This window comes from Streptomyces sp. SID12501, assembly GCF_010550245.1.
Classification (GTDB): domain Bacteria; phylum Actinomycetota; class Actinomycetes; order Streptomycetales; family Streptomycetaceae; genus Streptomyces.
Genome location: NZ_JAAGLU010000036.1, coordinates 1 through 57,671, shown reverse-complemented (window position 1 = coordinate 57,671; position 57,671 = coordinate 1). Strand labels below are relative to the sequence as shown.

Here is a 57,671-nt window from a genome sequence, read left to right as displayed (position 1 = left end):
AGCGGCGCAAGGAGGGCAAGGCGCATGACGTACGACCGACTGGTGTGCGCGAACTGCGCGGCGCCCGTGAACGAGGGACGCTGTCGCGTCTGCCGGGCCAGCCGTCAGCGGTTGCAGGATGACGGTCAGTTCGGCGGACTCAACCCGATGGCCCTGATCGCACTGCTGGCGCTGCTGATCGCGGCACTGGCGCTGGTGGCGCACCAGACCGCATAGCCCGACCACAGCACCACAACACAGCCTGGCAACACGCGTAAGGGCCCGGAGCACGAAGCTCCGGGCCCTTACTCGTGCGCACTGCTACTGGGTACTGCCAGGCACTACGGGTACTACAGGTACTACTAGGCTGCTGCGCCGCCACGGCCGCCCACGAGGCGCGGGAGAACGCGGAAGGCGATACCGCCGGCGATCATGGTGGCGGCACCGATGATCAGGAAGCCCGTCTCGGCGGCACCGGTCTCGGCGAGCTCGTCGCCCGAGCCCTGGGCCGAGGTGTCGGAGCCCGTGTCGGTGAGGGCCGAGGAGCCCTCTTCCTGGACGGAGGTGTTGGAGCCGCCGTCGGTGTCGGTGTTGCTGCCACCGTCGGTGTCATCGCCACCGGTGTCCGTCCCGCTGCCGTCGTCGGTCGAGTCGTCGGACGGCGTCGCGGTCGGGTCCTCCTCGGTGGGCTCGCTCGGCTCGGTGGAGGGCTCCTCGGGCTCCGAGGTCTCCGGGTCGGCCGTGGTGGGCGCCGGCTCCTCGGGCTGCGAGGTCTCGGGGTCGGCCGTGGTGGGCGCCGGGTCGGTCGGGATCTCGGTCACGGGATCGGTCGGCTCGTCCGTAACGCAGAGCTCGACCACGCAATCGTCGCCGTCCGTGGCGGAGGCTATGCCCGCGGCGGTGAAGGACGCACCGGCGGCGATCACCGCTCCGGCCGCGATCCGCGCGATCCGGACCCGCGTCTTGTTCGTCATATGGCTGCTACCCCCATGTAGCTAATTCATCAGTGGAGCCGCGCTCGGGGCCGTGATCGACAGGGGCGGCAGTGCGCACCCCCGGTTCACATGCGCCCCAGAGATTCGCATGCCGAGCCTCACCATTCCGATTTTCCAAGAGCACGTCAAGGTCGTTGCGCGCGCAATGTCCCCTTACTCCTCGCTTGCCGCACATCAGACCCTGTGAGTGTGATGTAAAACCCAGCCGCCCCCCGACGCAAAGCAACCGCCGCCCGATGGGCGACGGTTGCTTTGTCGACAAGGCGTCCTACGGACACGCTCGTGCGCGCCCTGCGGAGTTCTACTTCTCCTGCTGCTTGCGCCAGCGAATTCCGGCTTCGAGGAATCCGTCGATCTCACCGTTGAACACGGCCTCGGGGTTGCCGACTTCGAACTCCGTCCGGAGGTCCTTGACCATCTGGTAGGGGTGCAGGACGTACGAACGCATCTGGTTTCCCCAGGAGTTGCCGCCGTCGCCCTTGAGGGCGTTCATCTTGGCCTGCTCCTCCTGACGGCGCCGGTCGAGGAGCTTGGCCTGGAGGACGTTCATCGCGCTCGCCTTGTTCTGGATCTGCGAACGCTCGTTCTGGCAGGAGACGACGATGCCGGTGGGAAGGTGGGTCAGGCGCACCGCGGAGTCGGTGGTGTTGACGCCCTGGCCGCCGGGACCGGACGACCGGTAGACGTCCACCCGCAGTTCGGACTCGTCGATCTCGATGTGATCGGTCGTCTCCACGACGGGCAGGATCTCCACCCCGGCGAACGAGGTCTGCCGGCGTCCCTGGTTGTCGAAGGGCGAGATGCGTACGAGGCGATGCGTGCCCTGCTCGACGGACAGCGTCCCGTAGGCGTACGGGATCTGGACGGCGAAGGTGGTCGACTTGATGCCGGCCTCTTCGGCGTACGACGTCTCGTAGATCTCGGTCTTGTAGCCCTTCTGCTCGGCCCACCGCAGGTACATGCGCTGCAGCTTCTCGGCGAAGTCGGCGGCGTCGACGCCACCGGCCTCCGCGCGGATGTTGACGAGGGCCTCACGGGCGTCGTACTCGCCGGAGAGGAGGGTACGGACCTCCATCTCGTCGAGGGCCTTCTTGACGGAGGTCATCTCCGTCTCGGCCTCGGCGCGGGTGTCCGGGTCGTCCTCCTCCTCGGCCATCTCGAAGAGCACGCTCAGATCGTCGATCCGCCCGCGCAGCGTCTCGGCCTTCCTCACCTCCGCCTGGAGGTGGGAGAGCTTGCTGGTGATCTTCTGCGCTTCCTCCGGGTCGTCCCACAGGGACGGCGCTGCCGCCTGCTCCTCGAGCACGGCGACATCTGCCCTCAGCTTGTCGAGGTCCAGGACGGCCTCGATCGACTCCATGGTCGAGGAGAGGGACTTGAGCTCTTCGGATACATCGACGACTGCCACGACACCAGCGTAACGGCTCCGCCGAGCGGCCGGATTTCGGTCTTGCCCGGAGGGTGAGAGGCGAGGTCGAGGCAGTGCAGGCCGTGTTTCCCACCTACCCGCCCGTTTGCTGCATCTGTCCAGCGCGGGCGACACCCCTCTGGCCTCGGCCCGCGTTCCCAGCCCGTCCGGCGTTTGAGGACGAGCGCGTTCAGCGCGAAGGCAGGTCCGGAGGCCCAGCCCTCAGGGGGCTCACGGTGACGCCGGTGACGAGTTACCCGTCTCCTGGGGGGTCGCCCCGGCGTCGTCGCCCGACAGTGCGACCCACGTACCGATCCCCACCGCCGCCACCAGCACCACCGAAGCCGCCCCCAGCGTCACCCTGCGCCGCCGCGCCGAAGCCCGGTGCCGCGCCGAGCCGGGCCGCGGGGCGCCCACGGGACGCGGCACGCGGGCCGTGCCCAGCGCCCCGCCCGCCAGCTCGTCCGGCCCGGGCACCCGCATCGACGTGTGCGTGTCCCGGTTCGAGTCCGGCTTCGCACCCCGCACCAGCGGCACCGCACCCCGCCGTACCCGCTCCCCTGTCGGCACGGCCACCTCGTCGTACGACTCGTCCCGCGAACCCTGCCCCTGGCCGTGCCCGGACTGCTCCTCGTCCTCCGAGTCCGGCTCGTCGACGTCCAGCGGCGGCATCCCCACCAGCAAGGGCAACTGCTCACGCAGCCGCGCCCCCAGCTCCGACGCCCGCAGCCGCGACGCCGGTGCCTTCGCCAGGCACTGCACGAGCAGCTGCCACAGCTCCTCGGGGATACCGGGGAGGGGGACCACCGTCTCCGTCACGTGCCGGCGCAGCACCGCGCCCGGGTGGCCGCCGCCGAAGGGCGTGAAGCCGGCCAGCAGCTCGTACAGGACCGTCGCCAGTGCGTAGATGTCGACCGCCGCGCGCGGGGGCAGGCCCTCGACGATCTCCGGCGCCAGATAGTCAGGCGTGCCGATGATCTTCGTGGCCCGGGTCCGCCGCGGTGAGTCGATGAGTTTCGCGACGCCGAAGTCGGTCAGGAGGGCGGGGTGCGCGCCGCCGGGGCCCAGGGGGCCCTGCATGTCCAGCAGGACGTTCTCCGGCTTCACGTCGCGGTGCACGACCCCGGCGGCGTGCGCGGCGGACAGCCCGTCCGCGACGTCGGCCACTATCGCGACCGCGGCCTCGGGAGCGAGCCTGCGCTCGCGGTCGAGCCGGGTACGCAGGTCCGTACCGCGCACCAGGTCCATGACGAGCGCGAGGTCGTTCCCGTCGACCACCAGGTCCCGTACGGACACGATGTTCGGATGCTCGAGCCCGAGCAGGGCGGTCCGCTCCTGCACGAAGCGTCCGACGAGCTCCTGGTCCGACGCCAGGTCCTCGCGCAACAGCTTGACGGCGACGGGACCCTCGGGTCCCTCGCCCAGCCACACCGTGCCGGCGCTGCCCCGCCCCAGGATCTGGTTGGCGGTGTACCGGCTGCCGATCTTCCGTGCCAAGACTGCTCCTACAGACGCGTGTTGCCGACGCTGCGCCGATCCGGGGGACTCCCTCGGGACCCTCACCCGACAAGACCTCGACCTCAGCCGACAAAGCTACGCGTCCGGAGCCGCAACCTTCACCGCCGGGACGGAAATCACCCGCCAGGTGTCGACAAATCCCCAGAGTCGCACCGGAATCGCGGCCGGAGCACCGCCCACCTGATCCTCAAATGCCCCGGCTACGACCTGATTGGGCGGACCGTCTCCCCGTAACCGGAAAACCGCCGCGCCCAACCGGAAATCCTCCGCGCTACTGGTTCTGCTGGCGCGACACCCACTCGCTGACCTCGTCGTACCAGTCGCCGATCTGCTCGAAGAACCCCTTCGTCGTCCCGATCCACTCCTGCAGCGGGGTCAGTTCCCAGATCAGCCAGGCGGCGACGAACAGGACGACGATCGTGAACAGGCACCCCTTGAGGCAGCCGAGCCCCGGGATCTTCATCCGGTTGGCGCTGCGCTGCCGGGGTTCCCTCGGCTCCCTCGGCGGCCGGCTCTCGGGCTGCTGAGGGCGCTGGGGCGCGGGGGCGGGCGGCGCGTACCGCTGGGGCTGCTGCTGGGGCTGGCGGTGCTGGGGCGGCGGCGCGTACTGCTGGTGCTGGGGCTGCCCGCCCTGCCCCGGACCCTGACCCGATCCCTGTGGATAGCCGTAGCCGGGCTGGGGCTGCTGCTGGTACGGCTGTTGCTGCGGCGGCCGACCCGGCTGCCGCTGGGGCCGACGGCGCAGAGGGTCCTCGCCGGGGTCCAGGTACTGGACCTGCGTCTGCTCGTTGCGGTCGCGGGCGGCGCGCAGCTGGTTCTGCCAGGGATGCGGTTCCTCGGGCCCTCCGGAACCGCCGGGGCCGCCGGGGCCGCCGGGGCCGCCGGGCTGGTTCTGCGGCACGGACGGCAGGACGGCCGTGGGGTCCGCGGCACCGGCAGCGCCCATCGCCCCCACGGCTCCGGGCCCGCCGGTGTGCGGGAGCACGCTGGTGGCGGCGTTCGGGTCGTACGCTCCCGCCGCGCCCGCGCCGTACGGCAGCACCTGCGTCGGGTCGCCCGAACCGGGCACCGCGGTCGGCGTCGGATCCGGAGCGAGCAGGTGGACGACTCCGTCGGCCGCCGCGATCTGCATCGAGTTGGAGTGGACGCCGATGCCCTCGGCGACGACGCGCAGCCCGCGCGCGAGGTTCTCGGCGCTGGGGCGTTCGTCCGGGTTCTTGCGCAGGCAGCGCTCGATGACCGTCCACAGGGGTTCGGGCACGGTGGAGGGGCGGCGCGGCTCGGCGGTGAGGTGCTGGTGCAGCACTTCGAGGGCGGACCCCCCACCGAACGGCGGACGGCCGGTGACCAGCTCGTACATCAGGATGCCGGCGCCGTAGATGTCGACGGCGGAGGTCTGCGGACGGCCTTCGGCGGACTCCGGGGCGACGTACGCGGGCGTGCCGACGAACTCGTGGGTGCGGGTGAGACCCGGGGAGTCGGCGAGGCGGGCGATGCCGAAGTCGGTGAGCATCGGGTGCATCCGGCCGTTGTCCTGCATGAGCAGGACGTTGGCCGGCTTCAGGTCCCGGTGTACGACACCGTCGGCGTGACTGACGGCCAGCGCGTCGGCGATCTGGGCGGTGAGGAGGGCGGCGGCGACCGGTGTGAAGGGGCCGTTCTCCCGGAGGTACCGGTGCAGGTCGGGCCCGTCGATGAGGTCCATGACCAGCGCCAGCAGATCGCCCTCGACGACCAGGTCCCGTACCCGGACGATGTTCGGGTGGCTCAGCCGCAGCAGCACGGACCGCTCGCGCAGGAAGCGCATCACGATGTCCGGGTCGTTGGCGAGCTCCTCCTTGAGAACCTTGATCGCCACGGTTTCGCCGGGCTGGCCTGCCACGGCCGCCTCGGCTCCCGCGGTCTCCCGCTGGCGGGCACGCCAGACAGTGCCTGTGGCGCCGCGTCCCAGCGGCTCCTCAAGGAGGTACTTGCTCCCTACCGGCCGCACGTCATGGCTCCCTTACGTACGTACATCCCGTACACGGTGTTTCCGACCCACTCTAGTGCCGCGCCCCCAGGACACCCTGGGCGACGACCGTCCTCCACAGACGGCTACGTACGGCTCCCTTCGCGCGTTCGACGGAAAGCCGTCGGAAAGTGTCCACGGCAGGTCGACGGCAAGTCGTCGGAAATCGGAAAGTCGGCGGGAAAGACGTCTCGATCGGTCCCCTCGGTTGCCGAATCCCGAACGTGACCGATCTCAAATCGATTACCAAACCGATCCCAAACGGACAGTCGTCGGTCACTGGTCAGGCATTTTTGCGGGCAGAGGCGACCATTCAAGATCACTTATGGGTGGGGGGCGGGCGCGTTGTCAGTGGCAGGTGCGAGGATGCCTCCAGTACTGGCCTACGTGCTCGTGTGTGGTGGGGGAAGTCCGCGGTGGTGGGACCCGTGGCGTGGCTTCGTCCTCCTTTCCGGGTGTCCGTGCAGAAGGGACCGCTGACGGCGATGCAGATCCGGCTGACCGTCGTAGACCCGCTGGGCCCGCCCTCGGAGCCGTGGGCGCGCGCCGCGAGCTGCGACGTACTGGTCACCGCTCCCGCCGGCACGGCGCTCGCCGCGGTCGCCTCGGCCCTGGCGTCGGTGGTCGCGGGCGACAGGACTCCGTCCCCGCCCGAGCGCGGCCCGGGCCGCGAGAGCGGCGGCCCGGTGGTGCTGTACGCGGGCGACCAGCGCCTCGACACCCAGCGCTGCACCCTCGGCGAGCCCCCGCTGGTCGACGGCGCGGTGCTCGCCCTGGGCACCCCCGCCGAGCCGGAGCCGCACCCCGAGGCGGACGAGGTGGCCGCCCAGCTGCACGTGGTCGCGGGACCGGACGCGGGCGGGGTCCATCTCCTGCACGGCGGCCAGATCACCATCGGCCGCTCCGCCGACGCCGACGTCCCGCTGGACGACCCGGACGTGTCCCGGCTGCACTGCGCGGTCACGGTCGCGGAGGACGGCCGCATAGGGGTGGCGGACCTCGGCTCCACGAACGGTACGACGCTGTCCGGCACCCGCCTCGGCACCCGCCCGGTCCGCCTCGCGCCCGGCGCGCTGCTGCGCATCGGCGAGTCGGCCCTACGGCTGACGCCGCCCGGGGACGCGGGCGCACGCGTGACCACGACCCCGGACGGCGAGGGGCACGTGCGCGTGAGCGTCGCCGAAGGGCACACGAAGGCCTCGGAGCGGACGGCGGACGGGTCGGAGAACACCGAGACCACGCAGGACACCCACAACAGGCGCCCCTCCCCGGCCGCATCCCCGTCCGGTCCGTCCCGGGTGCCTCCCGCGCGCGTGCAGCCCGGCGGCATGGCGAAGCCGCCCTCCGGGGAGACCCATCACGCCTACGGTTCGGCGAGTTGGGGAGCGGCCGGGGGCGTCCCCGAGTCGCGTGGTGCGCCGAGTCCGGCGGAGGCGGAGCAGCCGCTCGTCCCGGGGCAGGGCCGGGCACCGAGGATCGAGAACCGCGGGCCCGCGGGCCCGGTGGGTACGGCCAGGCCGTCGAGCGGCGGCGGGGACACCCACGGCGCCGGGTTCTCCCTGACGGGACCGATGTCCGGGGCTGCGGCGGTACCCCGGGAACGCGCTCAGGACGAGGCGGACGCGGAGGCCTCCGCAGGCAGCGGGCGCAAGGGGACACCTCTCCGGGGGACGGACGCCCCGCAGGGTGTGCGCAGGCGCGGTGGGCTCTCCAAGTGGGCCCGCCGGCTGACCGGCGGGCGCGCGGACGAGGAGACGAACGAGGGCGAGGCGTACGACGACGAGGGGCCGGTGTCCGACCCGACGGCCCCTGAGTTCGCGGACGCCGCGCCGCAGGCCCCGGAGAGCTGGCCCGACCCGGCGGCGCTGCTGCTCACGGCCCTGGGCCCCGGCCCCCGGCTCTGGGAGCGCGGCCCCAGGCACCCGGAAGCACTCACGGTCCGGCTCGGTACGGCGGACCGCGCGGCCCCCGACGGCTCGGGGCTGCTGCCCGCCGTACCGGTGACCGCCGGGCTGCGTGAGGTCGGGGCACTCGGACTGGCGGGCCCCCGCGCGCGGCTCGCGGGGCTGGCCCGCGCGGTGGTGGCCCAGCTGACGGCGCTGCACTCCCCCGAGGCTCTGGAAATCGTCCTGATCAGCACGGACCGCTCGCGCACCCCCGAGGAGCGCGCCGCCGAGTGGTCCTGGCTCGGCTGGCTCCCGCATCTGCGCCCCGGGCACGGCCAGGACTGCCGTCTCCTCGTCGCCTACGACCGCGAACAGGCCACGGCCCGCACCGACGAACTCCTGCGGCGTCTGGAGGACCACGACACGGAGGCGGCGGCGAAGAGCCTCGCCTCGGGTTGCGGAGAACCGGCCCGGAGTGCCCAGGACGACCGGGGAGCGGACCGGCGGCCCTCCTGGGCCCGGGACGACGACCCCGCCGGCTCGACAGACGGTTTCGCGGGTCCGTACACCGTGGTCGTGGTGGACGGGGACCCGGGCGGTGCCGCGGTCCGGGAGGCCGTCGCGCGGCTGGCGCAGGAGGGACCGCGGGCCGGGATCCACCTCGTGTGTCTCGCGGAGACGGAGGCGGCGTCGCCCGCGTCACCGGTGACGGAGACGTACGAGGCGGCGTGCGCGGCCTCGCCGCCGTTCCATGAGTGCGGGGCGGTGGCGCTGCTCAGCGGTGACGTGGCCACGGCGCTGCACGTGATGCGGGTGGCACGGGCCGGAGTGACCGCACCTGGGCGGACCGGCTCCCCCGACACCGGCACCGACTTCGCCGACGCGGCGGTCCGGACGCCCGCCGGGAGCGCCGGGCTGGTCGGGCAGGGCTCCGTCGCCGCCGTGGACGCCGTGTCCCTGGCCTGGGCCGAACGGTTCGCGCGGGCGCTGGCTCCGCTGCGCACCGACGGTGCCGCCGGCGGCCGGCAGCAGCGTGTCTCCGCGCCCTTGCCACAAGCGGCGCGGCTGCTCGACGAGTTGGGGCTCGCCCGGGCCACCCCGGCGTCCCTGATGGCCCGTTGGGCGGACGCTGCCGACGACAAGGAGACGCTCGGCGGCCGGGCCTGGGCGGTCCTGGGCGCCGGTCCGCGCGGACCCGTCGGCGTGGACCTCGCGGCCGAGGGACCCCATCTGCTGATCGAGGGACCGCCCGGCAGCGGTCGTACGGAGTTGCTGCGGGCGGTCGTCGCGTCGCTGGCCGCCGCCGAGCGGCCCGACCGGCTGGGCATAGTCCTGATGGACGGCCGGGACGGCAATGGTGGGAGCAACGGCGGCGGTGGTGGCGCTCAGCACGGAGAAGGGCTGCGGGTGTGCACCGACCTTCCGCATGTCACCACTCACCTCACGGCCAACGACCCGGTCCGTATGCGGGAGTTCGCCCAGTCGCTCAGCGCCGAACTGAAGCGGCGGGCCGAGTTGCTCGGGCGGGTCGGTTTCGGCGAGTGGCACACCGGGCGCGAACTGTCCGGCCGGATCGGGCCGCAGAGGTCGGGATCGGGGTCGGGGTCCAAGTCGGCCACTCACGGTTCGGTGGGCGCGGGGGCGGGCGAAGGGGCCGGGGATCTCGATTCGCCGCCCAGTTCGACGATGCGGTTGCGGCCGGCGGCGAGTCGGCAGCGTACGGAGACACCGCCCCTGGCTCGTCTCGTGGTGGTCGTGGACGACCTGGACGCGTTGGTGTCGCCGGCTCTGGGATCGCCGGGGCGGCCGTCGGCGGGGTCCGTGGTGCGGGCGTTGGAGGCGGTGGCCCGGGAGGGCGAGCGGCTCGGAGTGCATCTGGTGGCCGCGGCGGGCGTCGGTGGGCGTACGGCGGAGACGGAACTGGCCCGGGGGGCCGCGCTGCGGGTCCTGCTGGACGCGCCGGCGCCGGGGCCGGACGAACCCGCGGCCGGGCGGGGGCGGTTGAGCGGGGCGGACGGGCGGGGGATCCCCTTCCAGGGCGGTCGGGTGACGGGGCGTATCCCCCGTACGGCGACGCTGCGGCCGACGGTCGCCGCGCTGGACTGGCAGCGGATGGGGGATCCGCCGACGCGTCGGCCGGTGCGTGAACTGGGCAACGGGCCAACGGACCTGGCGCTGTTGGCGAGCGCGTTGGAGCGGGCGGCGCGGTCGGTGTCCGCGACAGAGGTGCCGTCACTGTTGTGACCGGGGGCGTTTCTCGCCCCCGCCGCCCCTACCCGTCCCGTCCTCGGGGGCTGTGCCCCGAGGACCCCTTCGCGCTGGGGGTGCCTGGGACCGCGCTGAAGTGACAGCGGGTCAGGCGGATGGGAAGGCCATTCGAGGGCACCCGGCAAACAGACCGAGACGGGTGGGTGTGTGGGAAAACAAAGGACACGACGCGGTCACGATCAGCCACTTGACACCGCAGGCGTACTTGCCGACCCCCACGACCCGGCGTAGACCGGAGCCCACGGGACAGCGCCGAGCACGTTCAACGCCGAACGACGAACGGGGCACACATGCGCAGCATGCTACGTACACGCACCCTTACCGCCCTCTCCGCCACAGCCCTCGCCCTCACCCTCACCTCCTGCGGCTCCAGCGACGACAGCCCGAGTGACAAAGGCACCGACGCCGGCACGGGCACCGGCGGTGACACCTCCGCCTCCGTCGAACTCCCCAAGCTCGACGGCCAGACCTTAGAGGTCGCCGCCGTCTGGACGGGCCCCGAGCAGGAGAACTTCACCAAGGTCCTCAAGGAGTTCGAGAAGCGCACCGGCGCGAAGGTCAACTTCGTACCGACCGGCAACAACACCTCCACGTTCCTCGGTACGAAGATCCAGGGCGGCAAGCCCCCGGACGTCGCGTTCCTGCCGCAGGTCGGCGTACTGCACCAGTTCGCCGAGAAGGGCTGGCTCCAGCCGCTCGGCGCGGACGCGCAGGCCCAGCTCGACAAGAACTTCGACGCCGGCTGGAAGGAACTCGGCGCCTTCGAGGGCAAGCAGTACGGCATCTACGTCAAGGCCGCCAACAAGTCCCTGGTCTGGTACAATACCGCCGCGTTCGAGGCAGCCGGCCTCACCGAGGTTCCCGCCACCTGGAAGGACTTCGTCGCGGCGGCCCAGACCCTCTCCGACGCCGGCTCCCCCGCCGTCTCCGTGGGCGGCGCCGACGGCTGGACCCTCACCGACTGGTTCGAGAACGTCTATCTCTCGCAGGCGGGCCCGGAGAAGTACGACCAGCTCGCCAAGCACGAGATCAAGTGGACCGACCCGTCCGTCAAGGACGCCCTGACCACCCTCGCCGAACTCTGGGGCAAGGACGACCTTCTCGCGGGCGGTCGTTCCGGCGCGCTGGCGACGGAGTTCCCGAAGTCGGTCACCCAGACCTTCACGGGTGACACCCCGGCGGCGATGGTCTTCGAGGGCGACTTCGTGGCCGTCAGCATCAACGCCGACACGAAGGCCAAGATCGGCACGGACGCGAAGGTCTTCCCGTTCCCGGCGGTCGGCGACCAGGCGCCCGTCGTCAGCGGCGGCGACGTCGCCGTGGCGCTGAAGGACGGCGCGGGCGCGCAGGCCCTGCTGACGTTCCTCGGCTCGACCGACGCCGCCGAGATCTGGGCGGCCCAGGGCGGCTTCCTCTCGCCCAGCAAGGCCATGGACCAGTCGGCGTACAAGGACGACGTCACCCGGGACATCGCCAAGGCCCTCATCAAGGCCGGCAACGACTTCCGCTTCGACATGTCCGACCAGGCCCCGGCCGCCTTCGGCGGTACCCAGGGCGTCGGCGAGTGGAAGGACCTCCAGGACTTCCTGAAGAACCCGAAGGACATCGCGGGCACCCAGCAGAAACTAGAGGCCGACGCCGCCAAGGCGTACAAGAACGGCTGACGGCCCCACCATGGAGTCGAAGACAGACACAGACGACACGACGACGCACGACCCGAAGAGAGACAGGGCCAAGAGCGTCACCGGTACCCGCTGGTGGGTGGCAGGCCTGTTCCTGCTGCCCGCCCTGATCCTGCTGGGCTCGCTCGTCGTCTACCCGATCGGCTACTCGGTCTGGCGCAGCCTGTACGACGCCGACGGCTCGGGCTTCGTCGGCCTGGAGAACTACGGCGACATCTTCACGAACGACGCCACGCTGACCGCCGTACGCAACACGGCGATCTGGGTGGCGGTCGCGCCCGCCCTCGTCACCGCGCTCGGTCTGATCTTCGCGGTGCTGACCGAACGGGTGCGCTGGGGTACGGCGTTCAAGCTGATCGTCTTCATGCCGATGGCGATCTCGATGCTCGCGGCGGGCATCATCTTCCGCCTCGTCTACGAGGCGGACCCGGACCAGGGTGTCGCCAACGCGGTCGTGACGTCCGTGCACGACGCCTTCGTGGACGCCTCCGTCTATCCGAAGGCCCGGCCGAACGCCCAGGCCAGCGACCTCAAGGCGTCCGGCGGGGGCTCGTTCACCTCCACCGGAACCGTCAGCCCGGGCACCCCGGCGCTGCTGCCCCTCGTAGGCATCGCGCCCAACAAGCTCCCCGGCACGCCCGAGAACGCGAAGGCGGCCGGCGCCTCCGGTTCCGGGATCAGCGGCACCGTCTGGCTGGACTTCAAGCTCGGCGGTGGCGGTACGAAGGGGCAGGTCGATCCGGGTGAGAAGGCGCTGGAGGGGGTCAAGGTCGAGGCCGTGAAGGACGGGAAGGTCGTCGCCTCGGCGACCAGCGGCGCCGACGGGACCTTCAGTCTGCCCGCCGACGCCGACGGGGCCCAACTGCGCCTGCCCAGCTCGAACTTCGCCGCCGCCTACAGCGGGATCGACTGGCTCGGGCCCACCCTCGTCACCCCGGCGATCATCGGCAGCTACACGTGGATGTGGGCCGGGTTCGCGATGGTGCTCATCGCGGCGGGGCTCGCGGGCGTGGACCGGAATCTGCTGGAGGCGGCGCGGGTCGACGGCGCGAACGAGTGGCAGGTGTTCCGGCGGATCACCGTGCCGCTGCTCGCACCCGTACTGGTCGTCGTTCTCGTCACGCTGATGATCAACGTGATGAAGGTGTTCGACCTCGTCTACATCATCGCCCCGCAACCGAGTCAGGACGACGCCAACGTCCTCGCGCTCCAGTTGTTCCTGTCGTCGTTCGGCGGAGGCGGCAACTACGGCGTCGGCAGCGCGATCGGCGTCATTCTGCTGCTGCTCGTCCTGCCGGTGATGTTCGTCAATCTGCGTCGACTCAGGAAGGAGCGTCAGCGGTGACAGCTCTCGACCCGGCCATCGACCGGCCCCTCGATCCACCCGTCGACCGGCCCGTGCGTGCCAAGCGCTCCTTCCCCGCCCGCGTGGCCGCCGGAGCCGCGGGCGGCGTGATGCGGTTCTTCCTCATCCTCGTCGCGCTCGTCTGGATGGTGCCGACGTTCGGGCTGCTCGTGTCGTCGTTCCGCGACCCGACGGACATCTCCGCCTCCGGGTGGTGGAAGGTGTTCACGGCGCCCGGGCAGCTGACCGCCAAGAGCTACCGGACGCTGCTGGAGAACGACGCGGTCACCGGCTCCCTCCTCAACACCGTCTGGATCACGGTGCCGGCGACGCTCCTGGTCGTCATGATCGGCGCGATGGCCGGATACGCCTTCGCGTGGATGGACTTCAAGGGGCGCGACTGGTGGTTCCTGGGCGTCGTCGCCCTGCTCGTCGTACCCGTGCAGGTGGCGCTGATCCCGCTCTCCGATCTCTTCGGGAAGATCGGGATCTTCGGCGAGATCATCGGGGTGGTGCTGTTCCACGTGGGGTTCGGGCTGCCGTTCGCGATCTTCCTGCTGCGGAACTTCTTCGCGGAGATCCCGCGCGAGCTGCTGGAGGCGGCCCGGCTGGACGGCGCGGGCGAGATGAGGCTGTTCGCGACCGTCGTCATGCCGCTCGCCGCGCCCGCCATCGCGTCCCTGGGGATCTTCCAGTTCCTGTGGGTGTGGAACGACATGCTGGTCGCGCTGGTGTTCTCCGACTCGCAGTCGGAGCCGCTGACGGTCGCACTCCAGACACAGGTACGGCAGTTCGGCAGCAACATCGAGGTGCTGGCGCCGGGCGCGTTCATCTCGATGGTGATTCCGCTGGCTGTGTTCTTCGCGTTCCAGCGGCAGTTCGTGTCGGGGGTGATGGCGGGCGCGGTCAAGTGACCCGGTCGAGTAACGCGATCAAGTAAACGGATAAGCATCTCACTCGTGAGGTTACGGTTCCAAACGCCCATGTCCCCCACATGCCGCAATCGGCGTAACCAAGTCACTCCATCGGCCGTTCCCGGGCAGTAGGCCCGCGCCGACCCGCCGACCCATGGATGTGCCTTGCCCAGGTTCAGTGTCATCGTCCCCGCGTACAAGGTTCAGGCATATCTGCAGGAGTGCCTGGAATCGGTGCTCGGCCAGTCGTATCCGGATCTCGAAGTGATCGCCGTCGACGACCGCTCGCCCGACGCCTGCGGTGCGCTCGTCGACGAGTTCGCGGCGCGCGACGCCCGCGTGCGACCCGTCCACCTGCCGGAGAACGGCGGGGTGGGCGGGGCGCGCAACGCGGGGATCGAGCACGCGACCGGGGACTATCTCGTCTTCGTCGACGGCGACGACACCCTCGCCCCGGACGCGCTGCGGTCGATCGCCGACCGGATCAAGGAGGCGGACGACCCGGACATCGTCGTCTACGACCACGCGCACGCCCTCTGGACCGGCGAAACGGTCCGCAGCCCGTTCCTCCATCAGCTCACCGAGCAGGGTCCCGTCCCCTTCAGGCTCGACGACCGGCCGTTGCTGCTCAAGCTGCCGCTGGTGGCCTGGAACAAGGCGTACCGCCGGGAGTTCGTCGAGAGCGAGAGCCTCACCTTCGCGCCCGGCGCCCACACGGACACCTCCTGGACGGTCCCGGCGCTGCTGGCCGCCGAGTCGGTCGCGACCCTGGACCGGGTCTGCGTCCACCACCGCCGGCAGCGGAAGATCACCAACCCTCCCAGCGATCATGGCGATCATGGGTACTTCGACATCCACGAGCAGTACGACCGGGTCTTCGCGTTCGTCGACGCGCGCCCCGAACTCGCGCACTGGCGGCCGGTGTTGTTCCGCCGGATGGTCGACCAGCTGATGGCGGTGCTGGCCCGCCCGGACCGGCTGCCGCGCACCGCCCGCGCCGAGTTCCTGCGCAGGTCCCGGGCCCACTACCGCCGTTACCGCACCCCGGGCGCGGCCGTACCGCTGCACGCGCGGCTGCGGCACCTGCTCGTCCGGACGGGCAGCTACCGCACGTATCGGGTGGTGCGTCTCGCGTCCGCCCTGCGCCGGCACGCCACTCTCTTCGTCAAGTCCCTTGCGCGCAGCGTCCGTTCAGCCGCCCTACGGCTGCACTACCGGGTCCAGCGGAGGCTGCCGCTGCGCGCCGACCGGGCCGTCTTCACCAGTCACTCCGGGCGCGGTTACGGCTGCAACCCGGGCGCCCTGGAAGCCGCGTTCCGTTCCTTCGTACCGGGCATGCGGACGGCGTGGGTCGCACACCCCGAGCACCATCACACGCTCCCGACGGCGACCGCCCGGGTACGGCCGGGCACCGCCGCCTACTGGACGGCGTTGGCCCGCTCCAAGTACCTGGTGAGCAACGCGAGTTGGGACGAGAGGTTTGTGAAGCGGGCCGGGCAGGTGGTGATCCGGACGCAGGCCGGGACGCCGCTGAAGCGTATGGGCCTCGACCTCCAGGACCGGCCGGCCGCCGCCCGTGACACCGACTTCACCGCGCTCCTCGCGGACGTCGACACCTGGGACCACTGCCTGTCGGCCAACCGCCACTCGACCCTCGTATGGGAGCGGGTCTTCCCCGGCGGTTACACCACCCTCGAAACCGGGCAGCCCCGCAACGACGTCTTCCAGCAGGCCACTTCGGCGGACGTGACCCGGCTGCGCGAGTCGCTCGGCATCCCGGAGGGCTCGGTCGCGATCCTGTACGCGCCCACCCACCGCGACTATCTGCGCGGCCCCCGCCACACCCTGGACCTGGAACGCGTACTGCGCCAACTCGGCCCGCGCTACGTGCTGCTGGCCCGCGCGCACCATCTCTACGATGCCCCGCTGACGGCCGCTTCCGGGGGCCGGCTCATCGACGTGACCGACCATCCGAACATCGAGTCGCTGTGCCTCGCCTCGGACGCGCTGGTCACCGACTACTCGTCGCTGATGTTCGACTACGCCAACCTGGACCGGCCGATCGTGATCCACTCGGACGACTGGGAGGCGTACGAGGCGGCCCGTGGCACCTACTTCGACCTGCGCGCCTTCCCGCCGGGCGCGGTCGCGCGCAGCGAGGACGAGCTGATCGACATCTTCGCGACGGGCCACTGGCGCGGTTCACGCTCCGCGCAGCTGCGGGGGGCGTTCCGCGAGCGGTTCTGCCCGTACGACGACGGGCGAGCCGCCGAACGGGTCGTTCAGCGGCTGGTGCTGGGCGGGACGGCCGGCCGGGCGCCGGTCACTCCGCTCGCCGAGCGTCACCCGGTGCCGTCGGCGGCGGCCATGTTCGCCGCCGCACCCCTCGCGAGCGTGCCGCACCCGCAGTCCAGCCCCGAAGGCGCGCGTAGTACTACTCGATGACGAGGTCGACCTCGATGTTGCCGCGCGTCGCGTTGGAGTACGGGCAGACCTGGTGGGCCTGCTCGACCAGCTTGCGGCCGGTCTCCGCGTCCACGGAGTCGGGCAGCTCGACGCGGAGGGTGACCTTGAGGCCGAAGCCCTCGCCCTGCTTGCCTATGCCGACCTCGGCGGTCACGGCGGCGTCGCTGACATCGACCTTGGCGCCGCGGCCGACCAGGCCGAGCGCGCTGCCGAAACAGGCGGCGTAACCGGCGGCGAAGAGCTGCTCGGGGTTGGTTCCGGCGCCGTTGCCGCCCAGCTCGACCGGCATGGCGAGCGCGAGGTCCACCTTGCCGTCGGAGCTGACGGCGCGGCCCTCGCGGCCGTGCGTGGCGGTGGCGACTGCGGTGTAGATGGCGTCCATGGAACCCGTCCCTCTCATCAAAGCTTCCCTGGAGCCCCTTGCGGGGTTCCTCGTGGAAGTAACTTAAGCACACAATTGAATTGTGCACAACTAGATGACGGGCAAGGAGGTATCGTGGAGGCATGTCAGCAACCTCCGCCGAGGACTACCTCCGTCTCGACCAGCAGATCTGCTTCTCCCTGAACGCGGCGTCCCGCGCCTTCAACGGCGTCTACCGCGTGGTCCTCAAGGACCTCGGGCTCACCTACCCGCAGTACCTGGTGATGCTCGTGCTGTGGGAGCACGGACAGCTGCCCGTGAAGAAGGTCGGCGAACACCTGCGCCTCGACTCCGGAACACTGTCACCGCTGCTCAAACGGCTGGAGACGGCCGGTCTCGTCCGGCGCGAGCGCAGCACCCGGGACGAGCGGTCGGTGGAGGTCCGGGTGACCGAGGAGGGCCTCGCGCTGCGCGAGCGGGCGGTTCGGGTGCCGCCTCGGATCCTCGCGGCGACCAGCTTCGACGTGGACGAGATCCGGGCACTGCGGGCTCGTCTCGACGAGCTCACTGTCGCTCTGGACGCGGCGGCGCTTGACGCGTAGGCGCTGTGCCTGCGCCTGTGCCTGTGCCACAAAGTGCTGAGGTGCGTCGGTCGGCTGCCGCGCCGTCGTGGCCGGTCGCGCCCACGCGGCGGAGCCGCATATCAATACCGCCCCGCGCCCCTTTGGGGCGCGGCCCTGTCGGGGCGCTGTCACGGGCCTGCGTTCATAGAGTCGCAGGGTCACGCCACTGCCCCTGAACTCCCGTCTCGGCTCGAACTGCTCCCCCACCACCGCCAGTTTGGCCCGCTCGGTCGGGTCGGCCGGGCGCCAGGACGGGCGCAGGGCGTACGGCTCGGCGACCAGCCACACATGATCCAGTCCCGCCAGTTGCCGCCGTAGCGTGGCCGGGTCCGTCTCGACGCCGTACAGCGTGCCGGACGTGCGCGCGGACTCGGCGAGGGCCACGTCACGGGTGCCGCGGAATCCCTTCGGGTACGCCAGTGCCGAGCGCCGCCCGATGGCCGGCAGGAACAGCACCGGGTCGCCGGGGCGCAGTTCACGGGACGCCAGCGCGGAGGCGACGGCGAGGTTGTCGCCGCCCCGCTGGGCCATGGAACGGTCCTGCCGGAGCAGCGGCAGCTGGTGCGCGCAGACAAGGGCCACGGCGAGCACCCCGGCCGCGGTGACGGTCGCGCGGGGCAGTCGCGGCACGGCCCGCGCGATGCGGTCGGCCCCGGCGGCGGCGAGAAGAGGGGCGCCGGCGAGGGCGTACAGGACGTACCGGGCGTCGTAGAGCGGCGACCACTGGGAGACGGTCATGAGGATCGCGGGCGGTACGACGAGCAGGGGGAGGGCCACGGCCGGGAGGGGCAGGCCGCGGCCGGGGCGCTCGGGCCAGGGGCGGCGCAGCCCCACGTACACGAGGATCAGGCAGGGGGCGAGGACCTCGTCCGTCGGGCCGGCGAACTGGCGTACGAGCTGGTGCACGCCGTCCTGGCCGGGTGGCCGCAGCCACGCCACCTGCGCCGACTGGGCGTGCGAGAGGAGCACCAGCGGGAGCAGCGCCAGCGCCACGGTGACTGCCGCGCAGAGCCAGCCCGCCCACACCCGCCGGGGGACGCGGGAGAGGGCGAGGGTCACCGCGTGCGCGAGGAGCAGCAGTACGGCGAACTCGTGGAGGAGGCAGGTGACGGTGACGACCACTCCGTACGGCATCCAGGAGCGGCCCCCGACCGCCCGCACGAGCAGCAGCGTCGCGCCGGCCGCACCGGCGGCGACCATGGCGTACGACCGGCCCTCCTGGGCGTAGTGGCCGACCATCGGGTTGATCGCGTACAGCAGACCGGCCCAGAGTCCGACGCGCGGGCGGGTGAGGCGGGCGCCGAGAGCCGCGACGAGGCCCGCGGTCGCGACCGCGGCGAGGACGGACGGCAGCCGCAGGAGGACCTCGCCGGGGTGGACGGCGAGGACGGGCCGCATGAGCAGGTAATACAGGCCGTGCACGGCGTCGACCTGGTGCAGCAGCCGCCAGATCTGCGGCACCGTGCGCCGCGCGACCTGGAAGGTGGCCGCCTCGTCACGCCATATGCCGCCCCGGTCGAGACCCCAGCAGCCGATCACCAGCATGACGGCCATGGGGATCACGGGGACCGCGACGGCGGCTGTCTTCTTGTTCATCTCCTTGTTCATCGGCCTGTTGATCACGGGCCTGATTTTGTGCGATTAGACAATCTTTGTTGGCAATTGATGGTGAATTGACGTGAATGTGGCATTGGCGCGGCTTACGATCCCGCCGTGACGAGACCCACCACCCCCACCGCCCGCCTCCTCACCCTCGCCCTCGGCTGGGCCGCCTCCCGGGCCCTGATGCTGTGGCTGCTGGTCCACGACGACATCCCGCTGCTCGGCGGCGGCGGGGTGGCGCGTGAGGTGCAGCGGCTGTACTTCCGCTGGTACGGCGTCCTCACGCAGGGCACGTTCCCGGCGGACGACAGGCTGTGGCAGTACCCACCGGGCGCGGGCCCGGTGCTGTTGTCGCCCGCGCTGCTGCCGACGCTGACGTATTTCGAGGCGTTCGTGGCGCTCACGCTCGCCGCCGACGTCCTGATCCTGCTGGCCCTCACGCGCGCGGGGAGCCGCCTGGGCCGTTCCCTGCGCGGTGCCGTGTACTGGACGGCCGGCCTGCCCCTCCTCCTCCAGGTGCCGCTCGCGCGCTACGACGTGCAGGTCACGGCGTTCGCCGTCATCTCCCTGTTGACGTTGTCGCGCTCCCCGCGCGCGTGCGGCGCGTTCGCGGCGCTGGGCGCCCTGGTGAAGGTCTGGCCCGCGCTGGTGCTGCTGGGCATGCCGAGGGGCCGTACGACCCGGTCGGCGTGGACATCCGCGACGGTCACGGCGACGGCCGCGCTGGCGCTCCTGGCAGTGACCTTCAGCAACCCGTTCTCCTTCCTGCGCCAGCAGGGCGGGCGGGGCGTACAGATCGAGTCGTTCGGCGGTACCGCGCTCTCCCTCGCGACGCGCGCCGGGTGGGAGGGGCGCGTGCGCTACCAGTACGGCGCGATGGAGTTCGTGGGCCCGTACGTCTCGGCCGTGGCGGCACTCTCCCTCGCCCTGACAGCCGTGGCGTTCGGGCTTCTGCTGCTGTGGCGGGTGCGGGCCCGGCACTGGACGGAGGCGACACCGTTCGACGCGGCGCTGACCGCCGTACTCCTCTTCACGGTCACCAGCCGGGTGATCAGCCCGCAGTACATGGTCTGGCTGCTCGGACTGGCCGCCGTGTGCCTGACCTCGCGGTACACCAGCCAGCGCCCGGTGGCGTGGCTGCTGCTGGCGGCGGCCGCGGTGAGCAGCGTCGACTACCCGGTCATGTACGCCGAGGTCATTCAGTGCACCTGGACGGGCGTGACGGTGATGGTCGTACGCAACGGTCTGCTGGCCGCGGCGGCGATCCTGTCCTTCGTACGGCTGTGGCGCTCGGCCCGCCCGGCCGTGGTTCCGTTTCCGACCGCCTCTCTCGTCCGTCCGCTCCCCGAGCGGGAACTTAGTGCGCCTTAACGGGAGTTAGCTGACAAAGTTCAACCGACCACCTTGACCACCCGACCACACGAGGGGACGGCCGCACATGACCTGGCTGATCACCGGCGGCGCCGGCTACATCGGGGCGCACGTCGTGCGCGCGATGACCGAAGCGGGCGAACGAACTGTGGTGTACGACGACCTGTCCACCGGAATCGCCGAGCGCGTGCCGGACGGCGTACCGCTGGTGGTCGGCTCGACCCTGGACGCCGAGCGGGTGGCGCGTGCCCTGCGGGACCACGAGGTCACGGGCGTGGTCCATCTGGCGGCGAAGAAACAGGTGGGCGAGTCGGTGGACCGCCCCCTGCACTACTACCGGGAGAACGTGGAGGGGCTGCGCGTCCTGCTGGACGCGGTCACGGAGGCCCGGGTGCCGTCCTTCGTGTTCTCGTCCTCGGCGGCGGTGTACGGCATGCCGGATGTCGACCTGGTGACGGAGGACACGCCGTGCGCACCGATGAGCCCGTACGGCGAGACGAAGCTGGCGGGCGAGTGGCTGGTCCGCGCGACGGGCCGGGCGACGGGACTTTCCACCGCCTCCCTGCGCTACTTCAACGTGGCGGGCGCGGCGGCGCCGGAGCTCGCGGACGTGGGCGTCTTCAACATCATCCCCATGATCTTCGAACGCCTGACGGCCCATGAACCCCCGCGCGTCTTCGGCGACGACTACCCGACCCCGGACGGCACCTGCGTACGGGACTACATCCACGTGATGGACCTGGCGGAGGCCCATGTGGCGACGGCCCGGGCACTTGGGGCGACACCGGGTCGCGAACTCACCCTCAACATCGGCCGGGGGGAAGGCGTTTCGGTCCGCGAGATGATCGACCGCGTGAACGACGTCACGGGCCACACCCTGCCCCCGGCCGTGGCCCCGCGCCGCCCGGGCGACCCGGCGAGGGTCGTGGCCTCGGCCGACCGCATCGCCACGGAGCTGGCCTGGAAGGCGAAGCACGACGTCCAGGACATGATCACCTCGGCGTGGGAGGGCTGGGTGCGTCTGCATCCGGAAGCGGGGACGGCGACACCCTAGTCACCAGGCAGCCGGGCCCTACTGGTTGTCCCTACTGGTTGTCCCTACTGGTTGTCCCTACTGGTTGTCCCTACTGGTTGTTCAGATACGCCAGTACCGCCAGCACCCGGCGGTGTCCGCTGTCCGTCGGGGGCAGGCCGAGCTTCAGGAACACGTTGCCGATGTGTTTGCTCACCGAACGGTCCGTGACCACCAGGGTCTTGGCGATCATCGTGTTGTCGTGACCCTCCGCCATCAGCTTGAGGACCTCGCGCTCGCGCGGGGTGAGGGAGTCGAGGGGGGAGTCGCGACGGCGGATGAGGAGTTCGGCGACGACCTCGGGGTCGAGAGCCGTGCCTCCGGCGGCGACGCGCTCCAGGGCGTCGAGGAACTCGTCGACCCTGCCGATGCGGTCCTTCAGGAGATAGCCGACGCCGCTGGCGCCGCCGCCCAGCAGTTCCGCCGCGTACGACTCCTCCACGTACTGGGAGAGGACCAGCACCGGGAGGCCGGGGATCTGCTCCCTCGCCTCCAGCGCCGCGCGCAGCCCCTCGTCGCGGAAACCGGGGGGCATCCGGACGTCGAGTACGGCGGCGTCCGGGCGGTGTTCGAGGATGGCCGGCAGTACCTCGGGGCCGCTGCCCACTTCGGCCAGGACCTCGTGGCCGGCCGACGTCAGCAGCAGGACGAGCCCTTGCCTCAGCAGGGCGTTGTCCTCGGCGATCACTACGCGCATGACGGTCCTGTTCTCGATCCGGTCCAGCTCGCCGATCAAGCGGCGGTCGCGCTCACCATACGCAGGGCAGTTCCACCTCGATCACGGTCGGCCCCCCTACCGGGCTCGACACGTCCACGCTCCCGTCCAGCGCGGCCACCCGGCGGCGCATCCCGAGCAGTCCGGTGCCACCCTTCTCGTCGGCGCCGCCCTTGCCGTGGTCACCCACCCGGACCTTCAACCCCCTTGGTACACGGGCGAGTTCGACCCAGGCGGTCGGCGAACCGCTGTACTTCGCCGCGTTCGTCAGCGCCTCCGCGATCACGAAGTACGCGGCGGCCTCCACCGCCGCGGGCGCCCGTACGCCGTCCTCGACCCCGTCGTCGACCACGCCGACCTCCAAGCCGCTGCTCGACGCCAACGCCCGTACGGCACCCACCAGCCCCCGGTCCGTGAGGATCGGCGGATGGATGCCGCGCACCACGTTGCGCAGCTCGGTCAGCGCCTCCTCGGCCTGGTCCTGGGCGTCCTCCAGCAGCTTGCGGGCGGCGTCCGGGTCACGGTCGTACGCCCGTTTCGCGAGGCCGATCCGCATGGACAGGGAGACCAGGCGGGCCTGGGCGCCGTCGTGCAGGTCCCGTTCGATGCGCCGGAGTTCGGCCCCGTGCGCAGCGACCGCGTCGGCCCGGGTCGCCTTCAGCTGCTCGACACGCAGGGCGAGCTGCGCCTTGGGTGAGGGCTTGAGCAGGGCGGCCGACCAGGAGGCGTCGAGGTCGGCGAGCCTGCTGATGAGGGGGAGGACGACGGCCCCGCGGCCCAGCAGTCCGCACCAGACGCCGTCGACGACCAGACCCACCGGCCAGAGCGGGATCATCAGCAGGGGCAGGGCGCCGTACACGTAGTGAGCGAGCATCCAGCGCAGGTCGGTGCGCGTACCGGGGTCGCGGACGACGATGCGCAGCTTCTCCTTCAGCCTGCCCTCGATGGGCAGATACGCCTCGGGGATCTCCGCGCCCGACCACTCGGTCGCCATCCGCCGCTTGGTGCCGGCGATCCGGCGGATGAGCAGGACCGTCTCGGGGAGCATCCCGATGCCGACGACCGCCAGCGAGACGGTGGCCGTGATCAGCAGGACGGTGATGAATATGTACGAGCCGAAGGCCAGGATCGCGACCGCGACCAGCTGGACCGTGGCCCGCGCTGCTTGCCGCAGTGTCTTCCACATGGTCATCAGGCTAGGCGACGGGTCGGCGGGAGCGCGGGAGAGCCGGCTCCCGGGCGATGGTGTAGCCCGCTACACCATCGGTTCGGGAGAGCACTCCCTCGTGGCGGCGGGCGGATGCCGGGATCGTTGATCTCGGAAGTTCACGGCTCCCCCACTCGGCTCCCCCGGTCGGCAGGAGCCACCCACCTCGGAAGGAAAATCCCATGAAGGCGCTCCTCTCGTCCCGCCCGGTCCTCTGGTTCCTGTTCCTCTTCAACCTCACCGTCGCGGCGGTAGCGCCCTTCGCGGTGGACGGCGCACAGGGCCTCGCGACCAGCGCGGGCATGGGAGTCGTGTCGCTGGGCGCCGGGATGGCCCTGCTGAAGGGCCGGAGCCAGGGACAGCAGGCCTGACGAACACCGGGCGACAAAGACCCGGGAACGGGGGCGGGCGGTGACCATGGTCACCGCCCGCCCCCGTTCCGTCGTACGGATCGGCCAGCTATAGCCCGCTACAGCGCCTTCAGCGCCGCCGTGGTCGCCCGGGCCAGCGCCGCCAGATACCCCTTCGGCAGCTTCGGGTTCCGGATCACGACCGAGCGCCAGTAGAGCGGCCCCGAGATCAGGTCGAGGGCCAGGTCGGGGTCGATGCCCGAGCGGACCTCCCCCCGCTCCTCCGCCGCCGCGACGATCCCGCTGGCGACGCCTTCCTGCCCCTCCCGCAGCGCCTTCTGCATGGCGTCGGCGATCTCGGGGTTGCGGGCGGCCTCGGCCTGGAGGTCGGGGATGACCTGCGAGGCCACCGGGTGGCGCAGCGCGCGGGACGTCAGCTCGTAGAGCAGCCGCAGGTCGCCCTCCAGCGTGCCCGTGTCCGGCGCGGGCAGCCCCTGCACCGCGATCGCCGAGACCAGGTCGAGCACCAGGTGCAGTTTCGAACGCCAGCGCCGGTACACCGCCGTCTTGCCGACGCCCGCCCGGCGTGCGATGCCCTCGATGGACATCCGGGCGTATCCGGTGGACGCGAGCTCCTCGAACACGGCTGCCCGGATGGCCTCCGTCACGTCCTCCCGCAGTACGGCGGCTCCGGCGGGGGCCCGGCGGCGGGTCCGTGCCGGTGCGGTCCCGGGCTCGTCGGTGTTCGTCGTCATACGGACCAGCATAGGGGCGTGACGACGAAACGGTTGCGTTCCGACGCCGAATCGGAATACGCTCCCGTCACGACGATACGGTCCCGTCCCGACGTAAGAATATGGCAAGAAACGCGTAAGGAACCCAAGGAACCGGCGGGGGACGCCTGAAACGGGAACCGGTCGCGCACCCCCTTTTCCCCCGAGCGAAAGCAGCGGATGTGAGCCAGGCCCTCGACACACCGCCCCAGTCCACGCCACCCCCCTCGCAGGTCACGCAGGCAGGCGACGACCTCACGGCGCTCGCCGTCCGGTACGGCCTCTCGGTGAGCGGCGCCCGTCCCACCCTGCGCGCCTACGTCAGCCAGCTGTGGGCGCGGCGCCACTTCATCACCGCGTTCGCCACCGCCAAGCTCACCGCCCAGTACAGCCAGGCGAAGCTCGGCCAGGTCTGGCAGGTGATGACCCCGCTGCTCAACGCGGCGGTCTACTACTTCATCTTCGGCGTCCTGCTGGGCACCAAGCACGGGGTTCCGGACTACATCCCGTTCCTGGTCACGGGCGTGTTCATCTGGACCTTCACGCAGAGCTCGATCATGGCGGGCACCCGCGCCATCGCCGGCAACCTCGGCCTCGTCCGGGCGCTGCACTTCCCGCGCGCGGCCCTGCCGATCTCCTTCTGCATCCAGCAGCTCCAGCAACTGCTGTTCTCGATGGCCGCGCTGATCGTGATCCTGCTCTGCTTCGGCATCCCCGTCACCGCCTCCTGGCTGCTGGTCATCCCCGCCCTCGCACTCCAGTTCGTGTTCAACGCGGGCGTGTCGATGATCATGGCGCGGATGGGCGCGTCGACTCCGGACATCGCCCAGCTGATGCCGTTCGTGCTGCGCACCTGGATGTACGTGTCCGGGGTCATGTGGAGCATCGACAAGCTGGCCAAGAAGGACAACCTGCCGCACGTGGTGTCGGTGCTGCTGGAGAACAACCCGGCGGCGATCTACATCGACCTGATGCGCTTCGCCCTGATCGACAGCTACCACTCCAGCCAGCTGCCTGCGCACGTCTGGCCGATCGCGACGGGCTGGGCGCTGCTCGTGGGCGTCGGCGGCTTCATCTACTTCTGGAAGGCTGAGGAGACGTACGGCCGTGGCTGAGAACCCGAACGAGTACCCGAACGAGCAGATTCCCACTGTCGTCGCCAACGGTGTCGACATCGTCTACCGGGTCAACGGCACGGGCGCCGGACGTGGCACCGCGACCGCCGCCCTCAACCGCATGATGCGGCGCAAACAGTCCGAGAAGGCGGCCGGGGTACGCAAGGTGCACGCCGTCAAGAACGTCTCCTTCGTCGCCTACCGCGGCGAGGCCATCGGCCTGATCGGCACCAACGGCTCCGGCAAGTCCACGCTGCTCAAGGCGGTCGCCGGACTGCTGCCGGTGGAGAACGGCCAGATCTACACAGATGGCCAGCCCTCCCTCCTCGGCGTCAACGCGGCCCTGATGGGCGACCTGACGGGCGAGCGGAACGTCTATCTCGGCGGTCTCGCGATGGGCATGTCCCGGGAGCAGATCAAGGAGCGCTACCAGGGCATCGTCGACTTCTCGGGGATCAACGAGAAGGGCGACTTCATCACCCTCCCCATGCGGACGTACTCCTCCGGCATGGGCGCCCGCCTGCGCTTCTCCATCGCCGCCGCCAAGGACCACGACGTGCTGCTGATCGACGAGGCGCTGGCCACCGGCGACCGCTCGTTCCAGATGCGCTCGGAGGAACGCATCCGTGAACTGCGCCAGCACGCGGGCACGGTGTTCCTGGTCAGCCACAACAACAAGTCGATCCGCGACACCTGCGACCGCGTCCTGTGGCTGGAACGCGGCGAACTCCTGATGGACGGCCCGACCGACGACGTACTGAAGGAGTACGAGGCCTTCACCAACCGCCCGGCCAAGCCCGCCCGGGCCGCATAGGGCCTGCCGGGCGTGCCACCGCGCTTCCCGCGGAGCGCTCAGTGCCGGAACACCCAGGTCCGGTAGACGAGGAAGCGGAACGCCGACGCGAGCACGATCGAGACGCCCTTCACCTCATTCGATTCGACGGGCCCGTGCAATCCGAGACCGTGATAACCGATGTAGAACAGGCCGCTTTCCATCGCGATGCCGATCGCGCTGAACACGAAGAACAGCGCGATCTGCTGCCTGGTACGTGAGGCCCTGTCCCGGTACGTGAAATAGCGGAAGCCCAGAAAGTTCGTGCCCATGGCGATGAGGCTGGCGAGGACGGTGGCCGTCATCGCCCGCCGACCGAGGCCGTGCAACAGCAGGTTGAAGACCAGGAAGTTCACGAGCACGCCACTGCCGCCGACGGCTCCGAATTTCACCGCTTCAAGAATTACGCGCCGCACCGTTCGGGCAGGAACGGACATCCGGTCCTCGGAGACATTCACACTCACGCCCGCGACTTTATCCGAGGTGACCGGCCTAGCAGGAAAGGGTAAATTCCCTGTCTGCTTTTCTCTAACAGTTGTCAAGAAAACGAGGGGCGCCCCGAGCCATCACGGCCCGGGGCGCCCACGTACGCGTGTACCGCCTACGAATGACTCCGCAGCAGCGTCCGCATCGTGCGCATAGCGACCGACAGGTTCGCCAGGTCGAAGGCGTCCGAGCTCTGGATCTCGTCCAGGGTCGTGCGCGCCCGGCCCAGGAGCGCGGTGTTCTTCTCCTCCCACGCCTTGAAGCGCTGCTCGGGCGTCGACGAGCCGTTGCCGACCGCGAGGACGTCCGCCGTGAGGGACGCGTGGGCCGCGTACAGGTCCTCGCGGATGGAGGCGCGGGCCATGGACTGCCAGCGGTCGGCGCGCGGCAGCTCGATGATGCGGTCCATGAGCTGGGTGATGTGGAGGCGGTCGGCGAGGTCGTAGTAGACCTCGGCGACATCCATCGGGTCGCGGCCCATCCGGTCGGCGACCGAGACGATGTCCAGCGTCGGGAAGGCGGACGAGAAGCCCGCGACCCTGGTGGCGAGTTCGTCGGGGACGCCGGCGCCCGTCAGCTCGTCGTAGATCTTCTGGTACCACTCCAGATCCGCGCCGCTCAGCAACCTGGCCAGCTGGGACCAGACCTGACCGACCCGCTCACCGAAGAACTCGACGGTCTCCGTGAGTTGCACCGGCTGCGGCCGGTTGTTGAGCAGCCAGCGCGTGCCGCGCTCGACAAGTCGCCGCGAGTGGAGGCGGATCCGGGTCTGGACGGCGGCCTCGACGGTGTTGTCCAGCGCCTCGACCCCGTCCCACACCGCGGCCGAGTTGAAGATCGCGCGAGCCGCGGTCTGCGCCCGCACCACCTCCTCCAGCGAGGCGCCGGTCTCCTCGCGCAGCCGGTGCAGGAAGCTCGTACCACCCGCGTTGACCGTGTCGTTGACGAGGACCGTCGTGATGATCTCGCGGCGCAGCGCGTGCCCCTCGATCTGCTCGGGGAACTTCTTGCGCAGCGCGCTCGGGAAGTAGGCGTCCAACAGGCGGCGCAGATACGGGTCTTCGGGCAGCGAGGTCTTCAACAGCTCGTCGGCGACCGTGATCTTCGTGTACGCGAGGAGCACGGCAGTCTCCGGACCGGTCAACCCCTGGCCGCCGCTGAGGCGTTCACGGATCTGCCGGTCGGTCGGGAGGAACTCGAGCGCCCGGTCCAGGTGCCCTTCCCGGACCAGGTGGCGCATGAAGCGCTGCTGGGCGTGGAGCATGTCCTTGGACTGGGCGAGGGCGTTGGCGATGGCCGTGTTCTGCGCGTAGTTGTTGCGCAGGACGAGCACGCCGACCTCGTCGGTCATCTGGGCCAGCAGCTTGTTGCGCTGCTTGACGGTCATGTCGCCTTCGACGACAAGGGAGTTGAGCAGGATCTTGATGTTCACCTCGTGGTCGGAGGTGTCCACGCCCGCGCTGTTGTCGATGGCGTCGGTGTTGATCTTCCCGCCGACCTGCGCGAACTCGATCCGCCCGAGCTGGGTGAGCCCGAGGTTGCCGCCCTCGCCGACGACCCTGACGCGCAGGTCGGCGCCGTCGACGCGGATGGCGTCGTTGGCCTTGTCACCGACGTCGGCGTGCGACTCCGTACTCGCCTTGACGTAGGTGCCGATGCCGCCGTTCCACAGCAGGTCGACCGGCGCCTGGAGGATCGCCTTCATCAGGTCGGCCGGTGTCATCTTGGCGACCTTGGCCTCGATGCCGAGCGCCTCGCGGATATGCGCGTTGACCGCGATGGCCTTGGCGGAACGGGGGAAGATGCCACCCCCGGCCGAGATCAACTGGCTGTCGTAGTCGGCCCAGCTGGACCTCGGCAGCTCGAACAGGCGCCGTCGCTCCGCGTACGAGGTGGCCGCGTCGGGCTTCGGGTCGATGAAGATGTGCCGGTGGTCGAAGGCGGCGACAAGACGGATGTGCTCGCTCAGCAGCATGCCGTTGCCGAACACGTCACCGCTCATGTCACCGACGCCGACGACGGTGAAGTCCTCGCTCTGGGTGTCGACGCCCAGCTCGCGGAAGTGCCGCTTGACGGACTCCCAGGCGCCGCGCGCGGTGATGCCCATGCCCTTGTGGTCGTACCCGGCCGAGCCGCCGGACGCGAAGGCGTCGCCGAGCCAGAAGTTGTACGCCTGGGCGACCTCGTTGGCGATGTCCGAGAAGGTCGCCGTGCCCTTGTCGGCGGCGACCACGAGGTAGGTGTCGTCCTCGTCGTGCCGTACGACGTCGGCGGGCGGCACGACCTCGCCGGCCACCAGGTTGTCGGTGATGTCCAGGAGCGCCGAGATGAAGGTCTTGTAGCTCCTGACCCCCTCGGCGAGCCACGCGTCCCGGTCCACAGCCGGATCCGGCAGCTGCTTGGCGACGAACCCGCCCTTGGCGCCGACCGGCACGATGACGGTGTTCTTCACCATCTGCGCCTTGACCAGCCCGAGGATCTCGGTACGGAAGTCCTCGCGCCGGTCCGACCAGCGCAGCCCACCGCGCGCGACCTTCCCGAACCGAAGGTGGACGCCTTCGACCTTCGGCGAGTAGACCCAGATCTCGTACGCCGGGCGCGGCGCGGGCAGGTCCGGGATGGCCTGCGGGTCGAACTTCATGGAGACGTAGTCGTGCGGCTTGCCGCCCGCGCTCTCCTGGTAGAAGTTCGTCCGCAGGGTCGCCTTGATGACGGTGAGGAAGGACCGCAGGATGCGGTCCTCGTCGAGGGAGGCCACCTGGTCGAGGGCCGCGTCCAGTTCCTCCAGGAGGGCGTCGGTCAGCTCGACGCCCGCCCGCTGCCGCTCCGGCGACATCCGCGCCTCGAACAGCGACACCAGCAGCCGGGTGGTGTGGACGTTGTTGCGGAGGGTGTCCTCCATGTAGTCCTGGCTGAACGTGGAACCGGCCTGCCGCAGGTACTTGGCGTACGCGCGCAGCACCAGCGCCTGACGCCAGTCGAGGCCCGCGCTCAGCACCAGCGCGTTGAAACCGTCGTTCTCGGCCTGCCCGGTCCAGGTGGCCGAGAAAGCCTCCTGGAAACGCTCGCGGCCGTCGTCCCCGAGATAATCCCCGCCGCTGCCGAGCGACTTGGGCAGCCGGAGCCCGAAGTCGTAGATCCACGCGGTGGACCGGTCCGAGCAGCGCAGCTCGTACGGCCGCTCGTCGATCACCTCCACGCCGAGCCGGTTGAGGACGGGGAGCACGGAGGACAGCGAGACGGACTCGCCGGTGCGGTAGATCTTGAACCGGCGTTCACCGGGCGCGGCGCCCACCGGCTCGTACAGGCTCAGCGCGAAGTTCGTGCCGACGCCCAGCTTTTGGAGGTGGACGAGGTCGGCGACGGCGGCGCGCGGAGTGTGGTCGGCCTTGTAGCCCTCGGGGAAGGCGTTCCCGTACCGGCGCAGCAGTTCGGCGGCGCGCTCCTCACCGCACTCGGCGTTGAGGGCTTCGCCGAAGCCGTCGGCCCAGGAGCGGGCGGCCTCGACGAGCCGCGCCTCGATGCGCTCCTTGTCCTGGTCGGACAGCTGCGGCAGTTCGGTGCCCTGCGGGACCCGGACGACGAAGTGCAGCCGCGACAGGATGGATTCGGTGTTCCAGGCGGTGAAGTCGACGCTGGTACCGCCGAGTTCCTCCTTGAGGATGTCGATGATCCGCAGCCGTACGCCGGTGGTGTACCGGTCGCGGGGCAGATAGACGAGCGCGGAGTAGTAGCGCCCGTACTCGTCCTGGCGGAGGTAGAGCCGCAGCCGGCGCCGCTCCTGGAGGTAGAGCACCGAGGTGACGATCGCCCGGAGTTCGTCGGGCGGCGTCTGGAAGATCTCGTCGCGCGGGTAGGTCTCCATGATCTGGAGCAGATCGCGGCCGTCATGGCTGTCGGGCGAGAACCCGGCGGCCCGCAGCACCTCTTCGACCTTGCGCCGGACGACGGGCACCCGGCGCACGGACTCGGTGTAGGCGGCCGAGGAGAACAGCCCCAGGAAGCGCCGCTCACCGACGACCTCACCGTTCTTGTCGAACTTCTTGACCCCGACGTAGTCGAGGTAGGAAGGACGGTGGACGGTGGCGCGGCTGTTGGCCTTGGTCAGGACGAGGAGCTTGTGCTCGCGGGCCTTGGCCCGGGCGTCGGCGGGCAGCCGCTCGAAGGACGGGCTGACCGGGTGGCCCTCGTCCTCGGAGTGGTGCGGATCGGCCCGCAGGATGCCGAGCCCGGTCCCGGGCACTGCGCCCAGCGAGTCGTCGCCGCGCAGCTCGTACTCGCGGTAGCCGAGGAAGGTGAAGTGGTCCCGCGCGAGCCAGCGCAGCAGTTCGCGCGCCTCCTCGACGTCCTGGTCGCGCAGGTCGTCGGCGGTCGGCTCCTTGGGCAGTTCCTCGGCGATGCGCAGCGCCGCGTCGCGCATCTTCTCCCAGTCCTCGACGGCCTCACGGGTGTCGGACAGCACGCGCAGCAGGTCGTTGGTGATCTGCTTCAGATCGGCGCGGTCGGTCTCCCGGTCGATCTCGACGTGGATCCACGACTCGACGTGCGCGTCGTGCGGCAGCTCGGCGCCCCCGGCGGTCGCGCTCCCGGTGACCCGGTCGGGCAGTACCTCGATGAGCCGGCCCGTCAGGTCCCGTCGTACGACGAACTGCGGATGGATGACGAGGTGGATGCCGCGGTTCTGCCGGGACAGTTCGTTGGTGACCGAGTCGACGAGGAAGGGCATGTCGTCGGTCACGACCTCGACGACGGAGTGGCTGGACGTCCAGGCGTTCTGTTCGACGGTCGGGGTGTGCACCCGCACGCTCGCCGTGCCCTGCGGACGTGTCTCGCCCAGCCGGTAGTGCGAGAAGGCCGCGCCGAAAACGTCCACCGGGTCGCGGCCGACGAGGTCCTCCGGGGCGGTGTGCAGGTAGTAGCGCTGGAGGAACGCGAGCACGGTGTCGTGGTCCGGGGTTCCGGGATCTCCGCCGGGCGCGGTCGCACGTGTCGTCCCGGTCGGTAGGTAGCCCCCGACCGGACTGTTCTCAGCTACGCGGGCGGCCCTCTCGAGCAGCTCGGCCTTGGCTTCGTCCAGCTTGGTCTGCATTGTCCTCTGACTCCTGTCGCGCGCCGTTGCGTGACGTAGAAGGAAGTACGGTCCCTCTTCCGGCACTACGCCTCGACGCGGGGTCTCCGGTCTGTTCCGACGCTATGCCGCAGGGTGGGAAGAGCGGGGGGTTATCAGCCATTCTCGGCACCCCGGCGGAGTGTGACGCTGCTCTCGCGGGCGCCGGTCCGTGGGATGCGTACGGCGTCCTGGGAACCCTCGGGGTTCCGTCCCGCCCGCGCCGACCAGCGATCGCCACCCGGGCACGGATGTGGTCCGTGCGTTCCGGGCGCAGGGCAGGGGCCATGACGCCCCCGCGACGTATCGCGCTGATCACGCCACCAGGCTATCGCTCATCACGGGGGCCACGTCATGCGCCATTTGTGTACAAAGACGGGTCGTGAAGTTTGCCGTTCTGCACAGTGGAGAAAAAGGGAGGCCCGAAACGCCCCGAACGGCGACGGCTGCCCCACCGACGAAGACAGCCGCCGGGCCTCCGCGTCGCCCGGGGCGAACGGCGGGGTGCCTGCCATGACAGCCACGGGCCGTGGGGATTCTGACCAGCAGTGCCGACACCCGGCCGCTCAGCGGGATGCCCCCGGGCGACGCACTACGAGCATCGGGCACGACAGGTGCCCGGGGGTTCGAATCCGCCGGAGATCGGCATACGGATTCGGCGGGACGGCCCGAGAGGGCGCGCCCATAGGTATACGTACGACAGCGTTACGTACACACCGCGTCGTTCACGTCACATTTCCGGCGTCGCCGGCACGACCGGAACGGCCGGGAGAGCGGGCAGGGCCGGAATCTCGCCGCGGGAGGTGACGCCCAGCTTGGCGAGGATGTGTTCGACATGGGCGTCGGCGGTCCGCTTCGAGATGACCAGCCGCTCGGCGATCTCCCGGTTGGACAGGCCCTGGGCGACCAGTGCGGCGACCTCCCGCTCGCGCCGGGTCAACGCGTCGACACCTCGCGGCCCGGGTACCTTCCGCCGGGCCCCCGGCACCTCGGCATCGGCTCGCACCGCGTCCAGCACGTCCTGCCCGGACAACCGGGCCCCGACCCCGCGCCACTGCTCGAACTCCGCGTCCCCGAGCACCTCGCGCACGGACTCCCGTACGGCCCTCTGCTCCTCCAGCAGCGACGGCAGCAGGTCGACGGGGTCACCACCCGTCCGGCGTGCGTGCTCGGCGTATCCGAGCAGCCAGGCCGCGCGTACCGGCCGGCCCTCGTGCGCCGCGTGCCAGCCGAGCACCAGGGCGCACATCGCGAAGACCAGCACCTCACCGAGTTCACCCGCCGCGTCGAGGGCCCGCCGCAGGGAGGCGGCGCTCTCCGCCCGCTCCCCCGAGAGCCAGCGGATGACGCCCTGCACCATGAGCGTCGACCCGTACAACTGCCGCTCCCCGGTGCCTTCCAGATACGCCAGCCCGGTGGCGCACAGTTCCAGCGCGCCGGCGGTGTCGCCGAGCACGGCCCGCACGAGGGCGCCCTCGTAGTGGAAGACGCCGATCCCGAGCCCGTCGTCCGTCTCGACCATCCGCAGCCGGGCCCCCTCCAGCGCGGCGAGCCCGTTCTCGACGTCCCCGCAGAGGGCTGCGAGCCCTCCGAGATACGCCTCGGTGAACAGCGCGACCCGCTCCTCGCCCACTCTCCGGGCGACCTCCTGGGCCTCCGGGAACCGTGCCAGGGCGGTGTCGAGATCCGCGGTCCACACGGCGAAGACCCCGGTCATGAGCAGCCCCCAGGCCCGCGCCTCCGAGTCGCCGACGGCCAGCCCGAGCCCCTTGTCGATCCAGTACCGCCCCTCGGACAGGGTGCCCACGGCCCGCCAGTAGGGCCCGAGCAGCGTGGCCACCCACACCCCGCGCTCCGCCCGCTCCTCCCCGCCCTCGTAGGCGTACCGCAGGGCGGCCCGTACGTCGGCGACCTCGTCCCGCACCTCCCGGTGCAGCCCGACCTGCGCGGAGGTGAGGAACCCGCCCCAGAACCGCTGGGCGAGGTCCTCGTAACAGGCGAAGTGCCGTTCCCGTACGGCGGGCGCGTCCCCGGACTCGTCGAGCCAGTCGGCGCCGTACTCCCGGATGGTGTCCAGCAGCCGGTAGCGCCCACCGTCCTCCCCCACCCTCTGAACCACCGACTTGTCGACCAGCCCGATGAGCGCCTCCAGCACCCGCCCGCCGGCCAACTCCCCACCCCCGCAAACCTGTTCGGCAACGGCCAGCCGGAACGACCCCGCGAAGACGGACAACCGGGCCCACAGCAGCCGCTCCTCGGGCGTGCACAACTCGTGCGACCACCCGATGGCCGTACGGAGTGTCTGGTGCCGCGCGAGCGCCGTGCGCCGCCCACCGGTCAGCACCTCGAACCGATGGTCGAGCCGCGCCACCAGCTCCCCCAACGGCACGGCCCGCAACCGCACCGCCGCCAGCTCCAGCGCGAGAGGAATCCCGTCGAGCCGCCGAACGAGCGCGAGCAGCCGCTCCCGATCGCTCGCCTCCCCCTCCTGGAGGGACCGAGGGGCGACGGGGAACCGGAACCCGGGCACGGCGGCACGAGCCCGCTCCAGGAACAGCTCCAGCGCCTCGTCGGTGGCGAGCGGAGCCAACTGCACACAGTGCTCGCCGGGCACGTCGAGAGGCTGACGGCTGGTGGCCAGCACGCTGACGCCCTCGGCCTCCCGCAGCAGGATGTCGGACAGCATGGCGCAGGCGTCGACGAGATGCTCACAGGTGTCGAGCACGATCAGCAGCCGGCGCCCCTGAAGATGGGCGACCACGGCGTCGACCGGCTCCATCCCGGGCTGCTCGGGCAGTTCGAGCACGGCGGCGAGCGTCGCGGGGACGAGTTCCGGGTCGCGCAACCCGGACAACTCGGCCAGCCACACCCCGTCGGGGAACAGTTCCCCGAGCCCGGCGGCGGCCCGCAGGGCGGTACGGCTCTTGCCCACACCCCCCGGCCCGACGAGTGTGACAAGCCGAGCCTGCTCGAACGCGCCGCGCACCAGCGCGAGTTCCTCGGTACGCCCGACAAAACTGGTCAGCTCGACGGGCAGTTGCCCACCCCGTCGCTGCCCGAACCCGAACACCATTTGCCGCCCCCTGCTCCAGCCCGCCACCCATGGCACAGGGTACGTGGGTGAACGCGGAGAGTGAACCGAGCCGCAAGCCACAACGCGGCCACGAGTACGACTACGCGGCCAGCCGCTCGGCCTCGGCGACGGCCTCCTCCAGGCTGTCCACCACGGGCACACCCACCTCTTCGAGACTGGCCCGGCCGTGGGAGCCACCGGTGTAGAGCACGGCCCGCGCACCCACGTGCAGAGCGGCGATCGCGTCGTCGGCGGCGTCCCCGATGACCACCGTGCGCGCGGCCTCGACGCCGGTGAGCGCACCGAGATGGCGGACCATGTGCTCGGCCTTGCTCCCCCCGGAGGGCCCGGTACGCCCGTCGACACGGACGAAGTGGGGCTCGATCCCGAACCCCCGGACCAGCGGGACGAGGTCGGCGTGCCCGTACATGCTCAGAATGGACTGACTGCGCCCCGCCGACTGCCACCCGGCCAACAGATCCCGCGCGCCCACGGCCAGCTCACAGGCCACCCGGTGCTCCGCGTAGTACCGGTGGAAGATCTCGTCCATGACAGCCCACTCGGCATCCGTGGGCAGCCGCCCGAGCAGCCGCTCGTAGAACCGCGGCACCGGCACGCAGTACAACACCCTGTACTGCTCCAGCGTGATGGGCTCCAGCCCCAGCTCGGCGAACGCGGCGTTCGTCGCCCCTATGACCGCATCGGTGTCATGAAACAGCGTCCCGTTCCAGTCCCACACGATGTGCGCCACTCCGTACTTCCCCATACAGAGAAAATACCCCCCACCCCCACCACTCCTCCAGCACGGACGCTGCCCATCCAGCATGGTGGGCCCGCTCCAGCACAGCGGGGCCCCTACAGCGCAGGCCGGCATTTTCAGCCCGTCTGGGGGTCCCCCCTCTGGGGGAGCTTGAGGACGAGCGCGTTCAGCGCGAAGGGGGGTCTGGGGGCGCAGCCCCCAGGAAGAGGATGGGACGGGTAGGGGCGGCGGGGGCGAAACAACCCCACCTCAACCCCACTCACCACTCACCACTCACCCCACCAGGTTCGGAATCTCCTGCGTGGCATACCAGAGCAGCTCATGATCCTCGGCCCCGTCCACCGTGAACTGCGCATCGTCATCCCCCCGATCCGCCGCCCCCAACGCCGCCGCAGCCGCCGCGACATCCCCCTCCGCATCCCCGGAGTCGACATGCACGGCCGCGGCCTTCCCCAACGACACAGCCACACCCACCCGCACCTCACCCAGCGCACCCGGATCAAGCCCCCGGTCGGGGTCGGCGACCGCCACCCCGTCCGCGACCTCGACAGCGACGACCACCCGCCGACGCACCACCCCGGGCTCCATCGCCAGCAACCGCAGAGACGCAAGCGCGGCCCGATTCAGCGCCGCGTACTCCAGTTCCTCGATGTCGTCGGACAGATACCACTCACGCAACGCGGGCGTGACGGCGTACGCGACGAACGGCCCCGCCACCAGCTCACCCGTCTTGTACGCCTCGGCAAGGCCCGGGAGGGTCAGAGGGACGTAGACGCGCATGGCTGACCGCTTTTCGTAGTAGGCGTTTCCACGACCGGAACCCGCAAGCCCTCCGGCGCCACCAGGAATGACCCGGGAAGACCCTCAGGATACGTCGAGGCGTCCCCTTTCGAGTCCCCGCCCAGGCCCCTCCGAGCGTCCACCCGACGCCTCGAAATTCACCCCCGCACCCCACCCCCACCAGGCCTTTTCCCTCCCCGAACCACCCTGATAAGTGAACCTCCGGACCCTCCGAACCGCGCCCCGCTCCTCCTTGCACCCTGCCGGTCACTCCCCGTACAAGATCCCCAACAGAAAGTTACCGCTCGGTATCAACCGAGCCCTACGAACGGGGACATTCCATGAACAAGGTGATGACGAGGACGGTCCACCGCACGCCGTCCCGCCCGCCGGTACGCAGGGACACCCGCCGCCCCGGCAGCACCCCGCACCGCACCACCCCGGGCGGAGGCACCCCCCGCACACCCCTCCCCCAAGCGACCACCCCCACCGAAACCCACCCCGAACCCCGAGTCCCCGCCCAGGGACAGCGACAGCGCCCGGAGCACCGCAGGACACCCCCGCAACCCCGCCCCACCGATCTCTTCGCCGACCGCCTCCTGGCGGTCCTGAGCGGCGAACGACCCGTCCACAGCATGCTTCGCCACACCGTGGGCCGCGCCTACGACGAACTGGCCTGGCTCGCGGAACGCGGCCCCCTGCGCACCCGCGGCACCCGCCCCGTCGTGCGCGACGTCGGCTACTACGAGCCCAGCCAAGGCGCCCTGGAGGCCTTCGCCCGCATCGGCGCGGGCGACCAGCTCCGCGCGATGGCCTTCCGCCTGGAACTGGGCCACGACTTCCGCTGGCGCTGCACGGCGGTGGAACTGGGCGGCCCCCGAAGGCCCCACACGGCGGACGAGTAGGCACCACCGCGGAAGTCCCCCGGCCACCCGCACACACAGAAGGGCCGGCCACCCTCGCAGGATGCCCGGCCCTTCACACAGCGACGACCGCGTACTCGCTTACCTACTGCCCACCGCTTACGGCTCGCTTCTTACGGCTTACTTCTTACGCCGCCGCCCGCTGCGCTGCTTGCGCCGCTCCGCGCGCGTGAGCCCGTCCGCCTCGGACCTCACCTCGTCGTCGTCCCCGACGAAGTCGCCCTCGACGATGCCGCCCTCGCCGTCCACGGTGGGGGCGGAGAAGTGCAGGCGGTCCGGACGCTGCGGAGCGTCGAGCCCCTTGGCCCGGATCTCGGGCCGGGAACCGGCGCTCGCCTGCGCCGGCACCGAGTCCTCGGCGCCCTTGTCCAGCGACGGCTTGGCGTCCGCGACCGGGAGCTCCTCGACCTGCTGCTCGACCTGGACCTCCAGGTTGAACAGGTAGCCGACGGACTCCTCCTTGATGCCCTCCATCATGGCGGTGAACATGTCGAAGCCCTCACGCTGGTACTCGACCAGCGGGTCCTTCTGCGCCATTGCGCGCAGGCCGATGCCCTCCTGGAGGTAGTCCATCTCGTAGAGGTGCTCGCGCCACTTGCGGTCGAGCACCGACAGCACGACCCGGCGCTCCAGCTCACGCATGATCTCGGAGCCGAGCTGCTCCTCACGCGACGCGTACTGGTCGTGGATGTCGTCCTTGATCGACTCGGAGATGAACTCGGCGGTCAGACCGGCACGGTCGCCGGCCGCCTCCTCCAGCTCTTCGACGGTGACCTTCACCGGGTAGAGCTGCTTGAAGGCGCCCCACAGCCGGTCCACGTCCCATTCCTCGGCGAAGCCTTCGGCGGTCTCCGCGGCGATGTACGCGTCGATGGTGTCGTCCATGAAGTGCTGGATCTGCTCGTGCAGGTCCTCGCCCTCCAGGACGCGGCGACGCTCGCCGTAGATGACCTCGCGCTGCCGGTTGAGGACCTCGTCGTACTTGAGGACGTTCTTGCGGGTCTCGAAGTTCTGCGTCTCGACCTGCGACTGGGCGGAGGCGATGGCACGGGTGACCATCTTGTTCTCGATCGGCACGTCGTCCGGGACGTTCGCCATCGACATGACGCGCTCGACCATCTGGGCCTTGAACAGCCGCATGAGGTCGTCACCGAGGGAGAGGTAGAACCGCGACTCGCCGGGGTCGCCCTGACGTCCGGAACGACCGCGCAGCTGGTTGTCGATCCGCCGGGACTCGTGCCGCTCGGTGCCGAGGACGTAGAGCCCGCCGAGGTCCTTGACCTCCTCGAACTCCGCCTTGACGGCCTTCTCGGCCCGCTCCAGGGCGCTCGGCAGGGCCGCGGCCCACTCCTCGATGTGCTCCTCGGGGTCGAGGCCGCGCTGGCGCAGCTCCGCCTCGGCGAGGTCGTCGGGGTTGCCGCCGAGCTTGATGTCCGTACCACGACCGGCCATGTTGGTGGCGACCGTGACGGCTCCCTTGCGGCCGGCCTGGGCGACGATGGTCGCCTCCCGGTCGTGCTGCTTGGCGTTCAGCACCTCGTGCTGGATGCCGCGCTTCGAAAGCTGCTGCGACAGGTACTCGGACTTCTCCACCGAGGTCGTGCCGACGAGGATCGGCTGACCCTTCTCGTGCTTCTCGGCGATGTCGTCGACGACCGCCTCGAACTTCGCGACCTCGGTGCGGTAGATGAGGTCGGACTGGTCCTTGCGGACCATGTCACGGTTGGTCGGGATCGGGACGACACCGAGCTTGTAGATCTGGTGGAACTCCGCGGCCTCGGTCATGGCCGTACCGGTCATGCCGGAGAGCTTGTCGTAGAGACGGAAGAAGTTCTGCAGGGTGATAGTGGCAAGGGTCTGGTTCTCGTCCTTGATGTCCACCCCTTCCTTCGCCTCGATCGCCTGGTGCATGCCCTCGTTGTAGCGGCGGCCGGCGAGGATACGGCCGGTGTGCTCGTCGACGATCATGACTTCGCCGTCGATGACGACGTAGTCCTTGTCGTTCTTGAAGAGCTCCTTGGCCTTGATGGCGTTGTTCAGGTAGCCCACCAGCGGCGTGTTCACCGACTCGTACAGGTTGTCGATGCCAAGCCAGTCCTCGACCTTGGCGACACCCGACTCGTGGATGGCGACCGTGCGCTTCTTCTCGTCGACGTCGTAGTCGCCGGTCTCCTCGAGACCCTTGAGCTGGTTGCCGGCCTCGCCGCGCTTGAGGCGCGTGACCAGCTTGGAGAAGTCGCCGTACCACTTGGTGGCCTGGTCGGCCGGGCCGGAGATGATCAGCGGCGTACGGGCCTCGTCGATGAGGATCGAGTCGACCTCGTCGACCACGGCGAAGTTGTGGCCGCGCTGGACGAGTTCGTCCTGCGACCACGCCATGTTGTCGCGCAGGTAGTCGAAGCCGAACTCGTTGTTCGTGCCGTACGTGATGTCGCAGGCGTACTGCTCGCGCCGCTGGGCAGGCGTCATGTTGGCGAGGATGCAGCCGACGCTCAGCCCCAGGAACTTGTGTACGCGGCCCATCATCTCGGAGTCGCGCTCGGCCAGGTAGTCGTTGACCGTGATGAGGTGAACACCGTCTCCGGAGAGGGCGTTCAGATACGTGGGCAGGGTGCCGACCAGGGTCTTGCCCTCACCGGTCTTCATCTCTGCGACGTAGCCGAGGTGGAGCGCCGCGCCGCCCATGATCTGCACGTCGTAGTGACGCTGACCGAGGGCGCGCTTGGCCGCCTCGCGCACGGTGGCGAAGGCCTCGGGCAACAGGTCGTCCAGACTCTCACCGTCGGCGTACCGCTGCTTGTACTCATCGGTGAGGGCCCGCAGCTCGGCGTCGGAGAGGTCGACAAAGTCCTCTTCGATGGAGTTGACCTGGTCCGCGATGCGGTGCAGCTTGCGCAGGATTTTGCCTTCGCCTGCACGCATGATCTTTGAGAGGACGGACACGGGGGTTGGTCTCCTTGCCGGTCGGGCCTAGGACGGTCTGTATTCATTGTCTTGGCTGAGCGACGGCCATCGTATGCGAGGACCCCGCCCAGCCGGGAGGCCTGCCGGTAGGACAGCCATAAGGAGAACGGCCGGGAGTCACGGATGGTGCCGCGCCCCACCCACGAATTGCACGAATTGTGATCACGAACTCACGCAAGGCAAAAGGGATGGCGCCCTCATCCTCCCCCGAGCAGAATCGGCCGATGGACCCCGTCACGCTCACCACGGCCCGTCTTCTCCTGCGCACGGTCGGACCGGACGACACTGACGCCGTGTACGCGGCGGTCCAGGACGCCGAGATCCAGCGCTGGACGACGATCCCGTCCCCCTACCTCCCCGAGCACGCACGCGGCTTCACCTCCCAGCTGGTGCCCGACGGCTGGGCGGACGGCTCGATGTTCACGTTCGGCGTCTTCCTCCCCGAAGGGGAGGAGCTGGTGGGCATGCTCGCCCTCACCATGCGCTCCCTGGGAATGGCCGAAGTCGGCTTCTGGGCCGCCAAGGCCCACCGGGGCAACGGCTACATCACCGAAGCCACGATCACCGCCTCCCGCTGGGCCTTCACCCACATGTCGGTGGACCGCGTGGAATGGCGGGCGGAGGTGGGCAACACGGCATCCCGGGCAACGGCACAAAAAGCCGGCTTCACCATGGAGGGCACCCTGCGCTCGGCAATCAACAACAAGGGAGTACGCCGCGACTGCTGGATCGCTTCCCTCCTCCCGTCAGACGTCGGCCTCCCCTCCACGGCCCCATACCTCCCGCCCCCCACCACACCCGACCAGCCCACCCCCTGAGCCCCCTCCCGCAGCCCGGACCGCGCCCCCCATCCCGCCCGTACTGCTTCTACGTGGGGGTCCCCCTCCGAGGGAGGAAGGGGGGAGAAAGGGAAGGGACGGGTAAGGGCGGCGGTGGCGAGAACCCACCCCCAAACCCCCAGCTCACCCCCACTGTCAGTCCCACCCCCTATCGTGCGGAAGCATGACGAGCAGCCCGCCCCACACCGAACTCTCCGCCGACGAAGCCCGCCGTATCGCCCTACGCGCCCAGGGCTTCCTCGGCACCCCCAACCGCAAAGCAGGCGTCCGCGGCATCCTCCGCCACCTCGGCGCGGTCCAGCTCGACACGATCTCCGTACTCGCCCGCTCCCACGAACTCATCCCGTACGCCCGCCTGGGCGCCGTACCCCGCAAAAAAATCGAGGACGCCTACTGGAGCCCAGCGCCGACGAACCCGCACCCCCACCCCCACGCCTTCGAATACTGGTCGCACGCCGCCTGCATCCTCCCCGTGGAGGAATGGCCCCACTTCGCCTTCCGCCGCCGCGCCTACCGCTCCCGACCCCACTGGAACCACGACCTCCCACCCGACACCTACGAGCAGGTCATCAAACAACTCCGCACCCAAGGCCCGCTCACCGCAACGGAGTTGGGCGGCGCGAAACGCACCAGCGACTGGTGGGACTGGTCCGGCACCAAGGTCGCCGTCGAACGCGCCCTGATGTACGGCGAGGTGGTGTGCGTAGAGCGCCGAGGCTGGAAGCGGGTGTACGACCTGGCAGAGCGAGCCATCCCGGACACACTGCTGCACGACGAACTGGACGACGCCGAATGCCTGCGCCGGCTGGTCCGCCTGGCGGGCCGGTCACTGGGCGTCGGCACCCGCGCGGACATCGCCGACTACCACCGTCTCAAGGCGGAACAGGTCGACGCGGTGATCGCGGACTCGGGCCTGATCCCCGTCACGGTCGAAGGCTGGGGCAAACCGGCCTGGGCCGACCCGGAGGCACTGGAGACACCCGCACGGGGCCGTCACCGCACGACCCTGCTCTCGCCCTTCGACTCCCTGATCTGGGAACGGGCACGCACAGAACGGATCTTCGGTTTCACCCACCGCCTGGAGGCCTACGTTCCCAAGCCGAAGCGCGTGCACGGCTACTTCGCGATGCCGGTCCTCGCCGGCGGCCACCTCGTCGGCAGGGTGGACCCCGCCCGGGAGGGAAACACCCTGGTGGCCAGACAGGTCACCCTGAACGACCCGAAGGCGGTCCCGGCGGTGGCCCAGGCCCTGCTGGAGGCGGCAAGCTGGGTGAACTGCACAAACGTACGAGTGGAACGGATGGACGCCCCGGACCTACGCGCCCCTCTGACAAGGGAACTGACCAAGTCCCTCACCTAGCCCACCACCCGACCACCCAACACCCGACCGCCTTACCGGATCTCGAGGATCTTCTCCCGCATCGCGTAAACCACCGCTTCCATCCTGGAGTGCAGCTGCAGCTTCTCCAGGATGTTGCGCACATGGTTCTTCACGGTGTTCTCGGAGATGAACAACTCCTTCGCGATATCGCGGTTGTTCATCCCGGTCGCGACCAGCTTGAGCACTTCCAGCTCACGTTCCGTGAGCCGTGGCGCGGGCACCAGCCGCCGCTCGTCCGTCCGCTGGATCATCGACTTGAATTCGGTGAGCAGTTTCGACGCCATCGAGGGGCTGATCTGCGACTGCCCGTCGGCCACCGCACGAATGGCCGTGGCCACCTCGTCCGTGGAGATCTCCTTGAGGAGATAGCCGGTCGCACCCGCCTTGATCGCCTCGTAGAGATCGGCTTCCTCATCGCTGATCGTCAGCATGATGATCTTGGCGCTGGGCGCGACCTCCTTGATGGAGGTGCACGCCTCGATCCCCCCGCGCTTCGGCATCCGCACATCCATCAGGATGATGTCGGGCAGCAGGTCGGCGGCCTTGTCGACAGCCTCCGCACCGTCCCCCGCCTCGCCGACGACCTGGATGTCCTCCTCGGCCGCCAGCACGATCTCCAGTCCACGGCGGAAGAGCGCATGATCGTCCACGACAAGGACCCTGATCGGCTCCTTGCGCGAGTTGCCCGCGTCCGGGCCCATGCCGGCGACGCCGTCATCGGCATCCTCGACCTGCATCGGTCCGAAGCTGTCCGCCATCGTTCCTCCCCCTGAAGGCTGTGGCCTGTGGTCCTGTGCCATCGCCAACCCAAGGCAACGACCCACCGGTTGAGCCGTTGCGGCCATGATTCCATGCCCGGGCGTCGGTGCGGTGACAGAGCGGGTCCCGAAGGGGGCGTACACGGGTGCCCCTGGGGGCGCACACGCGCTCCAGGGGCACCCGCTCAGCTGTCACCGGGGGCGGTCAGCCGCCCAGCGTGCCACCCGCCTCGGGGGCGTTCGACTGGTGGGCGACCATCGGGTCCGTGTTGAGGTGGATCACGCCGTAGTCGTAGGCGTGCCGCCGGTAGACGACACTCGGTTCCTTGGTCTCGGAGTCGACGAACAGGTAGAAGTCGTGCCCGACCAGTTCCATCTCGTAGAGAGCCTGGTCGAGTGTCATCGGGGAGGCGACGTGGCTCTTCTCTCGGACGATGAGGGGGCCTTCACCCTTCACTTCCAGCGAGCCGATCCTCTTGACGGGCACGCCGTCCGTGTCTTCCTCGTGGACGGGATGACCATTGCCGTTCAGCGTTGCCGCGTCCGGGACGTGGTCGGCGACCTCGGCGGCTGTGAGCCGGCCGGCGCCTCGGCGGGTGTAACGCTTGTCGTGCTGCTTGCGCAGCCGGGCCTCGAGCTTGTCCGCCGCGAGGTCGAGTGCCGCGTACGGGTCGCTTGCCGCTGCTTCCGCCCGGATCACCGGACCGCGGGAGTGAAGTGTGATCTCCACTCGGTCGGAGCGGTCGGCCTGCCGGGGGTTGGGCTCCTTGGACACCTCGACGTCGAGGCTGATCACCTTGCCGTCGAGCTTCTGGATTCTGTCCAGCCTCAACTTCTCGGCAACGTGCTTCCGGAACCGCTCGGGCACCTCGGTCTTGCGTCCCTTGACGACGATGTCCACGCAGAACTCCGTTCCCGGATCGCTCCGCTTCAGTGGCGAAGCGTCTCCCTTTTGCACCAGGTTCCGGTGTACTCCGGAACCGCGGACTCGGTGACTTCCACCTCCTCCTCCCCCATGGACAAGATCCCCACGCGGCAGGCTGGGGTGATTAAGCAAAACCCGCAGCACGACATTCGAATTTTCGAGGTGTGGCCTGCGGCTTTCCCTCACAACCGAACATATCTCGCCCGGACGGATGTCGTCACCCTCTACTGGCGCGTACCTCCGTTCAAGTGAATTGGTCCTCTCACTACCTGCAACGATGCAAGTTCGCGCTCAGTTCCGGTTTATTTCGAAAGAATCCGGCGTCGCCGCGACCACAGCCGCACAGATCATGCCTCCGAAGGCGCCCGCAGCCACCATTCCCGGCACTCCTGGCCTCCGCTCCACACCCACGGCCGTGGCTCCCGCGCGTCCCTGTCCTCTGCCTTCCCGCCCCGCCTCCGAGTACACCGCGTTTCTCACTCCTCTCGCCTTTCCCACCTCTCCCGACCGTTCCGCCCTCTTCGCCCCTCCCATCTCCTCATACCCGACCGCTTCGCGCACGGCACGCGCGGCCTCGGCCAGCGAGGCCCCGGTCGTCATCAGGTCGTCGACCAGGACGACGGCACCCGCCCCGGCCAGCAGCCGCCCGCCCCCGGCGGCCACACTCAGCGCGTCCGCGAGGTTGTCCAGCCGTTGCCGGGAGTTGAGGCCCGCCTGATCGGCCACGGCACGCCGCTGCCGCAGCACCGCCAGCACCCTGGCCGGTATGCCGGACCCGCGCAGCTCACCCGCCGCGGCGAGCGCGATGCGCCGAGCCGGATCATGCCCCCGGGCCCGCACAGCCCGGCGCGCGGACGGCACAGGCACGAGCAGCACGCCCGTACCACCGCACAGGGCCCCGTCGAGCCCCGCCCGCACAGCTCCCGCCAGCGCCGTCCCGAGTGGCCCCGCGAGGGCCAGCGCACCCCTTTCCTTGTGCGCGAGGAGTACCGCACGCACCTCGTCCTCGTACCGGGCCGCCGCATGCACGACCGGCAGCCCGAGCGGCTCCGGCACCGGTCGCACCCGGCTCGGCGCGGCCCCGTTCAGAGCGCCACGGCACTCCGGGCAGAGCACCGTACGAGGCATTCCGCAGCCTCCGCACTCGGCCGGCAGCACCAGGTCGCCGAGATCCTGCAACCACCCCCGCATGCCCTCCACTGTGCCAACACCGGCGCCACCCGGCCACCCCTGTGGACAACGCCCTGTGGACAACTCCGCACGACCCAAGACCAGCACCCGGAAACGCCGACGGCCCGCCGGAGATCCGACGGGCCGTCACACTTCACTTCCACCCGGGTCGACGAGCCGAACCGGGGAACCGGAGAGCCGTACAACGGGAAAGGCCACTCACCCCGGATACACCGGAGCCGACCCCGCCTTGACCAGCTTCTGCCACTTGGACCCGGACAGCAGCCGCACGATCCCGTCCTCCTCGGAGTACGCCACCAGCGGCAGCCTCTCGTCCTCGGAAGCGGCGATGGCCTTCACGCCGGTCAGCGCGGCCGGCGCCGCCCCCACCGGCGTCGAGCCGTCGACCTGCACGTATCCCATCTGCTGCACGCCGCCCTGCTCACGCCCGACCACCACGAGCCGACTGTCCCCGGCCCACGACATGGCGGTCACCTCTTCCAACTGCGGTGTCACGGAGTGCAGTTCGAGGACCGACACGACCGACCACTCCCCGGCCTTCTGCCCCGCCGCCGCCGTCTTCTCCTGGGACGACCCGCCCGCCGCCGCCGGCCGCTCGTCCCGCTCGATCCGCCCGACGTACAGGGACCGCTGGCCGTCCTTCTCCACGATGAGCGCGATCCGCACCCCGTCGGCGGCCACCCGTACCGCTTCGATACGCCCGTCGAGCCCCGGAGTCCGCACCTCCAGCGGCTCGCCCGCGCCCTTCTCCAGGAGCAGCAGCCGGGGCTTCGCGGGGTTGCGGTCGGCCACCCACAGGTCGCCGTCGCCGTCCCAGCTCGGTGTGGTCAGCCGGTCTGCCTTGGTGGCGCCCTGGCTGGTCAGCACGGGTTCACCGAGCGATCCACCGGACACCAGTGATCCGACGTAGAGCATGGTCCCGTCCGACGAGACCCCGGCCGCGCTGTCCTCGTCGCGGGAGACCGCCGCAGACCGCAGTTGCTTCTCACCCTCGCCGAGAGCGCCCGGCACCGGAGTCACGTCGGCGGCGGCTTCGAGACTGTCGCCGGCCACCCGTACGAGGCGGTGCTTGCCGTCGATGAAGTACTGGAACTCGGGGTGCTGCACCACACCACGTGCGGCGACGATCTCGGCCCGGTCCTTGTCGAGGAGGCACAGCTGGGTGCCGTTGGCACGCTGCAGTGCGACCTCGTCGACCCCTGTGGGAGTCAGGTCCTGGAGCGTGTAGAGGAGTTGGGCCGCCATCTCGGTGCACTTGGCGGACCCGACCCGGCTCGCCTTGTCGTTGAGCGGCACCGTCAACCGGTTCTGGTCGTCGGGGGTCAGCGAGGTGACGCCCTTCTTGAGCGCCGTACCGGTGGGGAAACTCGACCTGACGACCGGTCCCAGCCAGCGCGAGGGGCCCGCCAGCAGCGAACTCACCGTCTGCGTCATCGGGTCGACCTTCTTGCGGACGTAGACCGGATCGGCGACCGACACGGGCTGCCCGTCCGACTCCGTCGGCGTGTTCGACGCGAAGTAGTACTTGTTGACGGACGTGTAGTTGCGCAGGAAGTCCGACTTGCCCATGACGATGCCCGGCGGCAGGTCGTCGATGCGCCACTGCCCGCTCTTCTTATCGCGCGTGAGGTGCAGCGTCTGTCTGTACTTCCCCTCGGCGGGTTCGTACGACTGCTGGGAGTCCAGCGTGGCGAACCGGTCACCGGTCAGCGTGGACGTGTAGTCGTCGTCAGTGTCGTCCCGGCTGCCCGCGCGCACGGGATCGGCGGTGGGCCCCCCGTCCAGCACCGTGGTCGACGCGTCGGGCCGCCACTGCTTCGCGGCACGCGCCGTCAGGTACTTGAGTGCGGTCTCATAATGCGGATCGTCGCTGGTCAGAGCCTCCAGAAAGCCCTGGACGATCTGCCCCGGCGGGGCGTTCTCATGAGGCGGCAGGGCAAACACCCGTACCTGGGCGTCCTGCCGGGGCATGGACTCGACTCCGCGCAGATCCCCGCTGTCGGGCATCGATGCACATCCGGCCAGCAGTACGGCGCCACAGGCGGCGTACACCACCGCGCGAGCCGTTTCCCGCCGCCGACCGTCCCACTCGCGGTCAGCGCCCACGAAATGCCTCCCCTTGCTCGTCCACACGCTCTTGACCGGCATCCGAGAACACCGTGTCCGAGGGCTGCGACTCCGTACCGGACATACCGTCCCGCCGTGCACCGCCGGCCGGGCGCGGCACCACGCGAGCGCCGTTGCCGGGCAGCGCCGTGGGGTCCGCGGTCGGGGTCGGGCCCGCGAGCCTCGGCGCTATCGGCCGCTGTTCCGTGGCCGCAGTCTGCACCGGCACCGTGGCCAGCTTGTCGCCGCCGGCGTACGGCAGACCCGCGTCGTCGAGCCCTCGATGCCGCCGAGAGTCCTTGGGTTCCAGCGGTATCGGTGAGCCCCGCAGATGCTCGTCGGCGGTGCGCGGCAGCGTCAGCCGGAACTGCGAACCACCGCCCGGCTCGCCCCACGCCTGCAGCCAGCCGCCGTGCAGCCGCGCGTCCTCCAGCGCGATGGACAGGCCGAGGCCGTTACCGCCGGTGGTACGCGCGCGTGCCGGGTCGGCCCGCCAGAAACGGCTGAAGACCCGGGTCGCCTCACCGGGCTTGAGCCCGACCCCGTAGTCGCGCACAGCCACCGCGACCGCACCGCCCGCGGCGGCCAGCTTCACGATGACGTCCTTGCCCTCGCCGTGCTCCACGGCATTGACGACGAGGTTGCGCAGCACCCGTTCCACGCGCCGCGCGTCGGCCTCGGCCACGACAGGCTGCTGATCGCCGACGATCCGTACCGTCGTCCCCTTGCGCTCGGCCAGCGGCTCGGCACCGCTCACCACCCGCCGGACGACCTGCCTGAGGTCTATCGGCTCGGCCTCCAGCGCCGCCGCGCCCGCGTCGAACCGGCTGATCTCCAGCAGGTCCGCGAGCAGCGTCTCGAACCGGTCCAGCTGATCGGCGAGCAGTTCGGCCGACCGCGCGGTCACCGGATCGAAGTCCACGCGCGCGTCATGAATGACATCGGCGGCCATCCGTACGGTCGTCAGCGGCGTCCGCAGCTCGTGCGACACGTCGGACACGAACCGCCGCTGCATCCGCGACAGCTCCTCCAGCTGCTGAATCTTCAGCTGGAGAGTCAGCGCCATCTTGTTGAAGGCCTCGCCGAGCCGCGCGATGTCGTCCTCGCCGGTGACCTTCATCCGCTCCTGCAGCCGCCCCGCGGACAGCCGCTCGGCGATCCCGGCCGCCATCCGCACGGGCGTCACGACCTGCCGCACCACGAGCCAGGCGATGGCCCCCAGGAGTACGACGACGAACAGCCCGGCCGTCGCCAGCGTCCCCTTTACGAGGCTCAGCGACTTCTCCTCCTGCGTGAGCGGGAAGATGTAGTACAGCTGGTACGGGTCGCCGTTCGGGTCGTCGACCTGCTTGCCGATGATCAGCGCGGGCTGCGACTCGCTGCCGTTGGTGTAGGTGATACGGGTGTAGCTCTGGGCCATCAGCGTGTTGTCATCGGCCCGCTCGCGCAGCGCCTCGGGCACGCTCGCCGTCGGGTCCACCCCGCCGGAGGCACGCGGCCCGCGCCCGCCGCCGCTGTCGTCGCCCGCCGTACCGATCGGGAGCGTCACGACGTCGAAGGCACCCTGGCCACCGCTGGAGAGGGACTCCACCAGGTCGCTCATCCACTGGATGACGTTCTGGGCGGGCCGGCCGCCCGCGCCGGAACCGTCGTCCCCACCGGCGCTGGCCGCCGCGTCCGCCTTCAGTTTGGCTGCCGCGAATCCACCCGCGGCCTGGCTCTGCGAGGCCTTCACCTTGGCGTCCAGCAGGCCGTTGCGCACCTGCCCGATGACGACGAAGCCGAGCAGCAGGACGACACCGAGCGACATCAGCAACGTCGTGGCGACGACCTTGAGCTGGATGTTGCGCCGCCACAGCCGCATGACGGGCAGCAGCGGCCGGCGCACCCAGCGCATGAACAGCCGAAGGACCGGGCTGCCCTGGACACCGCCCTGGAGCAGCCCGCCCTCGAAGAACCGCCGCCGGCCGGAGCCGGCCCTGCTCACCTTCTGCCGCCCGACAGGCCGCTCCGCGCGCCCCCCGGAACGCCCGGGGGGCGAAGCGGCACTGTCCCCGGACATGTCAGCTCGGTCCTGCCTTGTAACCGACGCCACGGACGGTCACCACGATCTCCGGCCGCTCCGGGTCCTTCTCGACCTTGGAGCGCAGCCGCTGCACATGAACGTTGACCAGCCGGGTGTCCGCCGCATGGCGATACCCCCAGACCTGCTCCAGAAGCACCTCACGTGTGAACACCTGCCACGGCTTGCGCGCGAGCGCCACCAGCAGATCGAACTCCAGAGGCGTCAACGCGATCGACTGCCCGTCCCGCTTCACAGAGTGACCGGCGACATCGATGAGGAGGTCACCTATGGCCAACTGCTCGGGCGCCGGCTCCTCCGACCTCCGCAGCCGCGCCCGGATCCGGGCGACCAGCTCCTTCGGCTTGAACGGCTTCACGATGTAGTCATCGGCACCCGACTCCAGGCCCACGACGACATCGACGGTGTCGCTCTTGGCCGTGAGCATCACGATCGGCACCCCGGACTCCGCCCTGATCAGGCGGCACACCTCGATACCGTCCCGGCCGGGAAGCATCAGGTCCAGGAGCACCAGATCGGGCTTGGACTCACGGAAAGCGGCCAGCGCCTTGTCGCCGTCAGCTACGAAATACGGCTCAAAACCTTCACCACGCAGCACAATGCCGAGCATCTCGGCCAGTGCGGTGTCGTCATCGACGACAAGGACTCGTCCCTTCATAAACGACATCATCCCATTAACTAAATCGTTACCTGTCGTGACCTGTCACACAGCTCTGCCAGCGCCGCAGCCGTCACGGGCGACACAACGCCCGCTTCGGTGACGATCGCCGTCACCAACTCGGGAGGCGTCACATCGAACGCCGGGTTGTACGCCTGGGTCCCCAGGGGTGCCACCGGAATTCCGCCTCCCGCTTCCGCTCCCGCCACCGGTACCTGAGGCACGGCGATCTCCGTCACCTCATGTCCGGCACGCTGTTCCACCTCTATGGACGCCCCGTCGGGGGTGTCCGGATCCACCGTCGTCACCGGCGCCACCACGATGAACGGCACGTGGTGGTACCTGGCCAGCACGGCGAGCGGATAGCTCCCCACCTTGTTCGCCACCGAACCGTCGGCCGCGATCCGATCCGCGCCGATCAGTACCGCGTCCACCTCCCCGGCGGCGAACAGAGAGCCCGCCGCGTTGTCCGTGAGCAAGGTGTACGCCATTCCGCTGCGCGCCGCCTCATACGCCGTCAGGCGAGCACCTTGCAGCAACGGGCGCGTTTCGTCCACCCAGAGCCTGCGCAGCCGCCCCGTCCGGTGCGCAGCCAGCGCAACCGCGAACGCCGTTCCCTCACCACCCGACACCAGTGACCCGGTGTTGCAGTGCGTGAGTACCCGGTGCCCACCGCCGGGCAGCAACTCGTCCAGCAGCGCCAGCCCGTGCACAGCCATCCGCGCACTGGCCTCGGCATCCTCCCGGTGCAGCACCCGCGCCGCGACCAGCGCCGCCCCGGCCGCCTGCTCCCGGTCACCGCTCCTGGCAAGCTCCTCCTCGAACGCCTCCCGCGCCCTGCGCACCCCGACAGCGAGGTTCACGGCAGTGGGCCGGGCCTGCGCCAGCGCGACGGCGGCCTCGTCCACGTCGAAGCCGCGCACGGCGGCGAGCGCGACACCGTACGCCCCCGCGATACCGAGCAACGGCGCCCCGCGCACGGCCAGCGAACGGATCGCCGCCACCAGCGCGGGCGCGTCCGTACAGACCAGCTCGACCTCCTCGGCCGGCAGTCTCGTCTGATCGAGAAGGACCAGCACCGGCCCCTCGGGAGGTTCCTCCCAACGGATCACCGGTATCTCGGTGGACCGGTTGTCCTCGCGGGATTGCGCGTACTGATCAGCCATCCACCCAGTCTGCCCCTTGTCCGCCGGACAATTGAAGGTGTCCAGCCCATACAGGGGCTGATCCCTCCGCGCTCTCCCCATGGCACGATGGCTGCCAACCTGCCGCGAACGCGGACGGGCACCGTGAAGGAGCGACGATGAACGACACTCCGGGCTGGGCCTCGCCCGGATCTGCCCCCTCCGAAGGGCAGCAGCCCGGCGCGTCCACCCCCGCCGACCGCCCCGATCCCGCGCAACCCGCGGACCAGCCGCGCCCCGACACGACCGGCTCCGGCCCGAAGTGGTCCCAGGAACAGCCGCCACCCGCCCAGTGGTCCGCCCCCACAGGCCCCCAGGGCCCCGGTCAGGCACCGCCCCCACCACCGCCTCCCGGCCCCGGCTGGGGCGGCAACCACCCCGGCACCCCGGGCGGCTACGGCGGCCCCGGAGGGTACGGCGGATACGGCCCGCACGGCGGCCACCCCGGCTGGGGCGGCAACTGGGGCGGCCCCCCGCCCGCCGCCAAGCCCGGCGTGATCCCGCTGCGCCCCCTCGGCGTCGGCGAGATCCTCGACGGCGCCGTCTCCACCATGCGCGCCTACTGGCGCACGGTGCTGACCATTTCGCTGACCGTCTCGGTCGTCACGCAGATCGTCGCCGTCCTCGTCCAGGGACTCTTCCTGGACGACAGCACGAGCGTCACCGTCGACAGTTCGAGCGCAAGCCTCGACGAGCTGAGCCGTGAAATGGGAGACGCCCTGCTCGGCTCCGGCGTCATCTTCGTGATCTCCATGATCGGCACCGTTATCGCGACCGCCCTGCTCACGACCGTGACCAGTCGCGCGGTACTCGGCAAGCCCGTGACCATCGGCGAAGCCTGGCGGGACGCCCGCCAGCAGATCCCGAAGCTGTTCGGCCTCATTTTCCTGCTCCTGCTCATCGTCGCCGCCATCTTCACCGTCGGCATCGCACCGGGCCTCCTCGTGGCCCTCGCGGGTTCGAAGGCCGGAGGCGCGGCGCTCGCCGTCCTGGGCGGCTTCGCCGCGAGCATCGTCGCGCTGTGGCTGATGATCCGCTTCTCCCTGGCCTCGCCTGCGCTGATGCTGGAGAAGCAGGGCATCGTGAAGTCGATCAGCCGCTCCACGAAGCTCGTCAATGGCTCCTGGTGGCGGGTCTTCGGCATCCAGCTGCTCGCCTCGATCATCGCGGCCGTCGTGTCGTCCATCGTCGTCGTCCCGTTCACCCTCGTCGCCGGAGCCCTGACCGGGGACGGCATGAGCGGCCTCCTCAATGGCACGGGCAACTTCGGCTGGACGTTCCTCGTCGTCAGCGGCATCGGCTCCGTGATCGGCTCCATGATCAGCTTCCCCATCACGGCGGGCGTGACCGTGCTCCTCTACATCGACCAGCGCATCCGCCGCGAGGCCCTCGACCTCGATCTGGCCCGCGCCGCCGGCGTCCAGGGCTCCGGCGCCCCGAGCGCCACCCCGGGGAGCTGATGCGGTGAGCCTGACGGGGGGATTCCTCACCACGGTGTCGGCGCTGCCGTCCACCGCCGAAGCTGCCGTACGAGCCCTGGTGCGCGCCGGCAGCGCCGCCGTACTGTCGCTGACGGCCGACGTCCCGCCGCTGACGGTCCCGCGTGATCCCGCGCGGGAGGCAGCCCGGCGCGAACTGTCCAAGCGCATGTACCACCAGAACGACCCGAGCCCGCTCGAACGGGCCATGGACGCCGTCTGGGACTGGCTCGACAAGGTGTTCAACGCTGCCTCGACCGCGACCCCCGGAGGAATCGTCGGACTGGTGGTCGTCGTCCTGGCCGTCGTCGCCGTGATCGGCGCCCTGTGGTGGCGCCTCGGCACCCCGCGCACCGGCCCCACCTCCTCCGCCGTGCTCTTCGACGACCGCCCGCTCAGCGCCGCCGAACACCGCGCCGCCGCCGAGGCGCACGCCGTCCAGGGCCACTGGAACCAGGCAGTCCAGGAGCGCATGCGTGCCGTCGTCCGCTCCCTGGAGGAACGCGCGCTCCTCGATGCCCGCCCCGGCCGCACCGCCGACGAGGCAGCCGCGGAAGCGGGCCGCACCCTGCCCGCGCACACCGACCGCCTGCGCACCGCGGCCCGCGACTTCGACGAGGTGACGTACGGCGGACGCGCCGCGAACCCGCAGACATACCGCCGGCTCACCGAACTCGACGACGACCTGGAGCGCACGAAACCGGTCCTCGTGAACACCGTCAGCACCCCCAGCACGGCCCCCAACGCCCGCCAGGGAGCCGCCGAATGACCACCGCGGCCACACTCCACGCCTCCACCTCGGCCTCGCCCACCCCCCGCCAGGTGTGGACCCGCTCGCGAGGCGTCGTACTCGGCGTCGTCATCCTCCTCGTGGGTGCCGTCACGATCGCCGTGATCAACTCCGGCACCCGGCGCGGCGGCCTCGACCCACGTTCCGCCGACCCCCGCGGCAGCCGCGCCGTCGCCACGCTCCTCGCCGACCGGGGCGTCTCCACGCGCGTGGTCACCACCCTCGCCGAGGCGAGCAGCGCGGCCGACGCGGACACGACCCTCCTGATCGCGGCCCCCGATCTGCTGACCGACCGTCAACAGGATCAACTGCACACGGCGACGGAGACCTCCGGCGGACGTACGGTCCTGGTCGCCCCCGGCAGCCCGTCCGTCGGAACACTCGCCCCCGGCGTCACCGCCGACCCCGCGATCAGCTTCCACTCGAAGCTCTCCCCCGACTGCGACCTGCCCGCCGCCCAACGCGCGGGCACCGCCGACACGGGCGGCTTCCGCTACGACACCACCGCCACCGACGCCGACGCGTGCTACCCCAGCGACGGCCTCCCCACCCTCGTACTCGTCCCCGCGGTCACAGGGAACGGCGACACCGTCGTGCTCGGCGCACCCGACATCCTCTACAACGACCGTCTCGACGAGCACGGCAACGCCTCGCTCGCCCTCCAACTGCTCGGTTCCCGCCCCCACTTGGTCTGGTACCTCCCCTCGCTCTCCGACGACTCGCGCACCGACTCCGGCGAGCGCGGCTTCTTCGACCTGCTCCCTTCGGGCTGGCTCTGGGGCACCCTGCAACTCTTCTTCGCCGCAGTTCTGGCCGCCTTCTGGCGGGCACGCCGATTCGGCCCCCTCGTACCCGAACGTATTCCGGTGGCGATCCGCGCCTCCGAAACCGTCGAAGGCCGCGCCCGCCTCTACCGCAAGACCAACGCCCGTGACCGCGCGGCAAGCGCTCTTCGCTCCACCACCCGCACTCGCCTCGCCCCCCTCGTAGGCGTCCCCGTCACCCGGGCGCACGCACCCGAGTCCTTGCTCCCCGCCCTGTCCGCCCAGCTCCAGAACCACAGCGACGGACAGGCCCTGCACGCCCTCCTCTTCGGCCCGCCGCCCGGCGACGACGCCGCCCTCATCTCCCTCGCCGACCAACTCGACGCCCTCGAAAGAGAGGTACGCCGTCCATGATGGACCCGACCACTGACAACGCCGGGATCACCGGGAACCCGGGCACCGCCCGGGCCTCGCTGGAAGCCCTGCGCGCCGAGATCGCCAAAGCCGTGGTCGGCCAGGACCCCGCCGTGACCGGTCTCGTCGTCGCCCTTCTCTGCCGCGGACACGTTCTCCTTGAAGGAGTCCCTGGAGTAGCCAAAACGTTGCTCGTCCGGGCACTCGCATCCGCGCTCGACCTCGACACCAAGCGCATCCAGTTCACTCCGGACCTGATGCCCAGCGACATCACCGGCTCCCTCGTCTACGACACACGCAGCGCGGAGTTCTCCTTCCAGCCGGGCCCGGTCTTCACCAACCTCCTCCTCGCGGACGAGATCAACCGCACGCCCCCGAAGACCCAGTCGTCCCTCCTGGAAGCCATGGAGGAGCGCCAGGTCACCGTCGACGGCACCCCTCGCCCCCTCCCCGACCCGTTCATGGTCGCGGCGACCCAGAACCCGGTCGAGTACGAGGGCACGTACCCCCTCCCCGAAGCCCAGCTGGACCGCTTCCTCCTCAAGCTCACAATCCCCCTCCCTTCCCGTGAGGACGAGATAGACGTCCTCACCCGCCACGCCGAGGGCTTCAACCCGCGCGACCTGCGCGCCGCCGGCGTACGCCCCGTGGCAGGCCCGGCGGATCTGGAAGCGGCCCGCGCGGCCGTCGCCAAGACAACGATCTCCCCCGAGATCACCGCCTATGTGGTGGACATCTGCCGCGCCACCCGCGAATCCCCGTCCTTCACGCTCGGCGTCTCCCCCCGAGGCGCCACGGCCCTCCTCGCGACGTCCCGCGCGTGGGCCTGGCTGACAGGCCGCGACTACGTCATCCCCGACGACGTCAAGGCACTCGCCCTGCCCACCCTCCGCCACCGCGTGCAACTCCGCCCGGAGGCCGAGATGGAGGGCGTGACGGCCGACTCGGTCATCAACGCGATCCTCGCCCACGTCCCCGTCCCCCGCTGATGGCACTCACCGGCCGCGCCGCCCTCCTGGCGGCCCTGGGCTCGATCCCCGTCGGTATCTGGGACCCCGGCTGGACAGGCCTCCTCGCGGTCAACGGCTCCCTGGCAGTCGCCTGCGCCTGCGACTTCGCCCTGGCAGCACCCGTACGCCGCCTCGGCCTCGCCCGCTCCGGCGACGCCTCCGTACGCCTGAGCGAATCAGCGGACGTCACGCTCACGGTCACCAACCCCTCCGGCCGTCTGCTCCGCGCCCGCCTACGCGATGCCTGGCCCCCCAGCAGTTGGCAGTCCGGCACCGAGGTGGAGGCTTCCCGCCACCGCCTGACGGTCCCCGCCGGCGAACGCCGCCGCGTCACGACCCGCCTGCGCCCCACTCGCCGAGGCGACCGCCAGGCCGACCGCGTAACGATCCGCTCGTACGGCCCTCTGGGCCTCTTCGCCCGCCAGGGCAGCCACCACGTCCCCTGGACTGTACGCGTCCTCCCCCCGTTCACCAGCCGCAAGCACCTCCCGTCGAAGCTCGCCCGTCTGCGCGAACTCGACGGCCGCACCAGCGTCCTGACCCGCGGCGAAGGGACGGAATTCGACAGCCTGCGCGAGTACGTCCCCGGCGACGACACCCGTTCCATCGACTGGCGCGCCACAGCCCGCCAAACCACCGTCGCCGTACGCACCTGGCGCCCCGAGCGAGACCGCCACATCCTCCTGGTCCTCGACACCGGCCGTACCTCAGCAGGCCGCGTTGGCGACGTCCCCCGACTGGACGCCTCCATGGACGCGGCTCTCCTCCTCGCAGCCCTGGCCTCCCGCGCAGGCGACCGCGTGGACCTCCTCGCGTACGACCGCCGAGTACGAGCCCTGGTGCAGGGCCGCGCCGCAGCCGACGTCCTCCCGTCCCTGGTCAACGCGATGGCCGGCGTGGAACCCGAACTCATCGAAACGGACGCCCGCGGCCTCACGGCCACCGCACTCCGCACGGCTCCCAGACGCTCCCTGATCGTCCTGCTCACCAGCCTGGACACGGCCCCCATCGAAGAGGGCCTGCTTCCCGTCCTCCCTCAACTGACCCAGCGCCACACGGTCCTCCTGGCCTCGGTGGCAGACCCTCACATCGCAGCCATGTCAGCAGCCCGAGGAAACACAGAAGCGGTGTACGAGGCCGCAGCAGCCGCCCAGGCACAGACGGAACGTCATCGAACCGCCGAACAACTCCGCCGCCACGGCGTCACCGTCGTCGACGCGACCCCGGACGAACTGGCGCCGGCGCTGGCGGACGCATATCTGGCACTGAAAGCCGCAGGACGCCTCTGAATAGTGCCTCTCCTCGAAGGAGAGGCACTATTCCAATTGGCCGGAAACGCAGAAAAGCCCTGTACCGGTGAACCCGGTACAGGGCTTTTCGCAATATTTGTTCGGCGGTGTCCTACTCTCCCACAGGGTCCCCCCTGCAGTACCATCGGCGCTGTGAGGCTTAGCTTCCGGGTTCGGAATGTAACCGGGCGTTTCCCTCACGCTATGACCACCGAAAC

41 protein-coding genes, 1 rRNA gene and 1 pseudogene are annotated in these 57,671 nt (G+C 70.2%); 20 read left to right on the top strand and 23 right to left on the bottom strand.

Features of this window, described 5'->3' with window-relative positions:
* Positions 1–24: 24 nt before the first annotated feature.
* Positions 25–216 (top strand): hypothetical protein, encoded by a 192-nt coding sequence (locus tag G3I71_RS34790; protein WP_164321061.1) that lies wholly within the window; start codon positions 25–27, stop codon positions 214–216.
* A gap of 125 nt (positions 217–341) precedes the next feature.
* Here G3I71_RS34790 and G3I71_RS34785 read toward each other — a convergent pair whose 3' ends face one another.
* From G3I71_RS34785 to G3I71_RS34770, 4 genes are all read right to left on the bottom strand, one after another.
* Positions 342–953 (bottom strand): hypothetical protein, encoded by a 612-nt coding sequence (locus tag G3I71_RS34785; RefSeq protein ID WP_164321059.1) that lies wholly within the window; start codon positions 951–953, stop codon positions 342–344.
* A 322-nt stretch (positions 954–1,275) separates the two neighbouring features.
* Positions 1,276–2,382, bottom strand: coding sequence for a peptide chain release factor 2 (gene prfB / locus G3I71_RS34780; RefSeq protein ID WP_164321057.1), 1,107 nt, complete (start codon positions 2,380–2,382; stop codon positions 1,276–1,278).
* Positions 2,383–2,613: 231 nt separating this feature from the next.
* Positions 2,614–3,879, bottom strand: a complete 1,266-nt coding sequence (locus G3I71_RS34775; RefSeq protein WP_164321055.1) for a serine/threonine-protein kinase — start codon at positions 3,877–3,879, stop codon at positions 2,614–2,616.
* 292 nt (positions 3,880–4,171) lie between these two features.
* Complete coding sequence (locus tag G3I71_RS34770; protein WP_164321053.1) at positions 4,172–5,890, bottom strand: serine/threonine-protein kinase; 1,719 nt, start codon at positions 5,888–5,890, stop codon at positions 4,172–4,174.
* Positions 5,891–6,393: 503 nt separating this feature from the next.
* On the opposite strand from G3I71_RS34770, the gene G3I71_RS34765 reads away from it, so the two are divergent.
* The 5 genes from G3I71_RS34765 to G3I71_RS34745 all read left to right on the top strand — a co-directional run bounded on the left by G3I71_RS34765 (position 6,394) and on the right by G3I71_RS34745 (position 16,448).
* Entirely contained in the window at positions 6,394–10,038 is a 3,645-nt protein-coding gene (locus G3I71_RS34765; protein ID WP_164321169.1) for an FHA domain-containing protein, read from the top strand.
* Positions 10,039–10,352: 314 nt separating this feature from the next.
* Positions 10,353–11,726: an ABC transporter substrate-binding protein gene (locus G3I71_RS34760; RefSeq protein ID WP_164321051.1), complete on the top strand. Its 1,374-nt coding sequence runs from the start codon at positions 10,353–10,355 to the stop codon at positions 11,724–11,726.
* Positions 11,727–11,736: 10 nt separating this feature from the next.
* Positions 11,737–13,089, top strand: coding sequence for a carbohydrate ABC transporter permease (locus G3I71_RS34755; protein ID WP_164321049.1), 1,353 nt, complete (start codon positions 11,737–11,739; stop codon positions 13,087–13,089).
* The gene (locus G3I71_RS34750) at positions 13,086–14,003 is read left to right on the top strand and encodes a carbohydrate ABC transporter permease (RefSeq protein WP_343243151.1); all 918 of its coding nucleotides are present in this window, start codon (positions 13,086–13,088) and stop codon (positions 14,001–14,003) included. Before G3I71_RS34755 ends, G3I71_RS34750 begins: the two co-directional genes overlap by 4 nt.
* Before the next feature lie 165 nt (positions 14,004–14,168).
* Positions 14,169–16,448, top strand: coding sequence for a bifunctional glycosyltransferase family 2 protein/CDP-glycerol:glycerophosphate glycerophosphotransferase (locus tag G3I71_RS34745; protein WP_164321047.1), 2,280 nt, complete (start codon positions 14,169–14,171; stop codon positions 16,446–16,448).
* Here G3I71_RS34745 and G3I71_RS34740 read toward each other — a convergent pair.
* Positions 16,438–16,851 (bottom strand): organic hydroperoxide resistance protein, encoded by a 414-nt coding sequence (locus tag G3I71_RS34740; RefSeq protein ID WP_164321045.1) that lies wholly within the window; start codon positions 16,849–16,851, stop codon positions 16,438–16,440. The two genes, G3I71_RS34745 and G3I71_RS34740, sit on opposite strands and share 11 nt — an antisense overlap.
* A gap of 122 nt (positions 16,852–16,973) precedes the next feature.
* Here G3I71_RS34740 and G3I71_RS34735 point away from each other — a divergent pair, with 122 nt between their 5' ends.
* Positions 16,974–17,432: a MarR family winged helix-turn-helix transcriptional regulator gene (locus tag G3I71_RS34735; RefSeq protein ID WP_164321043.1), complete on the top strand. Its 459-nt coding sequence runs from the start codon at positions 16,974–16,976 to the stop codon at positions 17,430–17,432.
* A 1,005-nt stretch (positions 17,433–18,437) separates the two neighbouring features.
* Here G3I71_RS34735 and G3I71_RS52770 read toward each other — a convergent pair.
* A pseudogene (locus tag G3I71_RS52770) lies at positions 18,438–18,851 on the bottom strand (glycosyltransferase family 39 protein); the annotation flags it as partial.
* Between the two features lie 387 nt (positions 18,852–19,238).
* Here G3I71_RS52770 and G3I71_RS34725 point away from each other — a divergent pair.
* Both G3I71_RS34725 and galE read left to right on the top strand, forming a co-directional pair.
* Positions 19,239–20,426, top strand: coding sequence for a glycosyltransferase family 87 protein (locus G3I71_RS34725; protein WP_164321165.1), 1,188 nt, complete (start codon positions 19,239–19,241; stop codon positions 20,424–20,426).
* A gap of 67 nt (positions 20,427–20,493) precedes the next feature.
* Positions 20,494–21,480: a UDP-glucose 4-epimerase GalE gene (gene galE / locus G3I71_RS34720; protein WP_164321041.1), complete on the top strand. Its 987-nt coding sequence runs from the start codon at positions 20,494–20,496 to the stop codon at positions 21,478–21,480.
* 70 nt (positions 21,481–21,550) lie between these two features.
* Here galE and G3I71_RS34715 read toward each other — a convergent pair whose 3' ends face one another.
* Positions 21,551–22,195 (bottom strand): response regulator transcription factor, encoded by a 645-nt coding sequence (locus G3I71_RS34715; RefSeq protein ID WP_164321163.1) that lies wholly within the window; start codon positions 22,193–22,195, stop codon positions 21,551–21,553.
* A 52-nt stretch (positions 22,196–22,247) separates the two neighbouring features.
* Positions 22,248–23,399, bottom strand: a complete 1,152-nt coding sequence (locus G3I71_RS34710) for a histidine kinase (protein ID WP_164321038.1) — start codon at positions 23,397–23,399, stop codon at positions 22,248–22,250.
* 203 nt (positions 23,400–23,602) lie between these two features.
* Between G3I71_RS34710 and G3I71_RS34705 the strand changes: the two genes are divergently transcribed.
* The gene (locus G3I71_RS34705; protein ID WP_164321036.1) at positions 23,603–23,791 is read left to right on the top strand and encodes a hypothetical protein; all 189 of its coding nucleotides are present in this window, start codon (positions 23,603–23,605) and stop codon (positions 23,789–23,791) included.
* A gap of 98 nt (positions 23,792–23,889) precedes the next feature.
* Here G3I71_RS34705 and G3I71_RS34700 read toward each other — a convergent pair whose 3' ends face one another.
* Positions 23,890–24,525 carry a TetR/AcrR family transcriptional regulator gene (locus G3I71_RS34700; protein ID WP_164321034.1) on the bottom strand — a complete coding sequence of 212 codons (636 nt, stop codon included), beginning with the start codon at positions 24,523–24,525 and terminating at the stop codon, positions 23,890–23,892.
* A gap of 200 nt (positions 24,526–24,725) precedes the next feature.
* Here G3I71_RS34700 and G3I71_RS34695 point away from each other — a divergent pair, with 200 nt between their 5' ends.
* Both G3I71_RS34695 and G3I71_RS34690 read left to right on the top strand, forming a co-directional pair.
* Positions 24,726–25,658, top strand: a complete 933-nt coding sequence (locus G3I71_RS34695) for an ABC transporter permease (RefSeq protein WP_164321032.1) — start codon at positions 24,726–24,728, stop codon at positions 25,656–25,658.
* Positions 25,651–26,472: an ABC transporter ATP-binding protein gene (locus G3I71_RS34690; RefSeq protein WP_164321030.1), complete on the top strand. Its 822-nt coding sequence runs from the start codon at positions 25,651–25,653 to the stop codon at positions 26,470–26,472. The genes G3I71_RS34695 and G3I71_RS34690 overlap by 8 nt, the downstream gene beginning before the upstream one ends.
* A gap of 38 nt (positions 26,473–26,510) precedes the next feature.
* Here G3I71_RS34690 and G3I71_RS34685 read toward each other — a convergent pair whose 3' ends face one another.
* From G3I71_RS34685 to G3I71_RS34665, 5 genes are all read right to left on the bottom strand, one after another.
* Positions 26,511–26,954 carry a GtrA family protein gene (locus G3I71_RS34685; protein WP_343243150.1) on the bottom strand — a complete coding sequence of 148 codons (444 nt, stop codon included), beginning with the start codon at positions 26,952–26,954 and terminating at the stop codon, positions 26,511–26,513.
* Positions 26,955–27,091: 137 nt separating this feature from the next.
* Entirely contained in the window at positions 27,092–32,065 is a 4,974-nt protein-coding gene (locus G3I71_RS34680; RefSeq protein ID WP_164321026.1) for an NAD-glutamate dehydrogenase, read from the bottom strand.
* Between the two features lie 748 nt (positions 32,066–32,813).
* Positions 32,814–35,156: a LuxR C-terminal-related transcriptional regulator gene (locus G3I71_RS34675; protein WP_164321023.1), complete on the bottom strand. Its 2,343-nt coding sequence runs from the start codon at positions 35,154–35,156 to the stop codon at positions 32,814–32,816.
* 100 nt (positions 35,157–35,256) lie between these two features.
* A complete protein-coding gene (locus tag G3I71_RS34670) occupies positions 35,257–35,922 on the bottom strand; it encodes an HAD family hydrolase (RefSeq protein ID WP_164321020.1) in 666 nt (221 codons plus the stop codon).
* Positions 35,923–36,189: 267 nt separating this feature from the next.
* Entirely contained in the window at positions 36,190–36,696 is a 507-nt protein-coding gene (locus tag G3I71_RS34665; protein ID WP_164321018.1) for a hypothetical protein, read from the bottom strand.
* 341 nt (positions 36,697–37,037) lie between these two features.
* Between G3I71_RS34665 and G3I71_RS34660 the strand changes: the two genes are divergently transcribed.
* Positions 37,038–37,601 (top strand): Rv3235 family protein, encoded by a 564-nt coding sequence (locus G3I71_RS34660; protein WP_164321016.1) that lies wholly within the window; start codon positions 37,038–37,040, stop codon positions 37,599–37,601.
* A 138-nt stretch (positions 37,602–37,739) separates the two neighbouring features.
* Here the strand turns inward: G3I71_RS34660 and secA are convergent, their stop codons facing one another.
* A complete protein-coding gene (gene secA, locus G3I71_RS34655) occupies positions 37,740–40,562 on the bottom strand; it encodes a preprotein translocase subunit SecA (RefSeq protein WP_164321014.1) in 2,823 nt (940 codons plus the stop codon).
* A gap of 245 nt (positions 40,563–40,807) precedes the next feature.
* On the opposite strand from secA, the gene G3I71_RS34650 reads away from it, so the two are divergent.
* On the top strand, positions 40,808–41,401 hold the full coding sequence (locus G3I71_RS34650; protein WP_164321012.1) for a GNAT family N-acetyltransferase: 594 nt from the start codon (positions 40,808–40,810) through the stop codon (positions 41,399–41,401).
* Between the two features lie 184 nt (positions 41,402–41,585).
* Positions 41,586–42,782: a winged helix-turn-helix domain-containing protein gene (locus tag G3I71_RS34645; RefSeq protein ID WP_164321010.1), complete on the top strand. Its 1,197-nt coding sequence runs from the start codon at positions 41,586–41,588 to the stop codon at positions 42,780–42,782.
* Positions 42,783–42,814: 32 nt separating this feature from the next.
* On the opposite strand, the gene G3I71_RS34640 is transcribed toward G3I71_RS34645, so the two are convergent.
* The 7 genes from G3I71_RS34640 to mtnA all read right to left on the bottom strand — a co-directional run bounded on the left by G3I71_RS34640 (position 42,815) and on the right by mtnA (position 51,690).
* Positions 42,815–43,561, bottom strand: a complete 747-nt coding sequence (locus G3I71_RS34640; protein ID WP_164321161.1) for a response regulator transcription factor — start codon at positions 43,559–43,561, stop codon at positions 42,815–42,817.
* Between the two features lie 205 nt (positions 43,562–43,766).
* Complete coding sequence (raiA, locus tag G3I71_RS34635; RefSeq protein ID WP_164321159.1) at positions 43,767–44,495, bottom strand: ribosome-associated translation inhibitor RaiA; 729 nt, start codon at positions 44,493–44,495, stop codon at positions 43,767–43,769.
* A gap of 282 nt (positions 44,496–44,777) precedes the next feature.
* Positions 44,778–45,677, bottom strand: a complete 900-nt coding sequence (locus G3I71_RS34630; protein WP_164321008.1) for a ComF family protein — start codon at positions 45,675–45,677, stop codon at positions 44,778–44,780.
* A 198-nt stretch (positions 45,678–45,875) separates the two neighbouring features.
* Positions 45,876–47,783 carry an LpqB family beta-propeller domain-containing protein gene (locus tag G3I71_RS34625; protein WP_164321006.1) on the bottom strand — a complete coding sequence of 636 codons (1,908 nt, stop codon included), beginning with the start codon at positions 47,781–47,783 and terminating at the stop codon, positions 45,876–45,878.
* A complete protein-coding gene (gene mtrB, locus G3I71_RS34620) occupies positions 47,773–49,845 on the bottom strand; it encodes an MtrAB system histidine kinase MtrB (protein ID WP_239149518.1) in 2,073 nt (690 codons plus the stop codon). Before mtrB ends, G3I71_RS34625 begins: the two co-directional genes overlap by 11 nt.
* A 1-nt stretch (position 49,846) precedes the next feature.
* Positions 49,847–50,536: a two-component system response regulator MtrA gene (gene mtrA / locus G3I71_RS34615; RefSeq protein WP_198539409.1), complete on the bottom strand. Its 690-nt coding sequence runs from the start codon at positions 50,534–50,536 to the stop codon at positions 49,847–49,849.
* 8 nt (positions 50,537–50,544) lie between these two features.
* The gene (mtnA, locus tag G3I71_RS34610) at positions 50,545–51,690 is read right to left on the bottom strand and encodes an S-methyl-5-thioribose-1-phosphate isomerase (RefSeq protein ID WP_164321002.1); all 1,146 of its coding nucleotides are present in this window, start codon (positions 51,688–51,690) and stop codon (positions 50,545–50,547) included.
* A gap of 137 nt (positions 51,691–51,827) precedes the next feature.
* Here mtnA and G3I71_RS34605 point away from each other — a divergent pair, with 137 nt between their 5' ends.
* From G3I71_RS34605 to G3I71_RS34585, 5 genes are read left to right on the top strand one after another with little or no spacing between them, the layout of a single operon-like run.
* Positions 51,828–53,168, top strand: coding sequence for a glycerophosphoryl diester phosphodiesterase membrane domain-containing protein (locus tag G3I71_RS34605; RefSeq protein WP_164321000.1), 1,341 nt, complete (start codon positions 51,828–51,830; stop codon positions 53,166–53,168).
* 4 nt (positions 53,169–53,172) lie between these two features.
* The gene (locus G3I71_RS34600) at positions 53,173–53,955 is read left to right on the top strand and encodes a DUF4129 domain-containing protein (protein WP_164320998.1); all 783 of its coding nucleotides are present in this window, start codon (positions 53,173–53,175) and stop codon (positions 53,953–53,955) included.
* Positions 53,952–55,154: a DUF4350 domain-containing protein gene (locus tag G3I71_RS34595; RefSeq protein ID WP_164320997.1), complete on the top strand. Its 1,203-nt coding sequence runs from the start codon at positions 53,952–53,954 to the stop codon at positions 55,152–55,154. The genes G3I71_RS34600 and G3I71_RS34595 overlap by 4 nt, the downstream gene beginning before the upstream one ends.
* On the top strand, positions 55,154–56,143 hold the full coding sequence (locus G3I71_RS34590; protein WP_203732165.1) for a MoxR family ATPase: 990 nt from the start codon (positions 55,154–55,156) through the stop codon (positions 56,141–56,143). The genes G3I71_RS34595 and G3I71_RS34590 overlap by 1 nt, the downstream gene beginning before the upstream one ends.
* Positions 56,143–57,453, top strand: a complete 1,311-nt coding sequence (locus G3I71_RS34585; RefSeq protein WP_164320993.1) for a DUF58 domain-containing protein — start codon at positions 56,143–56,145, stop codon at positions 57,451–57,453. Before G3I71_RS34590 ends, G3I71_RS34585 begins: the two co-directional genes overlap by 1 nt.
* Positions 57,454–57,552: 99 nt before the next feature.
* On the opposite strand, the gene rrf is transcribed toward G3I71_RS34585, so the two are convergent.
* Positions 57,553–57,669, bottom strand: a 5S ribosomal RNA gene (gene rrf, locus G3I71_RS34580).
* Between the last annotated feature and the right edge of the window lie 2 nt (positions 57,670–57,671).

Coding starts and splice junctions, on each gene's coding strand:
- G3I71_RS34650 (WP_164321012.1), top strand. CDS start 40,808: ATGGACCCCGTCACGCTCACCACGGCCCGTCTTCTCCTGCGCACGGTC.
- G3I71_RS34765 (WP_164321169.1), top strand. CDS start 6,394: ATGCAGATCCGGCTGACCGTCGTAGACCCGCTGGGCCCGCCCTCGGAG.
- G3I71_RS34585 (WP_164320993.1), top strand. CDS start 56,143: ATGGCACTCACCGGCCGCGCCGCCCTCCTGGCGGCCCTGGGCTCGATC.
- G3I71_RS34705 (WP_164321036.1), top strand. CDS start 23,603: ATGAAGGCGCTCCTCTCGTCCCGCCCGGTCCTCTGGTTCCTGTTCCTC.
- G3I71_RS34595 (WP_164320997.1), top strand. CDS start 53,952: ATGACCACCGCGGCCACACTCCACGCCTCCACCTCGGCCTCGCCCACC.
- G3I71_RS34590 (WP_203732165.1), top strand. CDS start 55,154: ATGGACCCGACCACTGACAACGCCGGGATCACCGGGAACCCGGGCACC.
- G3I71_RS34755 (WP_164321049.1), top strand. CDS start 11,737: ATGGAGTCGAAGACAGACACAGACGACACGACGACGCACGACCCGAAG.
- G3I71_RS34630 (WP_164321008.1), bottom strand. CDS start 45,677: ATGCGGGGGTGGTTGCAGGATCTCGGCGACCTGGTGCTGCCGGCCGAG.
- G3I71_RS34785 (WP_164321059.1), bottom strand. CDS start 953: ATGACGAACAAGACGCGGGTCCGGATCGCGCGGATCGCGGCCGGAGCG.
- G3I71_RS34670 (WP_164321020.1), bottom strand. CDS start 35,922: ATGGGGAAGTACGGAGTGGCGCACATCGTGTGGGACTGGAACGGGACG.
- G3I71_RS34665 (WP_164321018.1), bottom strand. CDS start 36,696: ATGCGCGTCTACGTCCCTCTGACCCTCCCGGGCCTTGCCGAGGCGTAC.
- G3I71_RS34715 (WP_164321163.1), bottom strand. CDS start 22,195: ATGCGCGTAGTGATCGCCGAGGACAACGCCCTGCTGAGGCAAGGGCTC.
- G3I71_RS34680 (WP_164321026.1), bottom strand. CDS start 32,065: ATGCAGACCAAGCTGGACGAAGCCAAGGCCGAGCTGCTCGAGAGGGCC.
- G3I71_RS34645 (WP_164321010.1), top strand. CDS start 41,586: ATGACGAGCAGCCCGCCCCACACCGAACTCTCCGCCGACGAAGCCCGC.
- G3I71_RS34660 (WP_164321016.1), top strand. CDS start 37,038: ATGAACAAGGTGATGACGAGGACGGTCCACCGCACGCCGTCCCGCCCG.
- G3I71_RS34735 (WP_164321043.1), top strand. CDS start 16,974: ATGTCAGCAACCTCCGCCGAGGACTACCTCCGTCTCGACCAGCAGATC.
- G3I71_RS34605 (WP_164321000.1), top strand. CDS start 51,828: ATGAACGACACTCCGGGCTGGGCCTCGCCCGGATCTGCCCCCTCCGAA.
- G3I71_RS34760 (WP_164321051.1), top strand. CDS start 10,353: ATGCGCAGCATGCTACGTACACGCACCCTTACCGCCCTCTCCGCCACA.
- galE (WP_164321041.1), top strand. CDS start 20,494: ATGACCTGGCTGATCACCGGCGGCGCCGGCTACATCGGGGCGCACGTC.
- G3I71_RS34710 (WP_164321038.1), bottom strand. CDS start 23,399: ATGTGGAAGACACTGCGGCAAGCAGCGCGGGCCACGGTCCAGCTGGTC.
- G3I71_RS34790 (WP_164321061.1), top strand. CDS start 25: ATGACGTACGACCGACTGGTGTGCGCGAACTGCGCGGCGCCCGTGAAC.
- G3I71_RS34725 (WP_164321165.1), top strand. CDS start 19,239: ATGCTGTGGCTGCTGGTCCACGACGACATCCCGCTGCTCGGCGGCGGC.
- G3I71_RS34700 (WP_164321034.1), bottom strand. CDS start 24,525: ATGACGACGAACACCGACGAGCCCGGGACCGCACCGGCACGGACCCGC.
- G3I71_RS34675 (WP_164321023.1), bottom strand. CDS start 35,156: ATGGTGTTCGGGTTCGGGCAGCGACGGGGTGGGCAACTGCCCGTCGAG.
- G3I71_RS34640 (WP_164321161.1), bottom strand. CDS start 43,561: ATGGCGGACAGCTTCGGACCGATGCAGGTCGAGGATGCCGATGACGGC.
- G3I71_RS34740 (WP_164321045.1), bottom strand. CDS start 16,851: ATGGACGCCATCTACACCGCAGTCGCCACCGCCACGCACGGCCGCGAG.
- mtnA (WP_164321002.1), bottom strand. CDS start 51,690: ATGGCTGATCAGTACGCGCAATCCCGCGAGGACAACCGGTCCACCGAG.
- mtrB (WP_239149518.1), bottom strand. CDS start 49,845: ATGTCCGGGGACAGTGCCGCTTCGCCCCCCGGGCGTTCCGGGGGGCGC.
- mtrA (WP_198539409.1), bottom strand. CDS start 50,536: ATGATGTCGTTTATGAAGGGACGAGTCCTTGTCGTCGATGACGACACC.